Origin of the sequence: Vreelandella halophila, from assembly GCF_019903425.1 — a bacterium.
In the GTDB taxonomy this organism is placed as follows: Bacteria; Pseudomonadota; Gammaproteobacteria; order Pseudomonadales; family Oleiphilaceae; genus Halospina; species Halospina halophila.
This window is the reverse complement of the sequence record NZ_JACHUZ010000013.1, coordinates 2,190,911-2,248,581: the sequence shown is the minus strand read 5'-3', so window position 1 is coordinate 2,248,581 and position 57,671 is coordinate 2,190,911. Positions and strand designations below refer to the sequence as shown.

General features: G+C 62.6%; 53 protein-coding genes, 1 tRNA gene and 1 pseudogene (2 of these 55 running past the window's edge). 15 read left to right on the top strand and 40 right to left on the bottom strand.

Going from position 1 to position 57,671, the window contains the following annotated elements; translation table 11 throughout:
• Positions 1-469, top strand: partial view of a DUF6160 family protein gene (locus H4I92_RS14800; RefSeq protein WP_077531307.1) — the 3' end only. It extends 470 nt beyond the left edge of the window; only the last 469 of its 939 coding nucleotides appear in the window; its start codon lies beyond the left edge, outside the window; it ends in the stop codon at positions 467-469.
• A gap of 279 nt (positions 470-748) precedes the next feature.
• Here H4I92_RS14800 and H4I92_RS14795 read toward each other — a convergent pair.
• Positions 749-838, bottom strand: a tRNA-Ser gene (locus tag H4I92_RS14795).
• A 161-nt stretch (positions 839-999) separates the two neighbouring features.
• Here H4I92_RS14795 and H4I92_RS14790 point away from each other — a divergent pair.
• Genes H4I92_RS14790 through H4I92_RS14775 form a run of 4 tightly spaced genes read left to right on the top strand, consistent with a single transcriptional unit; the run spans position 1,000 to position 2,660 of the window.
• Entirely contained in the window at positions 1,000-1,689 is a 690-nt protein-coding gene (locus tag H4I92_RS14790; RefSeq protein WP_077531306.1) for a Bax inhibitor-1/YccA family protein, read from the top strand.
• On the top strand, positions 1,673-2,062 hold the full coding sequence (locus tag H4I92_RS14785) for a DsrE/DsrF/TusD sulfur relay family protein (protein WP_077531305.1): 390 nt from the start codon (positions 1,673-1,675) through the stop codon (positions 2,060-2,062). The genes H4I92_RS14790 and H4I92_RS14785 overlap by 17 nt, the downstream gene beginning before the upstream one ends.
• Positions 2,062-2,388, top strand: a complete 327-nt coding sequence (locus H4I92_RS14780; RefSeq protein ID WP_143512718.1) for a hypothetical protein — start codon at positions 2,062-2,064, stop codon at positions 2,386-2,388. Before H4I92_RS14785 ends, H4I92_RS14780 begins: the two co-directional genes overlap by 1 nt.
• Positions 2,385-2,660 (top strand): hypothetical protein, encoded by a 276-nt coding sequence (locus tag H4I92_RS14775; protein ID WP_077531303.1) that lies wholly within the window; start codon positions 2,385-2,387, stop codon positions 2,658-2,660. The genes H4I92_RS14780 and H4I92_RS14775 overlap by 4 nt, the downstream gene beginning before the upstream one ends.
• Position 2,661: 1 nt before the next feature.
• Here the strand turns inward: H4I92_RS14775 and H4I92_RS14770 are convergent, their stop codons facing one another.
• Positions 2,662-3,867, bottom strand: a complete 1,206-nt coding sequence (locus tag H4I92_RS14770) for a DUF445 domain-containing protein (RefSeq protein ID WP_218668230.1) — start codon at positions 3,865-3,867, stop codon at positions 2,662-2,664.
• 95 nt (positions 3,868-3,962) lie between these two features.
• Positions 3,963-4,547 carry a Fe-S biogenesis protein NfuA gene (nfuA, locus tag H4I92_RS14765; protein ID WP_077531302.1) on the bottom strand — a complete coding sequence of 195 codons (585 nt, stop codon included), beginning with the start codon at positions 4,545-4,547 and terminating at the stop codon, positions 3,963-3,965.
• A 310-nt stretch (positions 4,548-4,857) separates the two neighbouring features.
• On the opposite strand from nfuA, the gene metH reads away from it, so the two are divergent.
• Positions 4,858-8,556: a methionine synthase gene (metH, locus tag H4I92_RS14760; protein ID WP_077531301.1), complete on the top strand. Its 3,699-nt coding sequence runs from the start codon at positions 4,858-4,860 to the stop codon at positions 8,554-8,556.
• 117 nt (positions 8,557-8,673) lie between these two features.
• Complete coding sequence (locus H4I92_RS14755; RefSeq protein WP_077531300.1) at positions 8,674-8,892, top strand: DUF2970 domain-containing protein; 219 nt, start codon at positions 8,674-8,676, stop codon at positions 8,890-8,892.
• 23 nt (positions 8,893-8,915) lie between these two features.
• On the opposite strand, the gene H4I92_RS14750 is transcribed toward H4I92_RS14755, so the two are convergent.
• Positions 8,916-9,056, bottom strand: coding sequence for a hypothetical protein (locus H4I92_RS14750; protein WP_179105727.1), 141 nt, complete (start codon positions 9,054-9,056; stop codon positions 8,916-8,918).
• A gap of 91 nt (positions 9,057-9,147) precedes the next feature.
• Entirely contained in the window at positions 9,148-10,200 is a 1,053-nt protein-coding gene (gene sohB / locus H4I92_RS14745) for a protease SohB (protein WP_077531299.1), read from the bottom strand.
• A 196-nt stretch (positions 10,201-10,396) separates the two neighbouring features.
• Between sohB and H4I92_RS14740 the strand changes: the two genes are divergently transcribed.
• Complete coding sequence (locus H4I92_RS14740; protein ID WP_077531298.1) at positions 10,397-10,711, top strand: SCP2 sterol-binding domain-containing protein; 315 nt, start codon at positions 10,397-10,399, stop codon at positions 10,709-10,711.
• Between the two features lie 68 nt (positions 10,712-10,779).
• Here H4I92_RS14740 and H4I92_RS14735 read toward each other — a convergent pair whose 3' ends face one another.
• The 4 genes from H4I92_RS14735 to H4I92_RS14720 all read right to left on the bottom strand — a co-directional run bounded on the left by H4I92_RS14735 (position 10,780) and on the right by H4I92_RS14720 (position 14,493).
• Entirely contained in the window at positions 10,780-12,489 is a 1,710-nt protein-coding gene (locus H4I92_RS14735; protein ID WP_077531297.1) for a FimL-related protein, read from the bottom strand.
• Positions 12,490-12,550: 61 nt separating this feature from the next.
• Positions 12,551-13,258 (bottom strand): DNA polymerase III subunit epsilon, encoded by a 708-nt coding sequence (dnaQ, locus tag H4I92_RS14730; protein ID WP_077531296.1) that lies wholly within the window; start codon positions 13,256-13,258, stop codon positions 12,551-12,553.
• A gap of 3 nt (positions 13,259-13,261) precedes the next feature.
• Complete coding sequence (rnhA, locus tag H4I92_RS14725) at positions 13,262-13,708, bottom strand: ribonuclease HI (RefSeq protein WP_077531295.1); 447 nt, start codon at positions 13,706-13,708, stop codon at positions 13,262-13,264.
• On the bottom strand, positions 13,705-14,493 hold the full coding sequence (locus H4I92_RS14720; protein ID WP_179105726.1) for a class I SAM-dependent methyltransferase: 789 nt from the start codon (positions 14,491-14,493) through the stop codon (positions 13,705-13,707). The genes rnhA and H4I92_RS14720 overlap by 4 nt, the downstream gene beginning before the upstream one ends.
• Positions 14,494-14,611: 118 nt before the next feature.
• Here H4I92_RS14720 and gloB point away from each other — a divergent pair, with 118 nt between their 5' ends.
• From gloB to H4I92_RS14705, 3 genes are all read left to right on the top strand, one after another.
• On the top strand, positions 14,612-15,403 hold the full coding sequence (gloB, locus tag H4I92_RS14715; RefSeq protein WP_077531293.1) for a hydroxyacylglutathione hydrolase: 792 nt from the start codon (positions 14,612-14,614) through the stop codon (positions 15,401-15,403).
• Between the two features lie 129 nt (positions 15,404-15,532).
• Positions 15,533-17,155 (top strand): lytic transglycosylase, encoded by a 1,623-nt coding sequence (locus tag H4I92_RS14710; protein WP_077531292.1) that lies wholly within the window; start codon positions 15,533-15,535, stop codon positions 17,153-17,155.
• Between the two features lie 7 nt (positions 17,156-17,162).
• The gene (locus H4I92_RS14705; protein ID WP_077531291.1) at positions 17,163-17,951 is read left to right on the top strand and encodes an enoyl-ACP reductase FabI; all 789 of its coding nucleotides are present in this window, start codon (positions 17,163-17,165) and stop codon (positions 17,949-17,951) included.
• A 5-nt stretch (positions 17,952-17,956) separates the two neighbouring features.
• Here the strand turns inward: H4I92_RS14705 and H4I92_RS14700 are convergent, their stop codons facing one another.
• Together H4I92_RS14700 and H4I92_RS14695 are read right to left on the bottom strand one after the other, a co-directional pair.
• A complete protein-coding gene (locus H4I92_RS14700; protein WP_077531290.1) occupies positions 17,957-18,325 on the bottom strand; it encodes a PilZ domain-containing protein in 369 nt (122 codons plus the stop codon).
• Positions 18,325-20,082, bottom strand: coding sequence for a DUF1631 family protein (locus H4I92_RS14695; RefSeq protein WP_077531289.1), 1,758 nt, complete (start codon positions 20,080-20,082; stop codon positions 18,325-18,327). Before H4I92_RS14695 ends, H4I92_RS14700 begins: the two co-directional genes overlap by 1 nt.
• 150 nt (positions 20,083-20,232) lie before the next feature.
• Between H4I92_RS14695 and H4I92_RS14690 the strand changes: the two genes are divergently transcribed.
• Positions 20,233-21,306 (top strand): 3-deoxy-7-phosphoheptulonate synthase, encoded by a 1,074-nt coding sequence (locus H4I92_RS14690; protein WP_077531288.1) that lies wholly within the window; start codon positions 20,233-20,235, stop codon positions 21,304-21,306.
• Here H4I92_RS14690 and cobA read toward each other — a convergent pair.
• The 20 genes and pseudogenes from cobA to leuC form a co-directional block, all read right to left on the bottom strand.
• Positions 21,272-22,060, bottom strand: a pseudogene (cobA, locus tag H4I92_RS14685) (uroporphyrinogen-III C-methyltransferase); the annotation flags it as partial. The gene H4I92_RS14690 and the pseudogene cobA overlap by 35 nt on opposite strands.
• An 86-nt stretch (positions 22,061-22,146) precedes the next feature.
• Positions 22,147-23,433 (bottom strand): serine--tRNA ligase, encoded by a 1,287-nt coding sequence (gene serS / locus H4I92_RS14680; RefSeq protein ID WP_077531286.1) that lies wholly within the window; start codon positions 23,431-23,433, stop codon positions 22,147-22,149.
• Positions 23,434-23,452: 19 nt separating this feature from the next.
• Positions 23,453-24,808, bottom strand: coding sequence for a replication-associated recombination protein A (locus H4I92_RS14675; RefSeq protein WP_077531285.1), 1,356 nt, complete (start codon positions 24,806-24,808; stop codon positions 23,453-23,455).
• Positions 24,808-25,467: an outer membrane lipoprotein periplasmic chaperone LolA gene (gene lolA / locus H4I92_RS14670; RefSeq protein WP_077531284.1), complete on the bottom strand. Its 660-nt coding sequence runs from the start codon at positions 25,465-25,467 to the stop codon at positions 24,808-24,810. The genes H4I92_RS14675 and lolA overlap by 1 nt, the downstream gene beginning before the upstream one ends.
• Positions 25,468-28,044, bottom strand: coding sequence for a DNA translocase FtsK (locus H4I92_RS14665; protein WP_077531283.1), 2,577 nt, complete (start codon positions 28,042-28,044; stop codon positions 25,468-25,470).
• A gap of 81 nt (positions 28,045-28,125) precedes the next feature.
• Positions 28,126-29,334: an O-succinylhomoserine sulfhydrylase gene (locus H4I92_RS14660; RefSeq protein WP_077531282.1), complete on the bottom strand. Its 1,209-nt coding sequence runs from the start codon at positions 29,332-29,334 to the stop codon at positions 28,126-28,128.
• A 4-nt stretch (positions 29,335-29,338) separates the two neighbouring features.
• Positions 29,339-30,859 (bottom strand): amidophosphoribosyltransferase, encoded by a 1,521-nt coding sequence (gene purF, locus H4I92_RS14655; RefSeq protein WP_077531281.1) that lies wholly within the window; start codon positions 30,857-30,859, stop codon positions 29,339-29,341.
• Positions 30,860-30,868: 9 nt separating this feature from the next.
• On the bottom strand, positions 30,869-31,468 hold the full coding sequence (locus H4I92_RS14650; RefSeq protein WP_077531280.1) for a CvpA family protein: 600 nt from the start codon (positions 31,466-31,468) through the stop codon (positions 30,869-30,871).
• Positions 31,469-31,534: 66 nt separating this feature from the next.
• Complete coding sequence (locus H4I92_RS14645) at positions 31,535-32,125, bottom strand: SPOR domain-containing protein (RefSeq protein ID WP_179105725.1); 591 nt, start codon at positions 32,123-32,125, stop codon at positions 31,535-31,537.
• Between the two features lie 65 nt (positions 32,126-32,190).
• A complete protein-coding gene (locus H4I92_RS14640; protein WP_077531279.1) occupies positions 32,191-33,387 on the bottom strand; it encodes a bifunctional folylpolyglutamate synthase/dihydrofolate synthase in 1,197 nt (398 codons plus the stop codon).
• Positions 33,374-34,312 carry an acetyl-CoA carboxylase, carboxyltransferase subunit beta gene (accD, locus tag H4I92_RS14635; protein ID WP_077531278.1) on the bottom strand — a complete coding sequence of 313 codons (939 nt, stop codon included), beginning with the start codon at positions 34,310-34,312 and terminating at the stop codon, positions 33,374-33,376. Before accD ends, H4I92_RS14640 begins: the two co-directional genes overlap by 14 nt.
• A 15-nt stretch (positions 34,313-34,327) precedes the next feature.
• On the bottom strand, positions 34,328-35,134 hold the full coding sequence (gene trpA, locus H4I92_RS14630) for a tryptophan synthase subunit alpha (protein WP_077531277.1): 807 nt from the start codon (positions 35,132-35,134) through the stop codon (positions 34,328-34,330).
• A gap of 3 nt (positions 35,135-35,137) precedes the next feature.
• Complete coding sequence (gene trpB, locus H4I92_RS14625) at positions 35,138-36,361, bottom strand: tryptophan synthase subunit beta (RefSeq protein WP_077531276.1); 1,224 nt, start codon at positions 36,359-36,361, stop codon at positions 35,138-35,140.
• Positions 36,348-36,980, bottom strand: coding sequence for a phosphoribosylanthranilate isomerase (locus H4I92_RS14620; RefSeq protein ID WP_077531275.1), 633 nt, complete (start codon positions 36,978-36,980; stop codon positions 36,348-36,350). The genes trpB and H4I92_RS14620 overlap by 14 nt, the downstream gene beginning before the upstream one ends.
• Positions 36,981-37,037: 57 nt before the next feature.
• Positions 37,038-37,880 (bottom strand): tRNA pseudouridine(38-40) synthase TruA, encoded by an 843-nt coding sequence (truA, locus tag H4I92_RS14615; RefSeq protein WP_077531274.1) that lies wholly within the window; start codon positions 37,878-37,880, stop codon positions 37,038-37,040.
• Between the two features lie 6 nt (positions 37,881-37,886).
• Entirely contained in the window at positions 37,887-41,060 is a 3,174-nt protein-coding gene (locus H4I92_RS14610; RefSeq protein WP_077531273.1) for a FimV/HubP family polar landmark protein, read from the bottom strand.
• Positions 41,061-41,263: 203 nt separating this feature from the next.
• Entirely contained in the window at positions 41,264-42,382 is a 1,119-nt protein-coding gene (gene asd / locus H4I92_RS14605) for an aspartate-semialdehyde dehydrogenase (RefSeq protein WP_077531272.1), read from the bottom strand.
• A gap of 70 nt (positions 42,383-42,452) precedes the next feature.
• Positions 42,453-43,538 carry a 3-isopropylmalate dehydrogenase gene (gene leuB, locus H4I92_RS14600; protein ID WP_077531271.1) on the bottom strand — a complete coding sequence of 362 codons (1,086 nt, stop codon included), beginning with the start codon at positions 43,536-43,538 and terminating at the stop codon, positions 42,453-42,455.
• Positions 43,539-43,678: 140 nt separating this feature from the next.
• The gene (leuD, locus tag H4I92_RS14595; RefSeq protein ID WP_077531270.1) at positions 43,679-44,323 is read right to left on the bottom strand and encodes a 3-isopropylmalate dehydratase small subunit; all 645 of its coding nucleotides are present in this window, start codon (positions 44,321-44,323) and stop codon (positions 43,679-43,681) included.
• Positions 44,324-44,327: 4 nt separating this feature from the next.
• Positions 44,328-45,755 carry a 3-isopropylmalate dehydratase large subunit gene (gene leuC / locus H4I92_RS14590; protein WP_077531269.1) on the bottom strand — a complete coding sequence of 476 codons (1,428 nt, stop codon included), beginning with the start codon at positions 45,753-45,755 and terminating at the stop codon, positions 44,328-44,330.
• A gap of 362 nt (positions 45,756-46,117) precedes the next feature.
• On the opposite strand from leuC, the gene H4I92_RS14585 reads away from it, so the two are divergent.
• The 3 genes from H4I92_RS14585 to yghU all read left to right on the top strand — a co-directional run bounded on the left by H4I92_RS14585 (position 46,118) and on the right by yghU (position 48,473).
• On the top strand, positions 46,118-47,002 hold the full coding sequence (locus H4I92_RS14585) for a LysR family transcriptional regulator (protein WP_077531268.1): 885 nt from the start codon (positions 46,118-46,120) through the stop codon (positions 47,000-47,002).
• Positions 47,003-47,099: 97 nt separating this feature from the next.
• Complete coding sequence (locus tag H4I92_RS14580; protein WP_077531267.1) at positions 47,100-47,498, top strand: globin; 399 nt, start codon at positions 47,100-47,102, stop codon at positions 47,496-47,498.
• 129 nt (positions 47,499-47,627) lie between these two features.
• Positions 47,628-48,473 (top strand): glutathione-dependent disulfide-bond oxidoreductase, encoded by an 846-nt coding sequence (gene yghU, locus H4I92_RS14575; RefSeq protein ID WP_077531790.1) that lies wholly within the window; start codon positions 47,628-47,630, stop codon positions 48,471-48,473.
• A 27-nt stretch (positions 48,474-48,500) separates the two neighbouring features.
• Here yghU and H4I92_RS14570 read toward each other — a convergent pair whose 3' ends face one another.
• The 9 genes in view from H4I92_RS14570 to H4I92_RS14530 are tightly spaced (at most 53 nt apart) and all read right to left on the bottom strand, a layout consistent with a single transcriptional unit that may run on beyond the window.
• A complete protein-coding gene (locus tag H4I92_RS14570) occupies positions 48,501-49,673 on the bottom strand; it encodes an MFS transporter (protein WP_077531266.1) in 1,173 nt (390 codons plus the stop codon).
• A gap of 1 nt (position 49,674) precedes the next feature.
• A complete protein-coding gene (aroC, locus tag H4I92_RS14565; protein ID WP_077531265.1) occupies positions 49,675-50,784 on the bottom strand; it encodes a chorismate synthase in 1,110 nt (369 codons plus the stop codon).
• Between the two features lie 5 nt (positions 50,785-50,789).
• Positions 50,790-51,701: a 50S ribosomal protein L3 N(5)-glutamine methyltransferase gene (gene prmB, locus H4I92_RS14560; protein WP_077531264.1), complete on the bottom strand. Its 912-nt coding sequence runs from the start codon at positions 51,699-51,701 to the stop codon at positions 50,790-50,792.
• A gap of 45 nt (positions 51,702-51,746) precedes the next feature.
• Positions 51,747-52,889 carry a patatin-like phospholipase family protein gene (locus H4I92_RS14555; protein WP_077531263.1) on the bottom strand — a complete coding sequence of 381 codons (1,143 nt, stop codon included), beginning with the start codon at positions 52,887-52,889 and terminating at the stop codon, positions 51,747-51,749.
• Between the two features lie 53 nt (positions 52,890-52,942).
• Positions 52,943-53,830 carry an alpha/beta fold hydrolase gene (locus H4I92_RS14550; protein ID WP_077531262.1) on the bottom strand — a complete coding sequence of 296 codons (888 nt, stop codon included), beginning with the start codon at positions 53,828-53,830 and terminating at the stop codon, positions 52,943-52,945.
• A gap of 2 nt (positions 53,831-53,832) precedes the next feature.
• Positions 53,833-54,183 (bottom strand): PilZ domain-containing protein, encoded by a 351-nt coding sequence (locus tag H4I92_RS14545; protein WP_077531261.1) that lies wholly within the window; start codon positions 54,181-54,183, stop codon positions 53,833-53,835.
• Between the two features lie 48 nt (positions 54,184-54,231).
• Positions 54,232-55,278 (bottom strand): DNA polymerase III subunit delta', encoded by a 1,047-nt coding sequence (holB, locus tag H4I92_RS14540; RefSeq protein ID WP_077531260.1) that lies wholly within the window; start codon positions 55,276-55,278, stop codon positions 54,232-54,234.
• The gene (locus H4I92_RS14535; protein ID WP_077531259.1) at positions 55,244-57,259 is read right to left on the bottom strand and encodes a transglutaminase TgpA family protein; all 2,016 of its coding nucleotides are present in this window, start codon (positions 57,257-57,259) and stop codon (positions 55,244-55,246) included. Before H4I92_RS14535 ends, holB begins: the two co-directional genes overlap by 35 nt.
• A protein-coding gene (locus tag H4I92_RS14530) for a DUF58 domain-containing protein (protein WP_077531258.1) crosses the window boundary here: on the bottom strand, positions 57,256-57,671 show its end. Its footprint extends 556 nt past the window's final position; only the last 416 of its 972 coding nucleotides appear in the window; the start codon falls outside the window, past its right edge; its stop codon occupies positions 57,256-57,258. The genes H4I92_RS14535 and H4I92_RS14530 overlap by 4 nt, the downstream gene beginning before the upstream one ends.

Sequence of the window (57,671 nt, the reverse complement as noted above, 5' to 3'; positions counted from 1 at the left end):
GGCGGACTTCTGGGTCAGTCGGCTGGATATCACCGCACGGGTAAACAACCAGATTGCCAACGGCAATGAAGACTCCGGCTCAATCCGCATCCGGAACGTGTTCCATGCGGACATCGGCGCGGACTTCGATGTTGCTGCCGTAAGTCTCCCCAGCATCCGCATGGCGGGCGCAAACCAGCTTGAGAACCTCAAGGGCGACGCAGGCGACCTGAATCGCAACGCGCTTGCCGTCACGGGTGTAACAGTCAACGCGGAAATTGGTGCGGGCCCTGCCCTCTCCACAACCGCGGGTATTGACGGCGCGCCGGATGAAACCCTGCGCGTGGACATCAATGAGCTGACCACCAGCATCTGGATGCCCACGGTCAACGTTGGCAGCGGGGATGGCACTACCGCCAGCATTGGTAATGTTGGTATCTCCAACCTCAACATCGCCGATACTCAGATGGCCATCTACGGTCGCGAGTAAGTGCGATTCACGGGGCCGGTTAAGCCGGCCCCGTACCCTCCAGCTCCCGCCCGAATATAGATATCCCGATCCACCGCCCCCTGAATAAAGGCAGGGCGAGCTGATGCTATTCGATGTAACCTCCAGCCAAACTAGGCCTATTGCCATCCGAGGACTGGCTGAACACGCAGAACTGCCGACTAGCGTCGATCACCCACAGAATTCAGAACCGATAGACAGGAACGAGACGACTCCGTGCACGCAGGTATAACAAGAGATGCCGGGAAAGGGAAATAAAAGTGGCGGTGGGCCAGGGATTCGAACCCCGGGAGGGCGTTAACCCTCGGCGGTTTTCAAGACCGCTGCATTCGACCACTCTGCCAGCCCACCGGGAAGGTGCTGCCGGAACCGACAGCAGCCGGAATATTACCTTAAATCGGCGTCATGTCAAAGTGTTGAGCCCCCAAAAGCATACGGAAAGGCTTTGCACTGGCCCCTGGACGCTTTATGATTGGGTATAAAGTCAAGAGTCCATCAAGGAGATTCCGCACATGGCCGACAACCGTTTTCCCAATGCCGCCCAGAGCCGGGCCCAGGGCGGGGTCCGCGAAGGGCTGAGCACCGAGGTCACGACGGTACTGCGCAACACCTACATGCTGCTGGGCCTGACCCTGGCGTTTTCCGCCGTAACGGCCGGAACCAGCATGGCGCTGAACCTGCCCCATCCGGGCCTGATCCTGACCCTTGTCGGTTTCTACGGGCTGCTGTTTGCCACCCATAAGCTGCAGAACAGCGTCTGGGGGCTGGTGACCACCTTCGCTCTGACCGGCTTCATGGGCATGACACTGGGTCCGATCCTCAATGCGTTTGTTGCCAACGGCGCCGGGCACCTGGTGACCACCGCCCTTGGGCTGACGGCCACCATCTTCCTGGCGCTGTCCGCCTATACCCTGATCACCCGCAAGGACTTCAGCTTCCTGGGTGGTTTCATCTTTGCCGGCGCGCTGGTCCTGATGGGCGGCATGCTGATCGCGTTCCTGTTCAATCTGCCGAACCTGCATCTGGCGATCTCAGCAGGCTTCACCCTCTTTGCATCCGCCTGCATCCTCTATCAGACCAGCGCCATCATCAACGGCGGCGAGCGCAACTACATCATGGCGGCTATCGGCCTCTATGTATCGCTCTACAACCTCTTCATCAGCCTCCTTCACCTGCTGATGGCGTTTGCTGGCGAGAACTGATCCGGCGTTGAAAGCGGCCATCCACATCACGGCGGCTCCCCATGAACACCAGGCTGTCCATTCCGCCTGGTGTTTCGCCACCGCTCTTCTCAGTGCCGGCCATTCCATCAACCGCGTCTTCCTCCAGGGGGACGCGGTTTTCCTGGCTGCAGCCCCCGACCCCGCTTCACCCTCCCGGGACGAAAACAGCTCTCAGTGGGAACAGCTCATTACGGCATGGTCGCTTCCGGCAACCGTATGCATCGGCTCAGCGCAGCAGCGCACCCTTGATGACGCGCATCTGAGGACCGGCTGGTCGACCGGCGGCCTCGGGGAGTGGGTCATGGCCTGCTCAGAGGCGGACCGAATTCTCCAGTTCACGGGGGAGCAATGATGACGGAGCCTACCCCCCTACCCGATCAGCTCTTTGTGCTTGATCGCGGAGAAGACGCGGGCGAGTTCCTGGACATGCTGCTCACACTCTGCACCTTTGGTATCCGCGCCAGCCTGCTGCTGGTGGGATCAGGCGTCACTGCTCTGGCCACGGAGCACCGGGGAATCCCCCTGGCCCGGTTTCCGGACATGGGGCTGAAGCAGCTCATGGTGGATGCAAGCGCAGTGGAAGATCAGGAGAGTGAACCGCCTGAATCCGCTATCACAGTGAATCGCGGGCAGATCCAGGATCTTTACGCACGGGTTCCAAGGATTCTGCATCCATGACGGGGCGAGTACACGTACTGGCAAGAACGCCAGGCCATGCACGCCATCAACGGTGCCTGGCGACGCTGGGCCCCGAGGACACACTGGTGCTGACAGCGGCCGCCCTGGCACGGCTGGAGGAGCCGGAACCGCTGGACGGCGTTCAGGCGGACAGGATCCTGGCTCTGACCGAATCCCCTGAGAACCTGACCCTGCCGCCGGGATGCACCGCCCTGACCCATGCCGCGTTTGTGGACCAGATCCTCACAACCCAGCAGCCCGTTTTCTGGTAGCTCAGAACCCCATCAGCACCACAGGCAACAGGGCGGCCACCAGCCCACAGACGCCGCCTGCCAGCATCAGCCGCCCTTCCTCAGCGGCGAATACCGGCCGGAGCAGGGACTGGAACGCCTCCGGAGACAGCCCCGCAATCCGCTCCTCGATCAGTTCCGCAACAATGCGCGCCCGGTCATGGTTGAAGGCATCATCCCGGAACACCTCTTCCGAGGCGCTCAGGGCCCGGTCATTCATGCTTTTCTTGAGCTCCGTATAGCCGGAGGCGCCCACGGCCATCTGCGTGCTGACACGCAGCACGGTGGACTGATCCAGAAGCGGGCGCAGGTGCTTCTGGATGATCGCGCGTGTCCGCCCGGCCTTTTCCCCGTGGACAATCGCGTGGGCCACCTTTTCACACGTCAGAAGCTCATGGGCGACACGCTGGCCCCAGATGTGGCTGATCTCCGGCTGTCGGCGCATCAGCAGCCCCTGGAGGCGGAAAGGCCCCCACTGCTTGGCCTCCCGCGGCCGGAAGATCAGCGTGATCGCGATCCAGTTGGTCAGGAGGCCAACAATGAATCCACCCCCGAGAAGCAACCAGTTGGAAGGCCAGAACACCCATCCCGCGGCAAGTACAATGCCCAGCAGCAGCCCGATGACGGCGCCGCTGCGGATCACGAAGCGGAAGGTGGAGGCGCCGGCGTCCTGCAGGATATTGTTCATGAAGTCCGGATGCTGACGCAGTTCCTCACTCATCAGGGCCCTGAGGTCCACCAGATCGCCGAGTTCCTCACCGAAATCCGCCACCATGGCATCCACCCGCTCCGGCAGGTTGTGCTCCACATAGCGGTAGATCCGCCCTTTGACACGCCGCGGCAGGTTATCCCAGAGCACCGGATGATGCTCGTACATCACATCATCCACATATTCCTCAAGGTGGGGCATGATGCGGCTTACCACCTCCCCCGTGATCAGCGCCGGGTCCAGCCGCTGGTATATACCGGCGAGATCCCCGCTGCGCGCCAGCGTCCGGTCAATGCATTCGTGCGCCATCTCCTCTGCCCGACGCGGAACCACCCCCTGCCAGCCCAGGAATGGAGGCCTGCCGACGGGCTCAATCGGATGGAACAGCATCAGCACGGCCAGGCGGTTGGTGGCCCAGCCGACCAGAGCGGTGAACAGGGGAAGAGCCCAGATGGTCAGAGGTAGATCGGGTAAGGTCACGTGTGCGGTCCCTGAACGCGTATTCAGGGCGACACTCTAGCGGAAACCGGCGCGTAACGGTATGCAGCAGCGCCGGGGAGGCACTGCTGAATCCATCAGTAGTAGGCGTTCTCGCGGTAGCTGTGGTCGGTCACATCCTCGATACCGCTGATCTCCGGCAGCTGTTCCTTGAGGGTGCGCTCCACGCCCTGCTTGAGGGTAAGGCTCACCGCGGCGCAGCCCTGGCAGCCGCCGCCGAAACGCAGCACGGCCACATTATCGTCGGTCAGTTCCACCAGTGACACCTCGCCGCCATGGGCCGCCAGACTGGGATTGACCTCGGCCTGCAGCACGTAATTCAGGCGTTCCGACAGCGGCGCGTCCGGGCTCACCTGAGGCATTTTGGCATTGGGCGCCTTAATGGTGAGCTGACCGCCGGTCTGGTCCTCCTGAAAATCGATCACCGCCTCTTCCAGGAAGGTGATGCTGTTGTGATCAATATAGAGCGGGAATTCGCCCATATCGAGCTGCTCATCGGACGGCACCACCTCATGGGGTGGGCAGTATGCCAGGCAGGTCTCGGCGTGGCGGGTTCCGGGCTGGGTCACGAACAGCCGGACTCCCATCCCCTCAACGTCCTGTTTCTGGACGAGCTGACCCAGATAGCGCCGGGCTGATTCGGTGACGGTGACGGTATCCAATGCCGTTCCCCCTCTTGATGGTCGAATATGCGTCTATTGTAAGGAAGCACTCCCACGAATAAAAGACCAACCAAACGGGTCAGGAATTACGGCGCTTGCACAACATCAAAAAAATTTGATGAACTATCAGGACTTTTACGGATTCTGTGTTAGCATTCGCATACTTCAAGCAAAACCCGCAAAAGGGACACGGACAGTATCCCCCTTCAGACAACGCTCAGGATGACGCTCTCCCTGCCATACAGGGTGACCGCCTGGCGCACATTTTCTGTCTCAAGATTCGATAACTGACAATGAGGTAGTTGAATCAATGAGTGATCGACAAACTCGACTCGAACAGCTCCGAAAGGCGCTGCAGGAACGCATCGTCATCCTGGATGGTGGCATGGGTACCGAAATCCAGAACCTCCAGCTCAGCGAGGCACAGTATCGCGGCGAGCGGTTCAAGGATTACGAATACGAGGTCAAGGGCAACAACGACCTGCTCTGCCTAAGCCAGCCCGAGAAGCTGTGGGACATCCACAAGCAGTACATGGATGCCGGCGCCGACATCATCGAGACCAATACCTTCAACTCCACGCGGGTGTCGCAGTCCGACTATCACATGGAGGACCTGGTTCCCGAGCTGAACCAGAAGGCGGCCCAGCTGGCACGCGAATGCGCCGATGCCAAGACCGCCGAAGATCCGAGTAAGCCGCGTTTCGTGGCCGGTGCCGTGGGCCCGACCTCCAAGACGGCCTCCATCTCGCCGGACGTGAACAATCCGGGCTACCGCAACACCAGCTTCGACGCGCTCTATGAGGATTATTACGAGGCCATCGAAAACCTGATCATCGGTGGCGTCGATATCATCCTGCTGGAAACCATCTTCGACACACTGAACGCCAAGGCCGCCATCTACGCGGCGCAGCAGTACGAGATCGACTCGGGCGAGGAAGTGCCGCTGATGATCTCCGGCACCATCACGGACGCCTCCGGCCGTACCCTGTCCGGCCAGACCACGGAAGCGTTCCTGAACTCGGTGGAGCACGCGAATCCGCTGCTGATCGGCCTGAACTGCGCGCTGGGTGCCGACGCCATGCGCCCCTACGTGGAGGAACTGGCCAACAAGGCCCCCTTCTACGTCACCACGCACCCGAACGCCGGTCTGCCCAACGAATTCGGTGAATACGACCAGACACCCGAGGAAATGGCGGACATCGTCGAAGGCTTTGCCCGTGACGGCTTCCTCAACGTCATCGGCGGTTGCTGTGGTTCTACGCCGGAACACATCGAGGCCATTGCCGAGCGCATGAAGAAGTACGAGGCGCGCACGGTGCCCACGCGCAAGCCGCGTCTGCGCCTGTCCGGTCTTGAGCCGTTCACCGATGACGACAACGTGGTCTTCATCAACGTGGGCGAACGGACCAACGTTACCGGCTCCAAGAAGTTCCTGCGCCTCATCAAGGAGGAGCAGTACGAGGAAGCCCTGGAAGTCGCCAAGGACCAGGTTGAGAACGGTGCCCAGATCATCGATATCAACATGGACGAGGGCATGCTCGACGCCAAGGAGTGCATGACCACCTTCCTGAACCTGGTGGCGTCCGAGCCGGACATCTCCAAGGTGCCGATCATGGTCGACTCCTCGCGCTGGGAAGCCATTGAGGCCAGCCTCAAGTGCATCCAGGGCAAGAGCATCGTCAACTCCATCAGTCTCAAGGAAGGCGAGGAAGACTTCCTGAAGAAGGCACGCACCGTTCGCCGCTACGGCGCAGCCGTGACCGTGATGGGCTTTGACGAACAGGGCCAGGCGGACACCGCCGAGCGCAAGATCGAGATCTGTAAGCGCTCCTACGACCTGCTGGTCAATGACGGCTTCCCGCCCCAGGACATCGTGTTCGACCCGAACATCCTGGCCATCGGCACGGGCATCGAAGAGCACAACAACTACGGCGTTGACTTCATCGAAGCCACCCGCTGGATCCGCGAGAACCTGCCCTACGCCTCTGTCAGTGGCGGCGTGAGCAACCTCTCGTTCTCCTTCCGGGGCAACAATGCCGTGCGTGAAGCCATGCACTCGGCCTTCCTGTATCACGCGATCAAGGCCGGCATGAACATGGGCATCGTCAACCCCGGCCAGCTGGTGGTGTACGATGACATTGACGCGGAACTGAAGGAGCACGTCGAGGACGTCATCCTGAACCGCCGCGAGGACGCCACGGACCGCCTACTCGACATCGCCGAGAAGTACAAGGGCCAGGGCGGCCAGGAGAAGAAGGAAGACCTGGAGTGGCGCGAGTGGCCGGTGGAAAAGCGGCTTGAACACGCGCTGGTCAAGGGCATCACCACCTATATCGACGAGGACACCGAGGAAGCCCGCCAGCGGGCCGAGCACCCCATCGAGGTCATCGAAGGCCCGCTGATGGACGGCATGAACGTGGTCGGCGACCTCTTCGGCGAAGGCAAAATGTTCCTGCCGCAGGTGGTCAAGAGCGCCCGCGTCATGAAACAGGCGGTTGCCATCCTGATTCCGTTCATCGAGGCACTGAAATCCGAGGGCCAGAAGGCCAAGGGCAAGATCCTCATGGCCACGGTCAAGGGCGACGTCCACGACATCGGCAAGAACATCGTCGGGGTTGTACTGCAGTGCAACAACTTCGAGGTGATCGACATGGGCGTTATGGTCCCCGCCGACCAGATCCTGCAGAAGGCCAAGGAAGAGGATGTGGACATAATCGGCCTCTCCGGCCTGATCACGCCCTCGCTGGATGAGATGGTGCACGTGGCCAAAGAAATGCAACGGCTTGATTTCAACGTTCCGCTGCTGATCGGTGGGGCGACCACCTCCAAGGCGCACACCGCGGTCAAGATCGACCCGAGTTACGAAAACGATCAGGTCATCTACGTCAACGACGCGTCCCGCAGCGTGGGTATTGCCGCCAAGCTGGTGAGCGAGACCGGCAAACAGGCCCTGCTCGATGAAGTCCAGGCTGACTACGAAAAGGTTCGCGAGCGCCGCAAGAACCAGGGCCGCAAGGCCAAGATCATCCCGATCGAAAAAGCGCGCGCCCGGGCTCCGGAGCTGGATTGGGAAGAGTACCAGCCGACCGAACCCCAGTTCCTGGGCCTGAAAACATTCGATCACTTCGATCTGAATGAACTGGTTCAGTACTTTGACTGGTCGCCTTTCTTCCAGAGCTGGGACATGCCGGGCAAATACCCGGATATCCTGGAACATCCGGAAAAAGGCGAGACGGCGCGCAACCTCTTCGACGATGCCAAGAACATGCTCAACTGGCTGATTGAAGAGAACAAGATCCGGTGCCGTGGCGTGATCGGCTTCTGGCCGGCCAACCGTGTCGGGGATGACATCGAGATCTACGAGGATGATTCCCGCAAGAAGGTCCTAACCAAGGTGCACCACCTGCGCCAGCAGGACGACAAGGCGCCGGACAAGCCGATGATGGCGCTGTCCGACTTCATCGCCTCCAAGGAATCCGGCATCCCGGATTACATTGGCGGCTTTGCGGTCACGGCCGGCCCGGAGGCGGACGAGCTCGCCCAAGAATACGAGAAGGCCAATGACGACTACAGTGCGATCATGGTCAAGATCCTGGCGGACCGGTTCGCGGAAGCCTTCGCAGAGTGCATGCACGCGCATGTACGCAGGGAGTACTGGGGCTACCAGACGGATGAGCAACTCTCAACAGAGGACCTCATCAAGGAACGCTACCAGGGCATCCGCCCGGCCGCCGGCTACCCCGCCTGCCCTGACCACACGGAGAAGCCCGAACTGTTCCGGCTGCTCCAGGCCGAGGAAAACGCGGCCATGCAGCTCACCGAGAGCAACGCGATGCTCCCGGCGGCGGCGGTTTCCGGGTGGTACTTCGCACATCCGGAGTCCAAGTACTTCGCGGTGGGCAAGATCAGCTCGGACCAGGTGGAAGACTACGCCAAGCGTAAGGGCATGAAGAAGAGCGAGGTTGAGCGCTGGCTCATGCCGAACCTGGCGTACGACCCGGACGAGTAAGCCGTACCCTGCCCTTCCCCGCGGGGGCGTGGAATTGCTGAACGGGCATCAGGCACACCTGATGCCCGTTTTTTCTTGCTTTATAATGGGAACTCAATCCAGCCTTCAGGAGGTGTTGTGAGCGATAGCGATCAAAACAAACCCGGACTCTGGCAGGTGGTTTTCAGCATCCTTGCCGCCGCCCTGGGCGTGAATTCGGAGAGCAATCGTCAAAAGGACTTCAGTGCGTCTTCGCCCTGGCCCTTTATCATCGGAGGAATAATCTTCGGCGTGATGTTCGTGGTGGGTATAGCGCTTATCGTGAAGATAGTCTTGGAGAGCACCGGGGCGGCGTAATCGCCCCGGCCTTTCACGTAGAATTACTGCGTGGCAACAAAAGTGGTCGCAAGTGCCACGAAGAGCAGGATCAGCCCGACCGCTGCGAATGCATCGACACGCTCGTCGCTTTCATTCGGCGCTGCGTCGTTCCGGCTCTCTTCGTTCTGGTTGCCGTAGCTCATTGCTTTCTCCCATCAAATGCTTATGGTCAATCTCGGCGTCGGCTACCATGATAACCCGCCTTGAGCCCCCTTGCCAGCGGTCCGCGCCCGTTCACTGGAAACGCCCGGCCCGGACCCACTCGATCCCTTTCATGATGCCGGATTCAACCGCACTTGCAGCACTGAGGCCGAGCTTCTCGGGCAGTGTGCGCCGGCGTTCATAGCGCACCAGAAAGACATCGCGTTCGTCACAGGCCTCGGTCATCACCTGGTCCGAAGTCTTGAGTTCATCCGCCAGACTGACCTCCAGTGCCTGGCGGCCGAACCAGATCTCCCCGGTAGCGACCCGGTCAATATCCACCGCCGGCCGGTGCTCGCTCACGTACTCCTTGAACAGCCGGTGGGTCTGCTCCAGATCCTCGGTGAACTTGCGCCGCCCCTTCTCGGTATTCTCGCCGAAAACCGTCAGGGTGCGTTTGTACTCGCCCGCCGTCAGCACTTCGAAATCCACATCGTGGCGCTTGAGCAGACGATGCACGTTCGGAAGCTGTGCCACTACGCCAATGGAACCCAGAATCGCGAACGGCGAGGCAATGATCCGGTCCGCAACACAAGCCATCATGTAGCCTCCGCTGGCGGCGACCTTGTCCACACAGGCGGTCAGCGGCAGACCGGCCCGCCGGATCCGGTCCAGCTGAGCCGCCGCATACCCATAGGAATGGACCATGCCGCCAGAGCTCTCAAGCCGGATCATCACCTCATCCCGGCCAGGCTCGGCCACACCGAGTATGGCGGTGATACAGCGGCGCAATGCACCGGTCTGGCTGGCCTTCAGGTCTCCCTGGAAGTCCACCACATAGAGGCGCCCACGGCGCTGCGCGCCGTCACTCTCCTTTTGGCGCTCCGCCTTTTTCTCTTTTTTACGGTTGCGCCGGAGATCCCTGAGCCACCGCCGTCGCCCGGCCCCCTCATGCAGATGCGCCTCCAGGGTTTCGCGGTTGTCCCGAAGGCGATCGTTGACCCTGACCACCTGGAGTTCGCCCTCATCCTCCTGATTGCGCCCACGCTGCGCTGCCGCCATGATCATGGCCGCCACGATCAGCGCCGCCACCGCGAAGGTCACGATCTTGGCCAGGAAAAGCCCGTATTCCGCAAGAATCTCCACCAATCACTCCTCTACCGGAAGTTCCATAAACGAACCGACACTATTCTACGCATCAGCTCGACACAGCATAAGAACCTGGTTCCATTCCTTTTCAAACAAGCGTTCGATCAAGCTTGACAGCACTGACGCCCCCACCTACAGTCGGCCGGAAGCCATGCCCATGGCGATACAACAACGGCAACCAAGGACTTCGAGCATGTCTGTACAACCCGTATTCGAAAAACTCGAAAAAAACTTCAACGCAGATGCTGCTGCCGGCCTGGACCTGGTATTCCAGTTCGACATTGAGGACGATGCCTCCTATCACCTGATCATCAAGGACGGCAACTGTGAACTGAAGGAAGGCACGCATGACGATCCGTCCGTAACCCTGATCATGAACACGGAGACCCTCCAGGGCATTGTCAGCGGTGAGACGGATGGTATGCAGGCGTTCATGGCCGGCCAGCTGCGCGCTGAAGGCGACATGATGCTGGCGACCAAGCTGGGTGAGCTGTTCAACGTCGGCTGAAGCCTTAAAGGGGAACGCCGGATCCGGCGGCGTTCCCGATTACACTCCAGTTTCCCTTCCCTGGCTTCTTACAGCCCCACATCCTGAAGTGATGTATCCGCGAGGCGGAGCAGTTCCGGATTCGGCTCGGCATTCATTCCCAGTTCCTCAATGTAATACTCCAGAGAGGTGATGGCATCAGCCAACGCTTCCAGGATCCGTGATTCCGGGGGCTGCTGGGTGTTCAGGAGCTGGGTCTCTATCGCATTCGTCACGCGGGCCACAACGCGTGACGCCTCCGCGTTTCCGAGAAGCCGCATCCCGCCCTCGATGCTGCGCAGCGTGGCTGGCACGTTCGCCAGATGCATCTTGTCGAAGTCTGATTCAAGAAACGCCGTAATCGCCTGTTTCGCCAGCGTAAGCGCGGAACTGGCTTCGTCGCTGAGTACGATCAGCGCTTCCTGCACGTAAACGGATCCCTCATTCCGCCGCACCTTGTGGGCAAGGCGATCAGTGTCCGCCGTAATCCCGTGGCTGGCCAGGTGCTGGGCCGCTTCCTCAATATTCAGAACGGCATCCGCAACCGCGTACAGTTCCGTCTCCGACGGCAGTGCGCCTTTCTGCTCCCAGTCCCGGAGGCGTCCGGCTTCCTGGCGGGCAAGGGAGCTGAGCTGATGCAGGTCCAGAATCAGCAGCGAGTTGCCAACCCGCTCCAGGGAATCAGCAATGGTTGCAAGCTCCGTGGTGTCCGGATCAATCCCGCGCTCGACGATGTCCAGCCGGTCCTTGAGTTCGCTCAGTTCCTCATTGATCGCATCCGCAAAGGAGCGGAGAACGTCAGCACCAGGCCCATAGAGATGCCGCTGGTGCTCAATCAGCTCTGCCTCCGTGATATCCGGCAGGCCCAGCCCGCAGGTGTCCAGAACAGGGCGCACTTCCGGGTTGCTGGAGCCGCTGCGGTAGAGAATGTAGACCAGCTCGCGCACCAGGGCATCTGACGGCGCCTGCTGCGCCACTGAACTGCGGCTGTAAACCATATCCCGCGCCTGCTTCTCGATGCGCATGAACAGGCGTTTGCGGTTGCGCTCAACAGGCAGCCCCTGCTCTTCCAGCACATCAGCTGTCATGCTCACCAGGCACCAGAACGACTGCATTGCGCCATCGCCACACAGCCTGGCGAGACCATGGGCCGCACGGGAGATCAGCCGGCGGCTGGTCCGGAGGTCCTGATTGCGCAGCAGCCCGAGCAGCCCCACCTGGTACATCAGGCGGAACCGGCGTGCATGCACCTCGAATTCCGACTCGTCAGAGGTTTCCAGCGGCGGTACCGAGCGCTCACTGCAGAAGTCGGGAGCTGCACTCAGGCTGGCACCGAGGAACCAGGAATCCGGATAAGGCGTATCCCGACGTGCTTCGCGGATCTCGTTGACCACCGGCAGCAAAAGTTCGGGTCGGTCCACCTGCTGGCGCTGGTAGTACTCGATGTAGCGCCTCAGCGTGAAAAGTGCGTTGTTGAGGGCCGTCAGCAGGTTGTTCTTGTCATCCGTAGCCCCGACCGGTACTTCGTTCGCCAGAACCACGGCCTCCTGACAGAGCAGCGCGCCTCCCTTGAGTTCCACCAGGGAAAAGATCCCCCGCAACTGGTTGAGATAATCCACGCAGTTTTGCAGGTCCTCCTCACTTTCCCGATTCTCCTGGAACTGCTCAAGACTCTGTTCCGCCTGGCCGATCGTATGTTCGATCTCCTCGCGGACCAGCCCGAAGGACTGGGTCTTGCTTGCCAGTGACGCCTGCACCATAAACGGGGCTTCCACTATAGAATCAGATATTCAATAACCTGTAGCAGGTTTTTCAGTTTTCTCAAGAAATGCCCTGCTCGTCCCAGAGCACAGCGGTCTTAGCCGCCATGCCATCAAGAAAGGCCCGATGCGCGTTCAGCTCCTCGTTATCCGCTTCCGGGACAGGCAGCGGCGAGCGTCCGGGATCCAGTCGCCGGATTTCCGTGCCCGCATCCTGCCCATCGTCGGCCTCCCCCAGGGACAGGGCCGTCTGGCCGCCGGTCATCGCCAGGTAGACAAGGGCCAGTATCTCGGCGTCCAGCAGTGCCCCGTGCAGTTCCCGGTTGCTGTTGTCAATGCCGTACCGGCGGCAGAGCACGTCCAGGTTGTTCTTCTGACCCGGGTGCTTGCTGCGGGCCATCACCAGCGAGTCACGGATGCCGCATACATCAGCGGTGCGCGGATAATCTCCATCGAGCATACCGAACTCATGATCCATGAAGCCCACGTCAAAGGGGGCGTTATGGATGATCAGCTCGGCGCCACGGATGAATTCCAGGAATTCATCCGCCACTTCCCGAAACGTCGGTTTGTCCGCCAGGAACTCGTTGGTGATCCCGTGGACCTCGATGGCGCTGTCTTCCACCTCCCGTTCCGGGTTGATGTACACATGGTAGTGGCGACCGGTCAGCTCCCGTTCAGCTACTTCCACGCAGCCGATCTCGATAATGCGGTGACCCTGCTCTGGTTCCAGGCCAGTGGTCTCCGTGTCCAGCACAATCTGCCGCATGTTTCAGCCTCTGCCTTCCATCACTTCAGCCGCGCCCCTGTTTGCCAGGGCGTCGGCCTGTTCGTTGCCGTCGTTGCCGCTGTGTCCGCGCACCCAGTGCCACTGGATCCGGTGTGACTGCACCAGCTCATCCAGCCGCTGCCACAGTTCCGCGTTCTTGACCGGCTTGCGTGCCGATGTCTTCCAGCCATTGCGCTTCCAGTTGGCCATCCACTGGTTGATGCCGTTACGCACGTACTGGGAGTCCGTGTAGATGGCCACGTCGCACTGGCGCCTGAGCGCTGCCAGCCCCTCGATCGCGGCCCGCAGCTCCATCCGGTTATTGGTGGTGCCGGGCTCGCCACCCCAGAGGTGTTTCTCGTGATCGCCGTAACGCAGCACCACGCCCCAGCCGCCCGGCCCCGGATTCCCCTTGCAGGCACCATCCGTATACAACGTCACCTGGCTCATGCGTTCTCCCCACCCTCGTCCGGCCGGGAACTCACAACCCTCAGTCTGGCCCGTCCCATGCCTGGTGACACGTTACGGTTTGCAACCGGCATGGATGCCACCCTGGGGTCAGGCATCACCGGGCGAAGCGGAATGCGTGCCGCATCGCGTTTTTCCGCCACAAGACAATAGAATCCGCCAAAAGGCACCTGGATCCCCCGTTCGTAGAAAGGTTCAAGAAAAGCCAGCCGAGTCTGCAGACGCCGGCCACCTACAGGCGGGCGGAAGAACCCATAGCGCGCCGGTGCCACGCAGCACCCGAGCACCTGTGCCCAGTCCTGAACACGCCGTGCCAACAGGAAGCGGCTGTTCCAGGGCGCATCACGCCTCAGGCCGAACAGCCGGCGCAGGCCCCAGAGCCCGATTGGATTGAGTCCGATCACGATGACCTGTCCCCCTGAGCGCACCACCCTCACTGCTTCCCGCAGCGCCTGCCGTGGGTCCTCCGCCAGGTCCAGCGTGTGGTGCAGAACCACCGAATCCATCCAGTCATCGTGGAACGGAAGTTCCTCCGGCCTTGCGATGACGGGCCCGCGATCTGTATCAGAGCTGACTGCCGGCAGGACCTGTGGCTGCTGCCCCGCCGGAAGGCGTGGTGTGACCGCCAGTGCCGAACTCAGGCCAATCTCCAGGTGGCGTGTGCCGAAGACACGGGTCATGGCCGTCGCCACACAGGCCTGTTCCTGGTTCAGAAGCGCCGAGCCCAACCCGGTTCGGAGCCAGTGTGCGAATGCCTCTGAGTTCATTCTGATTCCCCCTGTCCGCACCGCAATTGTCGGGCCCTGCGGCACCGCTGGCAAGTGCGCTCTCGTCACAGGCTCTGGATTTCCTATAATGGGGACGAATCCAGCAACGGAGTCCGCCATGAACTACCAGGTCGATGCCATTCCCGCACTCAGCGACAACTACATCTGGTGTATCCATGACCCCGAGAGCAGAGCGGCACTGATTGTTGATCCCGGCGAAGCGGCCCCTGCCCGGGACTTCCTTGACCGCAACGGGCTGACACTGGAGGCGGTCCTGCTGACCCATCACCACCCGGACCATACCCAGGGCCTGGGCAAGCTCGTCGGCGACAGCAGCGTGCCCGTGCACGGCCCCGCGGATTCGCGCTTCACCGGGATCACCAACCCACTGCGTGAAGGCGACATCCTTACCTGGCGTGAGCTCTCATTCCAGATCCTGGCCGTACCCGGCCACACACTGGATCACATTGCCTTCAACAGCGACAGTCCCGGGCTCAGCCGACCCGTAACGCTCTGTGGTGATGCCCTGTTCGCTTGCGGCTGCGGCCGGGTTTTCGAGGGTAATTTCGCACAGATGCGCGCCTCCCTGGCCAAGCTCCGTGAGTGGCCGGACGGCACGCTGGTATGCTGCGGGCATGAATACACCCGCGCCAATGTGGCGTTCGCGCGCGCGGTCACGCCGGACGACACCGAGCTTGCGGAATACCAGAAAAAGGTAGAGCAGCTGCTTGATGCCGGCCAGCCCACGGTCCCCACAACGCTCGGCCAGGAACGCCGGCTGAACCCCTTCCTGCGCTGGGATGATCCCACCGTGGTGGCTTCGGCGGAAACCAGAGCCGGAGAGCAGGGGCTGGATGGGGATCGAGTCTTCGGCGTTATCCGTGAGTGGAAGGACGGATTCCGCGGGTGACCCCTCCCGTTAACGGAACCCACATTAAAACTTACCCGGTGTAATTGACGGTACTCGGGGCCCTTCCTAGAATCCCGATACGCTGTGTGAACCGGGTTTGTCACAGGCTTCAACCAACCGGCTGTCCCTATGCATTACGTTCCGCTTCTGTGCCTGCTTTCAGCCATGAGCCTGCCACTGCTGTCAGGCTGCGAAAGTCTCCATCCCCAGGGGGCCAGTACTGAGAGCAACCCACCGCCCATTACACGGGCCGCAAGGATGGATGCCGACGTACGCACCGACGGTGCGCTGCGCCCCAGCGACCAGCAGGAGGCGGAAACCGGTGCAGGCCAAGCGGATGAAGGCTACGACACAGTCTGGCAGCGTCTGCGGGACAGCTTCCAGCTGGATCTTGATGTCAATGACAAGCGCGTGCGCGACCAGCTCGCCTGGTACAGTCGCAACCAGTCCTACATGGACCGGACAGCCGAACGCGCCCGCCGTTACCTTCCCTACATCATCCGGGAAATCGAGAAGCGGGACATGCCAGGCGAGCTGGCCCTCCTGCCGCTGGTCGAGAGCGCCTATGATCCATTCGCCTACTCCCACGGCCGGGCATCCGGTATCTGGCAGTTCATCCCGGCCACCGGCCGCGCCTTCGGCATGGAGCAGAACTGGTGGTACGACGGGCGCCGTGACATCATCAGCGCCACCAACGGTGCGCTGAGCTATCTTGAAAAGCTCTCGGGGCGCTTCGACGGCGACTATGAACTCGCCCTCGCCTCCTATAACGCCGGCGCCGGACGAGTGCTCCGTGCCATGCGCCGCAACGAGCGTCAGGGCAGGCCCACGGACTACTGGAACCTCCATCTGCCGGCGGAAACCCGGCATTATGTCCCCAAGCTCATAGCCCTGGCCCGCATTGTGGCAGACCCGAAATCCCACGGTATCCGGCTTGAGCCCATTCCGGACGACCCCTACTTCGAGGTGGTGGATATCGGCGGTCAGCTCGATCTTGCCCAAGCCGCTGCCATGGCGGGGGTCGGAGTGAACGAGATCTACCGGCTCAACCCCGGTTTCAACCGATGGGCGACGGCCCCGGACGGCCCACACCGGCTGCTGGTGCCCGCGGATTCAGCGGAAAAATTCCGGGAAGCGCTTACCACCCTGCCAGAGGATCAACGGGTGAGCTGGCGCAATTACACGGTCCAGAGTGGCGACACCCTCATCAGCATTGCGCGCTCGTTCAACACCACTCCCGACGTTATCCGCAAGCACAACGATATCAACGGCCACACTATCCGCGAGGGTGAGAGACTGCTGATCCCGGCCGCCGGCAATGCGAGCAATGCCTATGCCCTGAGCGAACCCAACCGCCGGGCAGCACGCCAGGCCGCCTCCGGCAACAAGGGTCAGAACCGCATCGATTACCGTGTCAACGCCGGAGACACCCTCTGGGATATAGCCAGTGCGCACGATGTTGGCGTAAGCAAGCTGGCCAGCTGGAACAACCTGGCGCCCGGAGACACACTGCGCCCCGGGGATACGCTCGCTATCTGGACCGATGACCCCCAACCCCGGCGGAGCGAACGGCGGGAGATGGTCCGGCGCGTGGGCTATACCGTGCGCTCCGGGGACTCCCTCCGGCACATCGCCAACCGGTTCAATGTGGGCGTCTCCCAGATTGCCCAGTGGAATAACATCAATACACAGGACTATCTTCAGCCCGGACAGCGGCTTAAGCTGTACGTGGACATACGCAACGCACACTGAGGTCAGCATGGGAATACTGGAAGGAAAGAAAGCGCTGGTCGTTGGCGTCGCCAGCAAACACTCAATCGCCACTGGCATTGCCCAGGCACTGCATGAGCAGGGTGCGGAGCTTGCTCTCACCTATCAGAACGAGAAGCTCAAATCGCGCGTGGAAGGCTTTGCCGAAAACTGGAACAGCAACATCGTGCTGCCCTGTGATGTCACCGATGACCAGCAGATCGCGGACCTGTTCGAGTCCCTCAACGAACACTGGGGCGGTCTCGACATCCTGGTGCACTCGGTCGGGTTCGCACCCGGCGAAGAGCTTGATGGCGACTTCACCGACGTGACCAGCCGTGAAGGCTTCAAGATGGCACATGACATCAGCTCCTACAGTCTGACCGCCTTGGCGCGTGAAGCCCGGCCGCTGATGAAGGGGCGGAATGGTTCCATCCTGACCATGACCTACGTGGGCTCGCAGCTGGTTCTGCCCAACTACAATGTCATGGGCCTGGCCAAGGCCAGCCTGGAAGCCAGCGTCCGCTACCTGGCCGCCTCCATGGGTCCGGAAGGCACCCGCGTGAATGCCGTTTCAGCCGGCCCCATCAAGACCCTTGCCGCTTCAGGCATCAAGAGCTTCCGCCGCATGCTGGCGGAGAATGAAAAGCGCACGCCCCTGCAGCGCAATGTGACCACCAAGGAGGTTGGCAACACGGCCGCTTTCCTGACCTCTGACATGGCAAGCGGCATCACCGGCGAAGTCATCTATGTGGATGCCGGATTCCGCAACATGGGCATGAACCCGATGGAGGACTGAACGACTCAGGCCTCCAGCAGGACAGCGACAGTCTCCTTCCAGGCGGGGAGGCTGTCGTCACCTGTATCCAGCACCGCAAGACCGATCCGCCAGAAACCATCCTCCCATTCCCGGCTTGAACGCACTTCGGCCAGCAGCGCGTGAGCGGCGCTGTCATCCACGGTTACCCTCAGATTCAGCAGTGCCCCTTCCACCACTGGCTCGTCCGCGGTAATGCTGAGGCCGCTGGCGGAAATATCCCGTGTGCGGCAACGCAGCCAGCGCGGCGGTTCGTCGCCCACGCCGTCCGCCACCTGCAGGTCCGCCACGACACGCCCCGCAATGCGGTACTCATCCCGCTGCTCTCCATCTTCCGGCTTCCAGGTCCCCGTCATCAGCGCCCTACCCGCAGTCGTCCCACAACGCGGGAAAGCGTATCCGCAAACTCAGCGCCTTCACTGAGCAGCTGTGCTTCCCCATCCCGTATCCGGGTTGCCAGGTCCTCGCGCAGGATCTCTCGGCGATTGAGGCCATAACGGTCCACAAACACCAGCTTTCCGGAAGCCCTGATACGCAGCGCCAGTTTAAGCCGGAGTGCCTCCTCGCCACTGCCGATCTGGATCCAGCTTCCGGCCTCCAGACGATCCACTTCCGCCAGGACCTTCTCCCGGATGTCCGCTTCCTCATTGATACGCCGTGCCTCGGCCTCATCCTGGGCTTCCTGTGCCGCCTCTTCACGCTCCCTGGCCTCGCGCCCCTCGCGCTCTTGTTCGCGCTGGCGCTCTTCCTCAAGCGCCTGCTCCTGGGCACGGCGCAGTGCCTCCGCCTCTTCCCGTGCTTTGTCCCGCGCCTCTTCGCGCTGTTTGCGCTGGGAGTCCAGCACCCGCTGGAGGCTGCTCAGGGTGTCGCTGAGAACGCTGGCAAAGGGGTGAGCTTCCGGCAGGTAAGTGAGCTCACCCGCCTCGAAACGGGCCCTGACCGAACGGAAGGGCTCTATGTCGAGCTTGGCACCCCGGGCATTGGTCCAGAGCACCTCGCCGGTTTCGTCCAGGAAACCCGTAAGGAACTGACGGATCTGCTGGCCATCCGCCTGGTAAAGATACCAGCTGCCAACCCAGCTCCGGGCCTGCTCACGCTGCATTTCATCGGGTTTCTCAAGCCAGCGCGGATCCGCTTCCGGTATGCTCGCCGGCTCCTGCTCCACCGCCTCATCACGCAGGCGCCGGGCAAGGAGTTCATCCACCGGCGCAAAACGCTGTGGGTCCGGATCCCGCCCTTCCACCAGGGCAACCACCTGGACCAGTTTGTCCGTAAGCTGCTCCCCAACGTGATAGAGCCGGTTCCGGTCCTGGCCACACAGGTTGGCATCCCCAACCCAGATCAGCCACTCTAGAAGACGGAAGGCATGGCGCCAGGGTTCGGAATCAATCCCGTGCTCCAGGGCCGCACGGCGCATCAACACACGCCAGTCATCCTCGATGAAAGCCCATAGGCCGGATGGCAGCTGCCGCCCCCGACAGGTGCGCGCCAGAGCGGCCCGCACTGCCTGTTCCGCGGCACGCTGGCCGGCCGCGCCGGACTCCGTCTGCCACAGCCGTTGTGCCACACGCTCCGCCTGCTCAGCCTGGCGGCTGATCTGCTCCAGCCAGTCACTGACGCAGGCCTCGATGGGGCTTTCCTCGCCAAGCCGGAAAGCCTCACCCACCGCCTTTTCCATGGCCGCTAGATGGCTTTCCACCGGTCTGTCGGAACGCCCCCCCGTTCGGCTCCAGCCACGCAGTGCCTGAAGGCTGTCCAGCCAGCGGTGCAACGGGCGCTGTTCGGACACCGCCTCATCGGCGCGTGCCTCAAGGTCGAGCGCCAGCCAGAAACGCAGGCGCGCCGCACGGTGCACCAGATAGGGATGAAGCCCTGAGCGGCGCAGAAAGACGTTCATGATGCGATCCGCCAGGTAGGCGGCGTTGACCTGGCGCATGCTCCAGACGGCATCCATCCGCTGCAGATGAGTCACAACCCGCTCGTCACTACCGGCCTGCCATGCCTCAAACAGAATCCCGCGCCAGAGGGAGCGCTCATCCGGCGCGGACCGCCCGACCGGATACGGCAGATCCGGTATCCGCAGCTCGGTGATGATGGATTCAATCAGGCTCACGCGTCGCCCCGCAGGGTCATGGATGTCTGGAATACACCTTAAACCAGGCGGCCGGTGCCGGCCAGCTCAGCAGCCCGCCGGATTGCATCACTGTGGGATTTGACGCACTATATCGGCCCGTTTCCGTGCATGGGTGGACAAGAGGCAGTCATGGCAAGCAGCGACATCGAGAACGTCAACATTGAGGAACAGCAGGTACTGACCACGCCGGCGGCGCTCAAGGAGCAGCTGCCACTGACCGACGCGGCGCGCCGGACCGTGCTGGAAGGCCGCCAGACCATCAACAACATCCTCGATGGCAAGGATCCGCGCCTGTTCCTGGTTGTGGGGCCCTGTTCGATCCACGACCCCGATGCCGCCCTGGACTATGCCCGGCGCCTGAAGGCGCTGGCGGATGAGGTCAGCGACACCCTCTTCCTCGTGATGCGCGTCTATTTCGAGAAGCCGCGGACCACCACTGGCTGGAAGGGTCTGATCAACGACCCGCATCTGGATGACAGCTTCGATATCGAGCGTGGCCTCTACATCGGACGCAAGCTCCTGCTTGATATAGCCGAGCTGGGTCTGCCAACGGCCACCGAAGCCCTGGACCCCACGGCTCCCCAGTACCTCCAGGACACCATTGCCTGGTCCGCCATCGGGGCGCGTACCACGGAATCCCAGACCCACCGCGAGATGAGCAGTGGTCTGTCCATGGCCGTGGGCTTCAAGAACGGTACGGACGGCAGTCTGGATGTGGCGGTCAACGCCATGAATTCCACTGCCAACCCGCACAGCTTCCTGGGCATTGACCAGAACGGCCAGGTGGCCATCACCCGGACGAAAGGCAACCCCTACAGCCACGTGGTACTGCGCGGTGGCGGTGGCAGCCCGAACTACGATTCAGTGAACGTCGCGCTCTGCGAGAAAGAGCTGCAGGCAGCGGATGTACGCAATGCCATCATGGTGGACTGCAGCCACGCCAACTCCAACAAGGACCCGGCCGTTCAGCCGCTGGTCATGCAGGACGTCACCCATCAGATCAAGGAAGGCAACCAGTCCATCATCGGGCTGATGGTCGAGAGCAACATCAACTGGGGCAAGCAGAAGCTGGCCGCCATGAACGAAATGGAATACGGCGTATCCGTGACGGATGCCTGCATCGACTGGGAAACCACCGACAGGGCCATCCGCCAGATGCGGGACGAACTCAGGGACCAGATTCCCCACCGTCACCGGGGCTGAACGCCTCCAGCTCGGCTGGCATCTGCTCCAGCCAGCCGAGCTGGCCTCTCAGGCTCACCACATCCCCCACGATAATAATGGTCGGTGCCCGAACCTCCGCCTGCTCGACCGCCTCCACAATGGACTCCAGGGTACCGCAGACCACCTTCTGATCCGGTGTGGTCCCCTTGGACACCAGTGCACAGGGTGTTCCGGGAGCCATGCCATGGGCGATCAGTTCACGGGTGATCACCGGAAGCCCGACAAGGCCCATGTAGAAGACCAGCGTCTGCCGGTTTTGGACGAAGTCCTGCCAGGGCAGGTCCGTAGTGTCGTTCTTCAGGTGGCCGGTAATGAAACGCACCGACTGGGCGTGATCCCGGTGTGTCAGCGGTATCCCGGCATAGGCGGAACACCCCTGGGCAGCCGTAATGCCAGGCACCACCTGGAAGGGCACACCGTGCTCCGACAGGCGCTCGATCTCCTCGCCGCCACGCCCGAAGATGAACGGATCCCCGCCTTTGAGCCGCACGACCCGCTTGCCGGCCTGTGCGTATTCCACCAGCAGCTCGTTGATCCGATCCTGGGGCACGCTGTGATTGGACCGTGCCTTGCCCACATGGATGATCTCCGCATCCTCGTTGATCAGGTCCATGATGGGCTGGGATACCAGCCGGTCATGGAGCACCACATCCGCCTCGCGCAGAAGACGCAGCGCTTTGATGGTAAGCAGGTCCGGATCCCCGGGCCCCGCCCCCACCAGATAGACCTCGCCTCCCCGCTGGTTTTCCGTGGAGGTTGTCCTGCCGGGAGGCAGGAGGCTTCGGAGGCGATCCTTCACCCACTGAGTAACCATCGGCTTCAGACTCCTTCAGGTACAAGCTCGGTAATGCCGCCCATGTAAGGCTTCAGCGCCTCCGGAATACGGACCCGGCCATCCGCGTCCTGATAGTTCTCCAGTACCGCGACCAGGGCGCGCCCGACCGCCAAGCCCGAGCCATTCAGTGTGTTGAGCAGCTCTGGTTTGCCCGTCTCCGGGTTGCGCCAGCGCGCCTGCATACGCCGGGCCTGGAAGTCCCTGGTATTGCTGCAGGAGGAGATCTCCCGGTAGGCGGACTGCCCGGGAAGCCACACTTCCAGATCGTAGGTCCGGGCAGCCGCGAAGCCCATATCACCACCACAGAGCGTGACCACCCGGTACGGTAGCTCAAGCCGCTGCAGGACCGTCTCGGCGTGGCCGGTCAGGGCCTCCAGCGCGGCATCGGATTCCTCGGGCCGCACAATGTGAATCAGCTCCACCTTCTCGAACTGGTGCTGGCGGATCATGCCCCGGGTATCCTTGCCATAGGCCCCGGCTTCGCTGCGGAAACAGGGCGTGTGGCAGACCATGCGTTTCGGCAGCTCCTCTGCCCCCAGGATACTGTCCCGCACCAGGTTGGTCGCGGGGACTTCTGCGGTCGGAATCAGGTAGAGATCCCGGTCGCCATCGATCCGGAACAGGTCCTCCTCGAACTTGGGCAGCTGCCCGGTACCGGTCAGGCTGTCGCTGTTCACAAGGTACGGCAGATAGGTCTCGGTGTAGCCGTGCTCGGCGGTATGCAGATCCAGCATGAACTGGGTCAGCGCCCGGTGCAGGCGTGCTACACCGCCCTGCATCACGGCAAAGCGCGCCCGCGCGATGGTCGCGGCGGCGGCAAAATCCATACCGCCGAGGCCCTCGCCCAGGGTCACGTGGTCCACCGGCTCAAAGGCTGGCGACGCCGGCTCGCCCCAGCGCCGGATCTCGACGTTGTCCTCGTCGGAGTCCCCCTCGGGCACCGCTTCATCCGGCACATTCGGGATTCCCTGGAGGAAATCGCTAAGCTCCGCCTGGAGTTCCCTGAGCTGGTGTTCGGCGTCGGCCTTCTGCTGCTTGAGGGATTCCACCTCGTCCATCAGCGGCTGTGCGTCCTCACCGCTGCGCTTGGCCTCCCCGATCGCCTTGGAACGACGCTTCTGTTCGGCCTGCAGCTCCTCGGTGCGTGTCTGGAGTTCACGCCGCCGGTTTTCCAGTTCGCGCACCCGTCCGGTGTCCAGTTCATAGCCGCGCTGTGCCAGCCGGGCGGCCACGGCGTCGGGATCGGTTCGCACCCATTTGGGATCCAGCATGATGCTCTCTGTCCAGTCGTCAGTTGTTGTTCCCGTCCGGATAGCGTTGCCGTTCACTCTCCGCATTCAGGCGGTCGAGATAGGCGCGCTTTTCCGCCAGTTTCTGTTCCAGGCCCCGCGGCTCCGGTTCATAGAAGCGCGTGCCGTGAAGCGCTTCCGGCATGTAGCTCTCCCCCGCCGCAAACGCCTCGGGTTCGTCATGGGCATAGCGGTACTCCGCACCGTAGCCCTGTTCCTTCATCAGCTTGGTGGGCGCGTTGCGCAGATGCACCGGCACTGACCGGTCCTGATCCTTGCGCACCAAGGCCATGCACTCGTTGAACGCCCGGTATACACCGATGCTCTTGGGCGCCAGCGCCAGGTAGGTCACCACCTGCGCCAGGGTCAGCTCGCCTTCCGGACTGCCCAGCCGCTCCTGCACCTGCCACCCCTCCATACTCAGGCTCAGAGCCCTGGGGTCGGCGTTACCGATGTCCTCACTGGCAATGCGCACCAGCCGGCGCGCAATATACAACGGGTCGCAGCCGCCATCCAGCATCCGACACATCCAGTAAAGGGCGGCATCCGGATCCGACCCCCTCACTGACTTGTGCAGCGCGGAGATCTGATCGTAGAAAACATCGCCGCCCTTGTCGAAGCGCCGCAGCGAGGTCTGCAGCACTTCTCCCAGCACTGTCTCGTCAATAACGGGTTTCTCACCACCCTCGTCACGAGCAAGATCCGCGCCCACCTCAAGGCTGTTGAGTGCCCGCCGGGCATCACCATCCGCCGCCCGGGCCATCATTCCCAGCACCTCATCGGACACCGAGACCGCGCCGTTGAGACCGTCCTCCGCCTCCAGCGCGCGCCGCAGCAGCGCCACCAGATCCGCTTCCTCAAGATCCCGCAGCACGTACACACGGGTGCGCGACAGCAGTGCGCTGTTGAGCTCAAACGACGGGTTCTCGGTGGTGGCGCCCACGAAGATGACGGTGCCTTCCTCGATATGCGGAAGGAAGGCGTCCTGCTGGGACTTGTTGAAGCGGTGGACCTCGTCCACGAACAGCAGTGTTTCCTGGCCGTTCATCTCCAGGCGTTCCCGCGCCGCGTCCACCGCACTGCGGATGTCCTTAACCCCAGCGGCGACCGCTGAGAGCGTCTCAAAATACGCCGAGGTCTGCTCCGCCAACAGGCGCGCGAAGGTCGTCTTGCCCACACCCGGCGGGCCCCAGAGGATCATGGAGTGGAGCTGGTTCTCCTCCACGGCCCGGCGCAGGGGCTTGCCCTCGCCGACCAGGTGCGGCTGGCCGACATAATCCGTCAGCCCACGCGGGCGCATGCGCGCCGCGAGAGGCTGGTGGCGCCCGCCCTCTGGGCTGAACAGGCCCTCCTGCATCAGCGGGCTCCGTTGCCCTCGTTGCGGATCACATCCACATCATCCGGCGCGTCCAGCTCGAAGCGCTCATCGGGAATGGATTCATTGAGAACCACATCACGGAACTGCAGGTCGCTGCGCTGGTCAAGCGAGTCGTGCAGCCGCATGCCCTGGAGTACGCCTTCCTTATCAAAGCGCATGCTGAGTTCCAGGAAGAGTGTGTCCTTATCCCGTGGCTCCAGAATGAACCGCTCGCCCTCACTGGTTGTCTCCCGACGGATCCGGAAAGTTTCCGACAGGTTGCCCACCTCACCGGAGAGCAGCAGCGCCGGGGTTGAGGCGATGCGTTCTTCAAGCGGATAGATGGTCACCTGGCGCAGGTCCGGGTCATAGACACGAACCTTTTCCCCGGAGGTCACAATCTTCTGTTCCATCGGCGGATCGGTATGCCAGAAAAAGTCACCGCCACGCCGGGCACTCAGTTCACCCGTGGTCTTCTGCAGCCGTTCACCATCAGGGCTCTGCACCGTCTGTTCAAAATCCGCCTGATAGCTGCTGTAATCCGCAAGCCGCTTGCTGAGCAGTTCGGCGGCATCCTCTGTATCAGCCGATTGGCCGAAGGCCGGCAGGGCTGACAGACAAAGCATAATCAGTGTGATCGGGATCCATCTTGTCATCATCTAGTCTCTCGGTGGCGGGGCGGCGAGTACCTCGCGGGAACCATTCTGGCCGGCGGCACTGACAACACCCGCCGACTCCATGGCTTCCACCAGGTTGGCCGCCCGGTTGTATCCAATCTTGAATTTGCGTTGCACAGAGGAGATCGATACCCGGCCACTCTCGGTGACGAACGCTACAGCCTCGTCAAAGAGCGCGTCCTGTTCGCTGTCCTCGCCCCCCATGGCAGAGATTCCCGGGACACTGTCACTGTCTCCGCCACTGAGCACGTCCTCCACATAATCCGGCTCGCCGCGCTGTTTCCAGGCCTCGACCACCCGGTGCACCTCGTCGTCGTCCACAAAGGCACCATGCACCCGCTCGGGATTGCTGGACCCAGGGGGCAGGTACAGCATGTCGCCGTTACCCAGGAGCTGCTCGGCACCGCCCTGGTCCAGCACTGTGCGCGAGTCCACCTTGGACTGCACGGAGAACGACGCCCGCGTAGGGATGTTCGCCTTGATCAGGCCGGTGATCACATCCACCGAGGGCCGCTGGGTCGCCAGGATCAGATGGATGCCGGCCGCCCGCGCCTTTTGGGCAATGCGGGCGATGAGCTCTTCCACCTTCTTGCCCACGATCATCATCATGTCGGCGAACTCATCCACAACAACCACAATGTACGGCAGTGGCTCGAGTTCAGGGCGCGCGTCCTCACTGGGATCCAGCGCGTTCTGCGGGTTCCACAGTGGGTCCCTGATGGGCTCGCCACGCTCACGCGCATCCCGCACCTTGCGGTTGTAACCGGCAAGATTGCGCACACCCTGGGAGGACATAAGCTGGTAGCGGCGTTCCATTTCCGCCACGCACCAGCGCAGCGCATTGGCGGCCTCCTTCATGTCCGTGACCACCGGTGCCAGCAGATGTGGAATCCCCTCGTAAATCGACAGCTCTAGCATCTTGGGGTCGATCATGATCATGCGCACTTCCTCGGGCGTGGCCTTGAGGAGCATGCTCAGGATCATGGCATTCACGCCCACGGACTTGCCCGAGCCCGTGGTACCGGCCACCAGCAGGTGCGGCATCTTGCCGAGATCCGCCACCACCGGCTCGCCACCGATGTCATTACCCAACGCCAGCGTCAGGGCAGACCCTGACTTTGAGTAGCTGGACGAGGACAGAATCTCGGAGAGCTTCACCATCTCCCGTTCCTCGTTCGGGATCTCAATGCCCACCACCGACTTGCCCGGAATCACCTCCACCACGCGGACGCTGTAGACCGCCAGGGCCCGCGCCAGATCCTTCGCCAGGTTGGAAATCCTGCTGACCTTCACGCCGGCGGCCGGCTTGATCTCGAAGCGGGTGATCACCGGCCCCGGATTGACCTCGACCACCTCCACGGCCACGCCGAAGTCCGCCAGCTTTTCCTCCAGCAGGCGCGACATGTACTGCAGCGAATCCGCTGAATAGCCCTGTTTCTTGTGGGGCCCCGGTTCGTCCAGAAGGCTGACCGGTGGCACAGGGCTCTGTCCTTTATCAGCCGCCTTGCCGTTACCCCGACGGCCCCGTTTTCCTTTCTCTTTCTTCTGCTCGGACTCTGGCTGCGCCCTACCCGCACCCTGACCCTGGAAGCGTGTAATCGTCACCGCCTGCTGGTCGGCTTCTCCACCTCCATCGGATACCGCGGATGTATCCTCGACGGTATCCACCACCAGCGGCAGTGAGGGCTGCTCCGGTTCCGCTTCGTCGCCCATAACGGGTTCACGCCGTTTCTGCTCCGGCTTACCAGATCCGGAACGGCCACGCCTGAAGCGCTGCGCCAGCCGTTCGAGAAGCCCCGGCGAGGGTTCATCCACACGCCGATTCACAATGGGCGGTTCTGTTTTCTTCGGTGCATCCAGGCGGGCCTGGCGCACTTCGCCCGCTTTCCGGCGCATCCGGCCCAGGGCGCCGGTAACGGCACGGCCACTCCACGCCACCCCGCGCCCGAGCATAACGGCGCCATGCCCGATACGATCAATCGTGGCGATCCAGGACAGGCCTGTTACCAGCGTCAGCCCAAACAGCGCTATTGCCCCCAAAATCAGCGTGGTTGCGGGCCGGTTGAGCATGGAGACCAGGGTCATGGCCATCTCGCTGCCAAGCACCCCTCCGGAATCCGGCCCCAGCCCGAAGAAAGAGTAAAGCCCGAACAGGCCACAGCTGGCGGAAAGGAACAGCACGAAACCACCGGTACGCAGGAAGAACAGGGGCCAGTGGAAATCTGGATAGGTGCCGCGGTTGCGGTACAGGACAATGGCGCACCAGCCGGCCAGCACCGGGAACAGCCAGGCCAGTTCCCCGAAGAAGGTTACCAGGAGGCTTGAGAGCCAGGCACCACTGCGACCGGCGTAGTTGGTGGCGTCCAGCTCATGGCCGATGCTGGCCCAGCCAGGATCGGACGGATTGTGGGAGACCAGCGCCATCACCAAATAGACGCACAGCACAATCAGGGCAATCAGCGCGCCTTCACGCCCTCCCTGGGCCAGCAGCTCACGGAAGCGCGTCTGGCCCCGGTGACCTGTCTCCTGCCGCGCCTGTCCGGATTTACCCTGTGCCATAGCGTCCACTTGATCCTTTGCCCCAAGTTAAACATGTAATGGCCTGATTCGCCAGAACATGTCCAAGCGGCAATCATTCGTTCAACCGCCGGAAAGTGCCCGCTCAAGATCCTCGATAAGGTCCTCGACTGATTCCAGACCAACAGACAGCCGCACCAGGTTTTCCGTGATACCACCCCGTTCCTTGTCCTCATCGGACAGCCGTCCGTGCGTGGTGGTCGCCGGATGGGTCACCGTGCTCTTGGCATCGCCCAGGTTGGCGGTGATCGAGAACAGGTTGAGGCGGTCAATCAGGTTCCACGCCTGCTCGCGACCGCCGCTGACCCGGAAGGACACCACGCCGCTGCCACCACTCTGCTGGTGCCGTGCCAGTTCGTTCTGCGGGTGATCCGGCAGGCCGGCGTAGAGAACCGTCTCGATGGCCGGTTGTTCACGCAGCCACTGCGCCACCCTGAGGGCATTCTCGGAATGGGCCTTCATGCGCAGCGACAGGGTTTCCAGGCCCTTGAGGAAGACCCAGGCGTTGAACGGGCTCATCGTCGGCCCGGCCGTACGGATGACACCATGAACCTCTTCCATCAGCTGCTGGCTGCCGACCACGGCACCGCCCACGCAGCGGCCCTGGCCGTCCAGGTACTTGGTGGCGGAATGGATGACGATGTCCGCCCCATGGCGGAACGGCTGCTGCAGAACGGGGGTACACAGGCAGTTGTCCACCACCAGCAGCGCCTCATTACTGTGCGCCAGGGTCGCCAGGGCTTCCATGTCGGCAATCTCGCCCAGCGGATTGGAAGGGGTCTCAAGAAAGAGCATTCGGGTCTCGGGCCGGATCGCCGCTTCCCACTCCGCCTGGCTGGTCAGGTCCACGAAGGTGGTTTCGATACCGAAACGGGCCATGTATTTCTGCAGCAGAACCGTGGTGGTGCCGAAGACCCCACGGGAGCAGACAATGTGATCACCGTGCTGGAGCAGGCCCATGAAGGTGGCAAGGATGGCGGCCATACCCGAGGCGGTGGCCACCCCGCGTTCGCCGCCTTCCATCGCGGCAATGCGGTCCTCAAAGGTGGCAACCGTGGGATTGGTGAAACGGGAGTAGATATTGCCCGGTTCATCCCCGGCAAAACGCGCCGCCGCCTGGGCCGCGCTGTTATACACAAAGCTGGAGGTGGGATAGAGCGCCTCGCTGTGCTCAAGCTCCGGGGTCCGCCGCTGGCCCGCCCGCACGGCCCGGGTTTCGACCCGGGTGCCGGCCAGATCCGCGTGCGGCACCTGTTTGCTGGAATCACTCATGCGTTTACTCGTCGTTATGCATATCGATGACGTCGCTGTCCGCCGTCAGTTCTTTGTTCCGCTCGTTCCTCTTCGCTTCCGAGCGTTCCTCTTCCAGACGCGCCAAGTATTCCTCGGTTACATCCCCGGTGGGGTAATAGCCGTTGAACACCGAGCAGTCGAACTCTCTGATCGCTTCGTTCCCCTCCCGGGCACAGGCGATCAGGTCATCCAGGTCCTGATAGATCAGCCAGTCCGCGCCGATCAGCTCCTGCACTTCCTTCTCGGTACGCCCGTGGGCGATCAGCTCGTTGGCTGCCGGCATGTCGATGCCGTACACATTGGGATAGCGTACCGGCGGCGCGGCCGAGGCGAAGTAGACCTTCCTCGCGCCCGAATCACGGACCATCTGCACGATTTCCTGGCAGGTGGTGCCGCGCACGATGGAATCGTCCACCAGCAGCACGTTCTTGCCCCGAAATTCCAACTCGATCGGGTTGAGCTTCTGGCGTACGGAGCGCTTGCGCATGGTCTGGCCGGGCATGATGAAGGTCCGCCCAATGTAATGATTCTTGATCAGTCCCTCACGGAACTTGACCCCGAGATCATAGGCCAGCGGCAGGGCTGAGGTGCGGCTGGTGTCCGGTATGGGGATAACCACATCGATATCGTGGTCGGGCATCTCGCGCTTGATCTTACCCGCTAGGGCCTCGCCCATGCGCAGCCGCGACTTGTAGACGGAGATGTTGTCGATGATGGAGTCAGGGCGCGCGAAATACACATGCTCGAAAATGCAGGGATTGAGCTTCGGTGATTCGGCGCACTGCTGGGTATAGAGACTGCCATCCGTCTCGATGTAGACCGCTTCGCCCGGAGCGATGTCCCGAATCAGCTCAAATCCCTGGGACGCCAGCGCCACGCTTTCGGACGCGATCATGTATTCCCTGCCCTCAGGCGTCTCGCGCATACCGAAACAGGCAGGCCGGATACCATTGGGATCACGGAAGCCCACAATCCCATAGCCGGTGATCATGGCGATGGCGGCATAGGCGCCACGGGCGCGCCGGTGAACGGTGCGTACCGCATCGAACACATCCTCACTGGTCGGGTTCAGCTTGCCCTTTTTCTGGAGCTCGTGGGCAAAGACGTTGAGCAGTACCTCGGAATCCGAGTTGGTATTGATGTGCCGCAGGTCCGAGCGGAATACGTCGTTCGCCAGCTCTTCGGTGTTCGTCAGGTTGCCGTTATGCGCCAGTGTTATCCCATAGGGGCTGTTGACGTAGAACGGCTGCGCCTCGGCGGAGCTGGAGGTGCCGGCGGTGGGATAGCGCACATGGCCGATGCCCACATTGCCCACCAGACGGCGCATGTGGCGCGTACGGAAGACATCCTTGACCAGGCCGTTGTCTTTGCGCAGGAAAAAGCGCTCATTCTCGAAGGTCACGATGCCTGCGGCATCCTGGCCCCGGTGCTGAAGTACAGTCAGTGCATCATAGAGCGACTGGTTGACGTTGGTCGTACCAACGATGCCAACGATTCCACACATCGGATTGGGTTACTCCGCGGTTGCTGGGGATTGGGATCGGTCTTCCTGCATCTCGATAAGGCGCTTTGCGCCTTCCTGCATGGCCTCTCCGGAGGCGTCACTGGTGGCTTCCGCATCCGGCAGAAACGCATCGATCTCGTCACCAAGCACATCCCGCGTCCAGGCCTCGACCTGCCCGAGCTCCTGGACGGTGACCGACTCGCGCCACCAGGTGTCTCCGGTGACCGGCGTCATTCGCAGCAGCGCCAGCGCAACCAGCACCACCACCAGACCACGTGCCAGGCCGAAGAACATGCCCAGGGTCCTGTCGGTGGCACTGAGGCCGGTGGCTTCCACCAGCCGGCCGAGCGCATTGTTCACCACGGCACCCACGACCAGTGTGCCCACGAACAGTATGCCGAAAGCTGCGATGAGACGAACCGTGGGATTGCCGACGGTATCCGCCAGCAGCATCTGCATGTTGGGGTGAAAGGTGCGGGCAATCACGAAAGCGCCCACCCAGATCACAAGCGACATGGCTTCCCTGACGAAGCCTCTTTTCAGGCTGATCAGGGTTGAGATGGCGACAATGGCGATAATGACCCAGTCAATCCAGATCAGCGCGTCCATCCGGAGGCCCCAGTGCTTTCAGGAAGCGGCTATTCTAGCAGGAATCGGGAAGCCGCCAAACCGGCGTTATTCTTCTCCTTCAACCACCATCGCCTCGAGGTTGAACTCGCTCTCGAGCTCCTCCATCGCGGTCTCTGCTTTCTGTTCATCCACAAAGGGCCCCGCGAATACGCGTGTGAAGGTACCGCTGTCGTTATCCACCGTTTCACTGTGGGCATCCATCCCCTGATCGCGCACGCTGTCGCGCAGTTTCAGGGCATTGTCGCGGTTGCTGAAGCTGCCCAGACGCACCAGCCAGGCGCCCCTGAGCGCGCCGCTTTCTTCCTGTTCAACTTCGGGTGTGGACCCAGTTGCAAGTTCGGATTCGGACTCGGGTTCTGACTCATTCCTGGTTACCGTGGCGCTCTCCTCACGCGTCCCGTCACGCTCGACCTCGCCTTCGTCCGCCATAGGAATCTCAGGCGCCTCTTCGGATTCCGGCACTTGCGGCTCCCGGGGCTGCTGAGCCTCAACCGGTTCCATTTCCGGCTCCGGTGGAACCTCCAGGGTCTGTTCCCGGCGAGCCTGATGCGGTTCGTCTAAAAGCATCGGCAGGAAGATCACCGCCAGGCTGACAATGATCAGTGCCCCGATAATCCGCTGTTTGAATCCGTCCAAATCCCTGCGCCTCGGTTGTCTTTGGTTCTGCGCGAGTGTAACCGCTTTGATGAGTCCGGGGCCAGTTACGACCCCAGTAAGGCCAATGCCTCCGACACCGTCAGGAAAGATCCGAAGACCACAATGCATCCATCCGTACCGGCCGCCTCGCGGGCTGAAGCCAGCGCTTCGCTGACTGACCGGGTGGTCCGGATCCGGTCGTCCGGTATGGTCCCGGAAATCCTGTCATTGACCTGCTGTGCCGTGAGCCCGCGCGACCCCGGCAGCGCGGCGAGATGCCAACCGTCGATCACATCGGCAAGCGCTCCGGCAACGCCCTCAAGGTCCTTGTCGCCCATGGCGCCATAGACGGCCTCTACCGGTCTCTCCGGAATGTCTCTGAGACGTTTGGCCAGCCAGCGCGCTGCCTGGGGATTGTGGCCCACGTCCAGGATCACTGGCGGCGTACCGTCCAACCTCTGGAACCGTCCGGGCGGCAAGGGTGCTTCTTTGAGGGTTGCAAGGGCATCTTGGCCCGTTTCGAACCCCAGCATGCCGAAGGCCGCCAGGGCCGTCTGCTGGGGGGCCGAGAAGCCATCGTGGCCGTCCTCGCCACCAAAATCCCGACCGCGCACGCGCAGCGGGATGGCCTGGGCGGCCGCCTGATCCGTTACCGAGGCAGGCGGGTCCGGATCACCGAACAGCGCTGGCCGCGCCGCCCGCAGGATACCGGCTTTTTCATAGCCGATCTGTTCCCGGTCATTGCCGAGCCACTGGGTATGATCCAAATCCACGCCGGTAATGATGGAGAGTACGGGTTCGGCCACGTTCACTGCGTCCAGGCGACCACCCAGGCCAACCTCCAGCAGTGGATACGCCACTCCCGCTTCCCGGAAAAGCCAGAATGCCGCCAGGGTTGTGAACTCGAAATAGGTTAGCGGCACATTGCGGCGTGCCTGCTCAACGGCCGCCATGGCCCTGCAGATGGCCGCGTCCGTGGCCTCTACACCATCGATACGGATGCGCTCGTTGAAGCGGCGTATATGGGGCGAGGTGTAGGCGCCGGTGCTGTGCCCACCGGAGAGCAAAAGGGATTCCAGGGCAGCGAGGGTGCTGCCCTTGCCATTGGTGCCACCGATGATCACCACCCGGCCTGGCAGGCCTTCCGGCATAAGGCGCCGGTAGACGACCATTACCCGGTCAAGGCCAAGCTCCATCTCGCTGGCATGCAGCGACTCGAGGTACGCCAGCCAGTCATCCAGACTGGCCTCACTCTGAGGCATTAGCGTCACCGCTGCCCTCCTCCTCGGGCAGCTGCTCGGCCAGCGGCTCGTGCTCATCCTCCGGCGGCTGCTCGCGGCGCTGCAGCTTCGCCAGCACATGGGCAATACGATCACGCATCTCGTGGCGGGAGACGATCATGTCAATCGCACCGTGTTCAATCAGGAACTCACTGCGCTGGAAGCCTTCAGGCAGTTTCTCCCGGACTGTCTGCTCGATCACCCGCGGGCCAGCAAAGCCCACCAGCGCGTAGGGCTCGGCGATATTGAGATCGCCAAGCATACCGAGACTGGCGGAGACACCGCCGAAAACCGGATCAGTCAGCACGGAGATGAAGGGGATCCCCTTCTCGCGCATGCGCTGAAGCGCGGCCGCAGTCTTGGCCATCTGCATCAGCGACAGGATCGCCTCCTGCATGCGCGCGCCACCACTGGCCGCGAAGCACACCAGGGGCACGTTCTCCTCAATACAGAAGTTCACCGCACGGACGAACTTCTCGCCCACAACCTGCCCCATGGAGCCGCCCAGGAACTGGAATTCAAAGGCGACGGCCACCACCGGCACGTCCTGTACGGTTCCGGCCATGGCGACCAGGGCATCCTTTTCACCGGTACTCTTCTGGGCCTGGCTCAGGCGGTCCTTGTAGCGCTTGGTGTCCTTGAACTTGAGGCGATCTACCGGTTCCAAGTCTGCGGCAATCTCCCGGCTGTCCGCATTGTCAAAAAAGATTTCCAGACGGCGACGGGCGTTGATCCGGATGTGGTGCTCGCACTTCGGGCACACGTTGAGATTGCGATCCAACTCCGGGCGGTACAGAAACCCGTTGCATTTGGGGCACTTCTTCCAGAGCCCTTCGGGAACCGTGGAACGCTGTTGCGCGTCCGAACGGATCATTCCGGGCATGATCTTGTCGAGCCAGCTGCTCATGAACTGTCCTCCGGCTCAGGGTGTATCAAGGCTGTCCCGGAGGGGTTTCACCAGGGATTTCAACGCCTGGTGCAGTGAATCGCCCCCCTCGGGATGCCGGCCAATGCAGTCAACAATAACACTGCCCACGATAATAGCATCCGAAACCTTTCCTATGGCGCCCGCTGTTTCCGCATCACGGATTCCGAAACCGACGCCGACCGGCAGTTCCGTGAGTTCCCGGATATGGGCGACCCGCTCCTCCACGGCACCGGCATCGATACTGGCGGATCCAGTCACGCCCTTGAGAGAGACGTAATAGACATAACCGCTGCTGTATTCCCCCATACGCCGGATGCGTTCATCCGAGGTGGTGGGCGAAATCAGGAAGATCAGGTCCAGGCCCTGGGCACGGAACCACGGCACAACCTCGCCGGCCTCCTCGGGCGGCAGGTCCACCATCAGGACACCGTCCACGCCGGCCCGGGCAGCATTTTCAGTAAAGGTTTCATAACCCATGGCTTCCACAGGGTTAAGATAGCCCATCAGCACCACCGGGGTCTCCGTATCCGTCTCCCGGAACCGGCGCACGATCTCCAGCACATCGCGGCTGGTACAGCCACTGGCCAGGGCCCGCTCACAGGCCCGCTGGATGACCGGACCATCCGCCATGGGATCGGTGAACGGCACACCGAGTTCGATAAGATCCGCACCGGATTCCACCAGGCTGTGCATGATGCGCAGGGTCTCCCCGGTATTCGGGTCACCGGCGGTAATATAGGGAATCAGGGCCTTGCGGCCCTTTTCGCCCAGAGCCCCGAGTCGCTGTTCAATTCGGCTCATGGATCAGCGCCCCTCCACGTGGATGTTGTCCATACGGGCGACGGTGTCGATGTCCTTGTCGCCACGGCCAGACAGGTTGATGACGATGGACTGGTCCGGGCGCATTGTGGGTGCCAGCTTGATGGCCCAGGCGATGGCATGGGCGGTTTCGAGCGCGGGCATGATGCCCTCTACCGCTGTCAGCCGCCGGAAACCGTCCATCGCTTCATCGTCCGTCACTGATACATAGTTCACACGCCCGATATCCTTGAGCCAGGAGTGCTCAGGCCCCACGCCGGGATAGTCCAGGCCGGCGGATACCGAATGGGTACCGGAAATCTGGCCGAACTCGTCTTCCATAAGGTAGGTCCGATTGCCATGCAGCACCCCGGGCCTGCCAGCACTCAGCGGCGCCGCGTGCTGACCGGATTCGATGCCGTACCCGCCGGCCTCAACGCCGTACATGGTTACGGACTCATCACCCAGGAAAGGATGGAAGAGCCCGATCGCGTTGGAGCCGCCACCAACACAGGCTACCAGCGCGTCCGGCAGTGCGCCGTTCTTTTCCAGGCACTGTTGCCGCGTTTCACGGCCAATCACTGACTGGAAATCACGCACTAGCATCGGATAGGGATGCGGGCCGGCTACCGTGCCAATGATGTAGAAGGTGTCGTCAACATTGGTAACCCAGTCCCGGAGCGCCTCGTTCATGGCGTCCTTGAGTGTTCTTGTGCCGCCTTCAACGGCTTCGACTTCGGCACCCAGAAGCTTCATCCGGTAGACGTTAACGGCCTGCCGGCGTACGTCTTCGGCCCCCATGTAGATCTTGCACTTGAGGCCAAGCCGTGCAGCCACCGTTGCGGTGGCAACGCCGTGCTGGCCCGCGCCCGTTTCCGCGATCACGCGCGGCTTGCCCAGGAACTTCGCCAGCAGTGCCTGCCCGATGGTGTTGTTCACCTTGTGGGCGCCGGTGTGGCAGAGATCTTCCCGCTTCAGCCATATGGAGGCGCCACCGAGTTCGCTGCTCAGACGGTCCGCGTGGTACAGGGGGGTGGGTCTTCCCACATAATCCGCCAGATCGCTGTTGAACCGCGCGAGGAAATCCGGGTCCTCACGCAGCCGGCGGTATTCGCTCTCCAGGTGTTCCAGTGAGTCAATCAGGGTCTCGGAGACAAAGCGCCCCCCGTAGGCGCCGAAATGGCCCCGCGCGTCCGGACTTGCCTTAATCTGTTCTTCAGTCAGTTTCATGGGTCAGGGTAACCTCCCGGACGAATTCATTGATGCGCTGCGGGCTCTTGATGCCCGGCTCGGACTCGACCCCGCCGCTCACATCCACAGCCCAGGGCCGGACACGCCTCACGGCCTCGCCCACGTTCTCAGCGGTAAGCCCACCGGCAAGAATCAGTGGCAGGGAGCGTGAGTCAGGCACCCAGTCCCAGTTGAAGGTCTCGCCCGTGCCGCCGTAACGGTCCTGGCTGTAGGCATCGGCTAGCAGGCCGAATGCTCTATCATAGGTACTCTCGGCTGCCGCAACCACCCGGGAATCCCGAACCCTCACGGCGCGTATCCAGGGGTGCCCGAAACCCGCGCAGAATTCCGCCGACTCGTCCCCGTGGAACTGCAGCAGATCCAGCGGCACCCGTGACAGGGCCTCACGGACCAGGGAGCCAGAGGCATTCACAAAGAGCCCTACCGTGGTCACGAACGGAGGTAGAGCCGCACGGATCCGCTGGGCCTGCTCAAAACCGATATAGCGCGGACTCTCAGGATGGAAAACCAGCCCGATGGCATCCACGCCGGCCCGCGCAGCGGCTACGGCGTCCTCTTCACGGGTGATGCCGCAGATCTTGATTCGGGTACGTGGCAAGCCAACCTCCAGCGCCAAAACGCACAGGATAGCGCTCGCGGCCCCACAGACCAAGTCTCAGACATTTCCGGAAAGCCACCAGGGGCCCAGCCTCGGCCGTGGTATGCCACACTGCTCCGGATATCCGACGTCCACCAGGTAAAGCCCCCGCGCCGGGGCAGTGATACCTGCAAAGCGGCGATCCCGCTGACGCAGAAGATCAGCCACCCAGTCCGGGTGGTGTTCACCGTGACCCACGGCCATGAGGGTTCCCGCAATATTGCGCACCATGTGATGAAGGAAGGCGTTGGCCGTGATGTCCAGCACCAGGAAGGGGCCGTCACGGTAAACCGCCGCCGCCTCAACGCACCGCCAGGGGCTGTTGGCCTGGCAGCCGGCGGCACGGAAAGTGGAGAAATCACGCTCACCGGGAAGGTGCTGCGCCGCCTGCTGCATGGTATCAGCGTCCAGCGGCGTGTGGGTCCACGTCACGCGCCCGCGCAGCAGTGCCGGGGGCGTTGGAGTATCCAGCATCACATAGCGGTAGCGGCGGGAATGGGCGGTGAAGCGCGCACTGAAATCCGGCGCCACATTGCCGGCCCAGTGCACCCGGATGTCGGCGGGCAGAGCACTGTTGATGCCCAGCACCCAGGAACGGATGGCGCGCGAAGCGCCTGTATCGAAATGCACCAGCTGGTAGCAGGCGTGAACCCCGGAGTCCGTGCGCCCGGCACAAACCGGCTCAACCGCCTCGTTCGCCACCTTCGACACAGCTGTCGCCAGGGTGCCCCCGATGGTCCGGAGACTGCTTTTCTGATCCTGCCAGCCGTGGAAGCCAATGCCATCGTATTCGACCGCCAGGGCAATACGTCCGGGGCCAGCCGCGACCGCTGTCGTCAGCTCAATGGGGTCCTGCAGCACAGCGTATCAGAGTTCGCTGAGAAGCCGCTGGGCTTCCTGCTGCTGCTCATCACTGCCTTCACGGGCCACCTCTTCCAGAATGTCCCGTGCACCGTCCGCATCGCCCATCTCAACGTAGGCCCGGGCCAGGTCCAGCTTGGTGCCGGCTTCATCCGTACCCTCTAGGAAATCAAACTCGTCATCACTGTCTTCGGATCCAGTAGAGGCTCCGTCTGGTTCCATATCCCCCGCCTCTTCCTGCTGCCTCTGGGGTTCCTCACCCTCAAGAGCGGCCAGCTCCTCGTCGGAAAGCGCACTCTCAGCTCCGAGATCCTCCATCTCGGAGTCCATCAGACTCTCTTCCAGCTGATCGGCGGGGGCTTCCTCCTCGCCGTCAGAAGAGCCACTGGTATCACCGGGTGCCTCGGGCTCCTCGCCAACACCCTCCTGAGCGACCTCTTCAGCAAGCTCCAGATCCTCATCCGGAACATCCAGGCTCAGGTCGTCCAGCTCATCAGCACTCTCCTGCGTAGCCGTCTCGCCAGGCTGCGAAGCTGTTTCTACGGCGCTTTCAGCCTCCGCTTCACCATCGGTAACCCGATCAAGCTCCGCATCCAGCTCTTCGAGGAATGAATCGTCGAAATCCGCTCCGGAAGACGCGTCAGAAGTGGTTTCCGCCGGTTCTTCCTCAGTTTCAAGTTCAAGCTCCAGATCATCCAGGCCCAGATCCGTCTCCGAATCGTCCGCCTGTTCGGTGGTATCACCGGTTTCAGTCACTGGCTCTTCAGCTGCCTTTGCTTCCGCATCCAGCTCAGGTACGGACTCCTCCTCCGGTTCCTCCAGCTCAAGATCGTCCATGGAGAACCCGAGATCGGCCACGTCCTCTTCCGAGTCCGATGTATCCCCGGTTTCCACGGACTCTTCGCCAGCGCCAGTGGTTTCAGATTCAGCCGGCGTCTCCTCCTCGCCAAGATCGAAATCGAGACTGAACTCCTCCGACTGGAAATTCTGGTCCTCTCTGCTCTCAACCTGGCCGGCATCAGAGCTTTGCGAGCCGCTGGAATCATCCAGCAGATCGTCTACGTCCTCAAGAGCGCTGAAATCAAAACCCTCATCCTCAATCGAGTCATCAGCCGCCGGGGATTGGCCGGCGGTGTCCGACTCGGACCCGGTGCCCGTTTTCAGCTGTTCGGCCAGGTCTTCGATACTGAGGTCTTCGTCAGCGGCATCGAGACGGCTCCGCAGGGCATCCGCCTGCTCGATGGCTTCATCGTCATTGAAGGCACTGAGCTCACGATACTGCTTCTCGAAATTCTCTGACTCACCGGCATCCGCATAGACCCCAAGCAGCTTCAGCCGCAGATCCACGCGGCTGGGCTCAGTGGAAATGGCTTCCTCCAGATGCCGGGCAGCCTGACCATGGCGGCCATAGGCCAGGTAAACATCCGCTTCGGCCAGCGCATCCTCACTGCCCTCGCTGCGTGGCGCCGCCTCTTCATCGGCCGCCTCCGCGGTGACTTCATCGCTGGCTGCGTCCAGATCGAGTGTTTCCTCGCTCTCGAGCGGCTCCTCCGCGTTTTCGGAAACATCCTTCAGCTGGTCGTAAAAGGCCTGTTCCCGGGCGGCATTGCGACGTGCCAAGCCCCAAAGCAATGCCAGCAACGCGATACCCAGTACACCCGCGCCAATCTGGTACCGGGGGTCGTTGATCACACGCTGAACAACATCACCGGCACTCGTGGGAGCACCCTGCCCCTGGGTCTGCTCCGGATCGGTCTGTGCACTGGCATCGCCATCGTCCGGATCTCCGCCGGAACCCGCAGCTGCGGCCGGGTCACCATCATCGTCCCCGGTTCCGTCCTCCCCGGACTCTGCCCCGGCGGCATCCGGTTCAGCGGTAGACGCTTCAGAGGACGCCTCCGGTTGGGATTCGGACTCATCCGAGGCGCCACCACCTTCAGGCTGGGCTGTTTCACCCTCCGCGGTTTCACCACCACCGGTGTCTTCAGATTCCGTATCACCGGATGCCTGATCACTTTCCCGTGCCTCGGCAAGCCGCTGCTCCATTTCCGCCAGCTGATCGTCCTTGAGTTCGATCAACTGGCTCATGGTATTCAGCTGTTCCTCAAGGTCCTTAAGACGGCTGGAAAGCTCCTCGCGATCCCTTTCCGCCCGGTCCAGTTCCTCCAGGGCCGCGGCAAGGCGTTCATCACCCTCGCCATCGCCCATACCGGCCATGGTGCCGTCACCCTCACTGTTCTCACCGTCCGCCACCAGGATGCGCAACTCATCCCCGTTGTCTCCGGATGACGCCTGCTGGCCTGCTGCCCCGGCCTGCTGCCGGGATCCATCCGCCCCTTCAGCCTGCTGGGCTTCGGGCGCGGCTGCAGTCTCCGCCTGGCGCTGGCCGGCCTGCTGGTGTCGTTCATTCTGGGCCATCACCTGCTGGATCGCCTCCTGCCTGGAGCGCGACCGCATGGCCTCCTCGGACGGGATACGCAGAACACGCCCCCGACGCAGCTGGTTGATGTTGTTATTGCCGAAGGCATCGGGGTTGGCTTCCTGAATCGCCAGCATCACCTGGTGACGGCTCAGATCACTGGAAGGGCTTACCTCGCCGGCGATGCCCCAGAGGGTGTCATTGGCGCCCGTGGGCCCATACTCATCAGGAGCGCGGTCTGTGGATGCGGCAGCCCTTTCCCCCTGCCGGCTCTCACGCTGCGACTCCGGAGCAGCCTGCTCCCGTGAGCGGGTATCCCCTTCACCGGTTTCCGCGCTCGGCCCGATCGCTTCCTGGCCGGGATCCCGGGAAGGCGGGTCGACAAGGAAGGAATACTCACGCAGCAGTCGCCCATTGGGCCAGGTGAGCTCCACCAGGAAGTTTAGGAACGGTTCCCGGATGGGATCCTCGGAGGTGACGTCGATCCGGAACCCGCCATCGGACTCGATCACGTCAAATTCCAGTCCATGGAGCACATCCATGCGGCGCAGCCCGGCCCTCTCAAAGGCAGACTCCGGCGCCAGCGACACCTTGATCTGATCCGCGGACAGATCGCCCGGTTCACTCAGCTCGATCTCGGCCCGCAGCGGTTCATTCAGGTTTGTCAGTATTCTGCCCTCGCCCATGCCGAGCGCCTGAGCCAGACCTGATCCAAGCCCGCCCGCCAGGGCGAGCGCCACCGCCAGTTTGCGTACTTTCATGCCGTTTCCTTTCCCCGTTCTCGTCAGGCAGCCGTCCACGGATTCCGCGCAGATTACGGAAATAGACCTGTAATTATGAAGTTAAGCGGAAGTATTGTTGATAACCGCGAATTACGCAATAAATCGCCGGGTACGGGAAATGCCCGGCTGGCGGGAATGCCGCCCCGGTTCACGCCAGACCGGGGCGCAACAGCGTCCAGAAATCAGCCATCACGCTCAAGCAGGATGGTCAGCATACGCCGCAGCGGTTCGGCCGCACCCCAGAGCAGCTGGTCACCCACGGTGAAGGCGTTGAGGTACTCCCCGCCCATGGCCAGCTTGCGCAGCCGGCCCACGGGCACATTCAGCGAACCGGTGGCGTACGCCGGACTGAGCTTTTCCATGCTGGCCTGTTGCTCATTGGGCACCACCTCACACCAGGAGCTGTGGTCCTGGAGCATGGCTTCAATATCCGCAAGCGGAACGTCCCTGCGGAGCTTGACGGTCAGCGCCTGGCTGTGACTGCGCATCGCACCGACGCGCACACAGGTGCCATCAATCGGCACCGGGTTGTCGGTGCGACCGAGGATCTTGTTGCTTTCGGCACCCGCCTTCCATTCCTCCTTGCTCTGACCGGAGGGCATGGGCTTGTCGAGCCAGGGAATCAGGCTGCCTGCCAGGGGCACACCAAAGTTCTCCGTGGGGAACTCGGCACTGCGCATGGTGGAGGTTACCTGCCGGTCAATCTCCAGGATCGCGGAGGACGGATCCGCCAGCAGATCGGAGACGGCGCCGTTAAGGGCGCCCATCTGATCCAGCAGCTCACGCATGTGCTTGGCGCCGGAACCAGAGGCCGCCTGGTAGGTCATGGGGCTGATCCATTCCACCAGGTCATGGTCAAGGAGCGCCCCGATCCCCATCAGCATGAGGCTGACGGTACAGTTTCCGCCAATGAAATCACGCTGTCCGGTATCCAGGGCCCGATCAATCACGCCACGGTTCACCGGATCCAGGACGATGACAGAGGATTCTTCCATGCGCAGGGCTGACGCCGCGTCGACCCAGTAGCCGTCCCATCCAGACTCGCGCAGTGGGCCATAGACCTCATTGGTGTAATCCCCGCCCTGGCAGGTGACGATGATGTCCATCGCCTTCAGTTCATCAATGTTCCTGGCGTCCTTCAGCGGCGGCGCTTCCTTGCCGAAGTCCGGCGCGGGCTTGCCCGCCTGGGATGTGGTGAAGAACACCGGTTCAATTCCAGCGAAATTATTCTCTTCCTGCATCCGTTGCATGAGCACGGATCCAACCATGCCACGCCAGCCAACCAGACCTACTCGCTTCATTGTGCCGCCTCTGTTTTCGATGTCTTGAATGCCTGCCCGGGATCCCGCCTGCCACGACAAGGAGCCGCTCCTACAGGTAGTCATCCAGGGCTGAGAGGACCGCTTCGCCCATGGCGCGGGTACCCACCAGCTGCGTGCCCTCGAAATGGACGTCCGGCGTGCGCAGACCCTGCTCCAGCACGTCCTGCACCGCCTTCTCAATCACACCCGCCGCATCTTCCATGCCGAAGCTGTACCGCAGCATCATGGCACCGGAAAGAATCGTCGCCAGCGGGTTCGCCTTGTCCTGGCCCGCAATATCCGGAGCCGAGCCGTGACAGGGTTCGTACATGCCCTGCTTGCTCTCGTTCAGCGCCGCCGACGGCAGCATCCCGATGGAACCGGTGAGCATGGCCGCCTCATCGGACAGGATATCACCGAACATATTGCCGGTGACAATCACGTCAAACTGGTTCGGGTCGCGCACCAGCTGCATGGCCGCGTTGTCCACGTACATGTGGCTCAGCTCAACATCCGGGTATTCCTGCGCCAGACCGTCCATCACCTCCCGCCACAGGGCGGTTACTTCCAGTACGTTGGCCTTGTCGATGGAGCACAGGCGCCCGTTGCGCTGGCGGGCGGACTCGAACGCCACGCGCCCGATACGACGGATCTCGGATTCGTTGTAGCGGTAGGTGTTGAAGCCCTCGCGCTCGCCGTTCTCGAGCGTCTCAACGCCGCGGGGCTGGCCGAAGTAGATGCCCCCGGTCAGTTCCCGAACGATCAGGATGTCCAGACCACTGACCACTTCCGGGCGCAGGCTCGAGGCTTCCGACAGCTGGGGATACAGGAAGGCGGGGCGCAGGTTGGCGAACAGGCCCAGGCTGGAACGCAGCCCCAGAAGCCCCTTCTCCGGCCGGCTTGCCATCTCCAGGTGATCCCATTTGGGGCCGCCCACGGCACCCAGCAGGATGCCGCCAGCCTCACGCGCTTTCGCCATGGTATCGTCCGGAAGCGGGCTTCCTGAGGCCTCGATTGCCGCACCGCCCACCAACGCCTCTTCGAAATCGAGTCCCAGGGAAAGCCGTTCATTGGCGTGCCCAAGAACCGCGCGTGCCTGCTCGATGATGTCCGGGCCGATGCCGTCGCCCGGCAGGAAGAGTACTTTCTGTGTCATAGCACCATGATCCTTGTCCAGTAATCCAGTTTCGAGGGTGATTACGAAAATGGCCCGCAAAGCGGTCTCCTACAGATGAAAACTGATGTATTACTGTAGGAACCTGCCCCCGCAGGCGATCCGGAACCGTTTCCAGGAACTCACCCGGCAGGAAACAGCCAGGGCGCCTCCTGCTTCCGACGCGCCTCGTAGGCACTGATGGCGTCCGCATCCTCAAGCGTCACGCCAATATCGTCCAGGCCGTTGAGCAGGCAGTGGCGCCGGAACTCATCCACCTCGAAGTGATAGACCTTACCGTCAGGCGTGGAAACCGTCTGGTTCTCAAGGTCCACGGTCAGGGCATATCCCTCGACCGACTCCACCGCCCGGAACAACTCATCGACCTCTTCCTCTTTCAGAACAAGCGGTAACAGGCCATTCTTGAAGCAGTTGTTGTAGAAGATATCGGCAAAACTCGGGGCAATGATCGCCCGAAACCCGAAATCCTCCAGCGCCCAGGGGGCGTGCTCACGGCTGGAGCCGCACCCGAAGTTGGCGCGCGCGAGCAGGACACTGGCGCCCTGGTACCGGGCCTGGTTCAGGATGAAATCCGGATTGAGCGGACGCTGGCTGTTGTCCTTGCCCGGCTGGCCCTCATCAAGGTAGCGCAACTCGTCGAACAGGTTGGGCCCGAAGCCGGTGCGCTTGATCGACTTGAGGAACTGCTTGGGGATGATCATGTCGGTATCGACATTGGACCGATCCAGCGGTGCAACCAGCCCTGTGTGCTTGGTGAATGCCTTCATGATCTCACCCCGCCCTGTCGTAGTAGTCGGAAATGTCCACGAAATGGCCGTGGATCGCCGCGGCCGCCGCCATAGCGGGGCTCACCAGATGGGTGCGCCCGCCAAAGCCCTGCCGGCCCTCGAAGTTGCGGTTGGACGTGGACGCGCAGTGCTCGCCCTCGCCCAGCTGGTCCGGGTTCATGCCCAGACACATGGAACAGCCCGGCTCACGCCACTCGAAACCAGCATCAAGGAAGATCCGATCCAGCCCTTCCCGCTCGGCCTGGGCCTTCACCATGCCGGAGCCGGGTACGACCATTGCCTGCTTGAGCGAGGACGCAATTGTCTGCCCCTTGAGGATGGATGCTGCCTCACGCAGATCCTCGATGCGGGCATTAGTGCAGGAGCCGATGAAGATCCGGTCCAGCTTGATCCCCGTCATCGGCGTGTTCGGTTCCAGCCCCATGTACTTCAGGGCACGCTCCATGCCCTCGCGCTTGATCGGATCCGACTCGTTCGCCGGGTCCGGCACGCGATCACCGACATTGGTCACCATCTCCGGCGACGTACCCCAGCTCACCTGGGGTTCAATGTCAGCCGCGTCCAGATGAACCACCTTGTCGAAATCGGCATCATCATCACTCTTCAGCTCGCGCCAGGACTCGACCGCGCGCTCCCACATCTCACCTTTCGGGGCCATGGGCCGATCCTTCACGTAGTCGATGGTCTTATCATCCACCGCCACCATGCCGGCACGGGCGCCAGCCTCGATGGACATATTGCACATGGTCATACGCGCCTCCATCGACAGGCTGCGGATCGCCGAACCCGCGTACTCGATGGCATAACCGGTACCACCAGCGGTGCCGATCTTACCGATGATCGCCAGCATCACATCCTTGCCCGTGATCCCCGGCTTCAGCTCACCGTCGACCTGCACCAGCATGTTCTTCGACTTCTGCTGCACCAGGCACTGGGTCGCCAGCACATGCTCCACCTCGGAAGTACCAATGCCGTGCGCCAGCGCCCCGAAAGCCCCGTGAGTAGACGTGTGCGAATCCCCGCACACCACCGTCATCCCCGGCAGGGTCGCCCCCTGCTCCGGCCCGATCACGTGCACGATCCCCTGGCGCTGATCGCTCATGCCGTACTCCACGATGCCGAACTCGTTGCAGTTGGCATCCAGCGTCTGCACCTGGGTTCGCGAGATCGGATCCTCGATCCCCTCAACCCCATTCTCACGCCCCGTGGTTGGCACGTTGTGATCCACCGTCGCCAGGTTGGCATCAATCCGCCACGGCTTACGCCCGGCCAACCGCAGCCCCTCAAACGCCTGGGGCGACGTGACCTCATGCAGCATGTGCCGGTCGATGTAGATCAGGCAGGAGCCGTCAGCACGCTCCTTCACCAGATGGGCATCCCAGAGTTTGTCGTACAGTGTCTTGCCACTCATGGCGCTACTCCCGTTGCGAGCGGCCACGCCCTCCCCCATAACGGAGCTGACGTGGTTTGACCGATTGTTCGTTAATGGTACAGACTCTGATCAGATCACTTCAATTCATGTTTTTCCTGAAACGGATTCCTTTTTGGAATCCGAACCCGGATCGCACGCAAGGCGGGCTCCTACAGCTTATGCTTGGAGCACGTTCGCGAACGGCAACACACTCTGGGGAATGAGGTGGTGGCAGTCCCTCACGGGAAGCTCTGGAGCCATGGATGGCGGAAGAGCAGCGTACAGGGATGTATTCACAGCGTTTCCCGTGAGGGACTGCCACCACCTCATTCCCTGCAACCACGCTGGAAAAGCCTGCAGAAATGGACACCCAATCACTGATCGCCTTCACCACCGTCATCGACACCGGCTCCTTCTCCGAGGCAGCAGAAGCCCTGCACCTCACCCAATCCGCCGTCAGCAAACGCATCGCTACCCTCGAACACCAGACGGGCCGCCCCCTCATCGAACGCAGCGGCCGCAGCCTCAGGCTGACCGACGCCGGCCACGCCCTGCTGCCCCATGCCCGGAAAGTCCTGGACGAACTCCACAACGCCCGCGAAGCCCTCACCAGCCTGGACGACCGGATGCACGGCCCCCTGTCGCTGATCACCAGCCACCACATCGGCCTGCACCATCTTCCCAACTGGCTGCGCACCCTGCAGAAGGCCCATCCCGACCTGACCTTCAACCTCCAGTTCCTCGAATCCGAACAGGTCTTCCAGCAGCTCCACCAGCACGACGCCCCACTTGCATGGGTGACACTCAATGACCGGATCATGGAGCGTTTCCAGGTCTGGTTTGCCTGGGAAGACCCTATGAGTTTCGTCTGTGGCCCGGACCACCCTCTGGCCCAGAAGCCTCAGCTGACGCCCAAAGACATCGCCCAGTACCAGGCCATCCTTCCCGACAGCAATACTGAAACCTACCGGGTTGTCTCCCACCACTTTCTCCAGCACGGCATCACACTGGATGCCCAGATGCCCACCAACTACCTGGAAACCATCAAGATGATGACCAGTGTGGGGCTTGGGTGGTCGGTTCTGCCCAACACCATGCTCGACAGCACCCTGGTAGCTCTCAATGTTCCGGAGCCTGTAACCCGAATGCTGGGCGCCGTTGGCGTCAGGGGGCGGGAACCCGGAAGAGCGGCCCGCGCGCTTCTTGAAACCGTTCAGGGAAAGGCACTGGCGGTCCCGTGCCTATAAAAAGCCGATGAGGAATCCGCCAAGCTGTGCCCAACCCGGCCGACTGATCTATAATCCCGGGCAATCATAGACAGGCACAAAAGAGACAGGGGATTTCATGGACAGCTCGGAAGTGGAAGCGGTATTCCAGAGTTATGGGCGGGTCTGCAAAGACGAGCAGTTTTTCATCGATTTCTACGACTACTTCATGAGCAGCTCGCAGACCATCAAGGACCAGTTCCGCGATACGGACATGAAGCAGCAGCGCCACCTCCTGCGCAATGGCATCATGCAGCTGATCCTATACGCTCGCGGCATGCCCGATACCAAGCTGAAACAGCTCGGCCAGAGCCACTCAAGACACGGCTACAACATCTTGCCCGAATGGTATTCCCTCTGGCTGGATGCGCTGATGCAGGCCGTCAGCAAGCACGATCCCGAGTACGATCCGACACTGGATGCGCAGTGGCGCCGCGTTCTCAAGCCCGGTATCGACCTGATTCGGGATGCCTACTGAGCCCCGGCACGTTCTGTAACAAACAGCGCCTTTTTCTGCCCCCTGCTCAGTACCGCCAACGGATGGCATACTCCATGCTGTCCACGCTCTGCCGTGGGAACTAAACCAATGCAGCGAGAGATTCCGACCATGAGCGACAACAGCTACACGCCCCCGAAAGTCTGGAAGTGGGAAGACGCCAGTGGCGGACGCTTTGCCAGCATCAACCGCCCCATCGCCGGCCCCACCCACGAAAAGGAGCTGCCGGTGGGCAAGCATCCGCTGCAGCTCTATTCACTGGCCACGCCCAACGGCGTAAAAGTGACGGTCATGCTGGAAGAACTGCTGGAAGCCGGCCATTCGGAGGCCGAATACGATGCCTGGCCCATCAGTATCCTGGAAGGCGACCAGTTCAGCAGCGGCTTCGTCAGCGTTAACCCGAACTCCAAGATCCCGGCGATGATGGACCACACCCAGAACCCGCCGCTGCGGATCTTTGAATCCGGCAACATCCTGCTGTACCTGGCCGAGAAGTTCGGCACCTTCCTGCCCAGCGATACCCACGGGCGCACCGAGACCCTGTCCTGGCTCTTCTGGCAGATGGGCATGGCGCCGCTGCTGGGTGGTGGTTTCGGTCATTTCTACGCCTACGCGCCGGAATCCTACGAGTACCCCATCAACCGCTTCACCATGGAAGTCAAACGCCAGCTGGATGTGCTGGACCGGCAGCTGGCGGAGAACCGCTATATTGCCGGGAATGAGTACACGATTGCGGATATGGCGATCTGGCCCTGGTATGGCGCGTTGGTGAAGAACAAGGTCTATGACGCCGCCGAATTCCTGGAAGCGCACACCTACACCAACGTGGTCCGCTGGGCGGATGAGATTGCTGAACGTCCGGCCGTGCAACGGGGCCGGATCGTCAACAAGACCTGGGGCGAGGAAGGCACCAAGCTGCCCGAGCGCCACGACGCCAGTGACTTCGACAACCTCTGAGGAGCCGTAAGGGTTGGTCCGCCGCGACTACTGGCTGGCGTACGCCCTTTGCGGCGCCGGCCGCATCCAGAGCCAGGCAGCGGCAATCCCCAACAGCATGAAGCCGGCGCCGCCGTGGAAGGCGGCGACGGTGCTTTCCCACTCCACCAGCACCCCGGAAATCCAAGCACCGAAAGCACCGCCCGCCCCGTAGGTCAGGCCACTGTAAAGCGCCTGCCCCTGTCCCTGATGCCCTTCACCGAACTGAACCCGGATGTAGTGCACCGACGCCGCGTGCAGTGCGGCGTAGGAGGCCGCGTGCAGGAGCTGAGCCCCGAGGAGGATCCACAGGAACTGCGAGAACTCCGCGATCACCAGCCAGCGCAGCGCCGTCAACGCGGCCGCGCAGAGCATGATGGCCCGCATCGGGTAGACCGACAGGACCCGGTGCATCACCAGGAAGAGCCCGACCTCCGCCAGTACGCCCAGGGCCCAGAGCGCGCCGGTGCTGATCTTCGCGTAGCCGAGCTGCTCAAGATGGATCGAAAAGAAGGTGTAGTAGGGGCCGTGACTGGCCTGGAGCATGAAGTTCAGGATGAAGAAGGACCAGACCTCGGGCCGCTTCAGGATAGCCGTAACCGACCCGTGATGGGGTTTCCTGCGGGTGCTCGGCTCGTCATGGACGAACAGCGACGCCATGAAGAGCCCGGCAAACAGGGGCAGCACCAGCCAGGGCATGATCGACACCGCCATGTAATCCAGCGCCGCCCCGAACCCGGCCACCGACAGGATGAACCCGACCGACCCCCAGAGACGGACCCGGCCATAGCGCCGGGAACTGGTGCCCAGGTTGTGCAGGGTGATGACCTCGAACAGCGGCAGCACCGCGTTCCAGAAGAAGCTGAACGAGAGCATCACCAGCATCAGCCCCCAGAATCCAGGCCGCAACAGGGCGAAGCTGAAGCACACCAGCGCCAGCAGGGAACCGAACCGGATCAGCCGCAGCCGCCTGCCGGTACGGTCCCCGAGCCAGCCCCAGAGATTGGGGGCAATGATCTTGGTGCCCTGCAGCGTGGCCATGAGCAGGGCGATCTCGATGTAACGGAAGCCCTGGTCCTCGAGGTAGAGCGCCCAGTAGGGCATGAAGACCCCGAGGGCGGCGAAGAACCAGAGATAGAGGTTGGACAGGCGCCAGTAGGTCCCCGCCTCGGAGGCCGCCATATCAGCCCTCCTGCTGGCGGCGGGCCTTTTCGATATCCGGCGTTTCCACCTGCACATCCGCATTCTGGGCGCGGTGGCGCAGGTAATGGTCCATGAGCACGATGGCCATCATGGCTTCCGCAATGGGGGTGGCGCGGATGCCGACACAGGGGTCATGCCGGCCCGTGGTCACCACCTCGACAGGATTACCGTCCACATCGATCCCCTGCCCCGGGAGCCGCAGGCTGGAGGTGGGCTTGAGCGCCATGCTGGCCACCACCGGCTGCCCGGAGCTGATGCCTCCGAGCACGCCACCGGCGTTATTGGAGAGGAACCCGTCCGGCGTCATCTCGTCACGGTGCTCGGTGCCCCGCTGGCTCACACTCTCGAAACCGGCCCCGATTTCCACGCCCTTCACGGCGTTGATGCTCATCAGGGCCTTGGCCAAGTCCGCGTCCAGCCGGTCGAACACCGGTTCACCGAGACCCGGGATAACACCGTCCGCCTCGACCCGGATGCGCGCCCCAACGGAATCCCCCTCCTTGCGCAGCTGGTCCATGAAGGCCTCCAGCTCCGGAACCTTCTCCGGCTCGGCGCAGAAGAAGGCGTTCTCATGCACAGCGGACCAGTCCGTCATGCCCAGCTCAATGGGCCCGAGCTGGGTCATGCAGCCGCGGATGCGGATGCCCTTTTCCTTCAGGAAGGCCCGTGCAATGGCACCGGCCGCCACGCGCATGGCCGTCTCCCGCGCCGAGGAGCGGCCACCGCCGCGGTAGTCGCGGATGCCGTACTTGTGCCAGTAGGTGTAGTCCGCGTGAGCGGGCCGGAACTGGTCCTTGATCTTCGAATAGTCCTTCGAGCGCTGGTCCGTGTTCTCAATGAGCAGACCGATGGGTGCCCCCGTGGTCACACCCTCAAAGACGCCGGACAGCACCCGGACCTCGTCCGGCTCGCGCCGTTGCGTGGTATGCCGGGAGGTGCCCGGCCGCCGCAGATCCAGGTCTTCCTGGATCATCTCGGCAGAAACCGGCACCCCGGGCGGGCAGCCGTCTACGATGCAGCCCAGGGCCGGCCCGTGGCTTTCGCCAAAGGTGGAGACGGTGAAGAGTGTTCCGAAGGAATTGCCAGACATGGGTTCTATCCATTCAGCAGGGGCGCCGCCTGCGCCAGTGTTTGCGCGTCGACCACGAAGACCCCGTGACCGCCGTTTTCAATTTCAAGCCAGGTGAAGGGCACGCCGGGAAAGGCGGCCTCAAGAGCCGGCTGGCTGTTGCCCACCTCGCCCACCAGAACGCCATCTTCCGCGAGATACGCCGGTGCCTCCCGCAGGATACGGCGCATCAGCTCCAGGCCATCATTGCCGGCCGCCAGTCCCAGCTCCGGTTCATGCCGGTATTCCGGTGGCAGAGACGCCATATCACCGGCATCCACGTAGGGCGGATTCGCCAGGATCAGGTCATAGGGGCCATCGAGCCTGTCGAACAGGTCCGAAGTCACGGCCCGCACCTGCCCTTCCAGGTCATGGCGTCGGATATTGTTTTCCGCCACCTCAACCGCTCCGGGCGACACCTCGCCTAGATCCACGTGGGCCTCCGGGAATACATGGGCCGCCGCGATACCGATGCAGCCGCTGCCGGCGCACAGATCCAGAATGCGCTCCACGGGCCGCCCTGCCAGCCAGGGCTCGCCTTCCGTTGCCAGGAACTCACCGATGGGCGAGCGCGGGATCAGGACCCGTTCATCCACGTGGAAAGGCAGCCCCATGAAGAAGGCTTCCCCGGTGAGATACGGAACCGGAACCCGGTCCCGGGCACGGCGTTCGATGCGTTCAAGCACCTGTTCCCGCTCGGAGCGGGTCAGACGGGCATCCAGGAACTGAACGTTATTGTCCATGGGGAGATGGAGGGTCTGCATCAGCAGCTGCACCGCGTCGTCCCAGTGGCTGTCGGTGCCGTGACCGCACCAGACGCCGGCCTGAGTGAACCGTGACACCGCGTAACGCAGCCAATCGCGCACGGTCTGGAGTTGTTCAATGGCCTCGGTGCTCACCCATTACTCCCGGTAATCATCCCGTAAAACCCGGGATTGTACCAGTTATTGGCGGTTCATTCCCGGTATCCGGGGCTCGCCGGTGCCCGCGTTGCGATGGTCCTCCAGGGCATCCTCCGCCAGCATCCGGCCCAGCTGGATCAGCTCCGGGGCACGATGGTAATCGAACGAGCGGCACACGTGCTTGGGGAAGTTGATCAGTATGTCCGGCGGATAGCCGGCGATCTTGTAGCGGGTCAGCGAGTCCTGCATGGTCTCGATCGCCAGGTTCATGACATCAAACTTGCCCAGTCCCAGCTCCTGCAGGCTCACGGCACGTGCATCGTCGCCGTCGTTGCCTCTGCCAGCCGCGGTTTCCCGGGCATGGCGTTTCTGTGCCTCGGCCAGGGCCTGCTCCTCACTGCTGGCCCGGCCACGGCGCCGCGCGGCAGTGTCCTGACTGTCCCAATCAAACCAGCGGGCGGCACGCTGCTTGAGCCTGTCAAGCCACTCATCCGGCGAGGCGTCCACCTCTTCCGCGGGATCCACTTCCTCGTCAGCCGCCGCCTGTGCCGCAGCCTCGGCGGCCGCTTCGTTCTGCTTGCGCTCGCGGGATGCCCACTCATCAAGTGGTGGCAGATTGGCATAGCGCTTGTCGTTGCCGCTCAGGTTCACGGCCATGATCATATCCGCATGGGATGCCACCGTGGGAATGATGGGCAGGGGATTAAGCAGGCCGCCATCGACCAGCACACGCCCGTGGAGCATCACCGGCGTGATCACGCTGGGAATGGCCGTGGAGGCCCTCACCGCCTGATGCAATGGCCCTTCCTGGAACCAGACCTCCTGATGCGCCAGCAGATCCGTGGCCACCGCTGTGAAGGGAATCTGCAGATCCTCGATGCACAGATCCCCCAGCATTTCCTGCACTACACCGAAGACCTTTTCACCCCGGATCGCGCCTGGGGACCCCAGGGAGAAGTCCAGAAGGCGCAGCAGCTGCAGCTGATCCAGGCCGGTGACCCAGTCCTTGTAGGCCTGAAGCTTGCCAGCAGCATACATGCCGCCAATAAGCGCCCCCATACTGGCCCCGGAGATGGCCACGATGTTGTAGCCCTGCTCCCTGAGCACCTCAATCACGCCAATATGCGCATAGCCCCGGGCACCCCCACTGCCGAGCACCAGCGCCACGGTCTGTGGTTCATTCATCACCTGCTCCCTTCAGATCCGGATCCTGAAATGACAATGGGTTCGGCGGGTGGTTATTGCAAGGGCGCGGAAGGAATGCCGCGCAGCCAGCTCAGGCATCCCTCGGCCAGACCCTCGACATCCGCGTCCAGATGACAGTGATGGCTCCCTTCCACATCCATCACCTCAGCGTTGGCAAGACTGGGCAGCCGGTGCTCGATCCATTCCGGCTTGAAGGCAGTCATGCCATGGCTGGCCCTTATGAGAAGGGTGGGGGCGGCAATGGCCGCGAGATAGGCATTCACTTCATCTTCTTCCAGCCGGTGCATGGAGGGATAGCGCAGTCTTGCATCCGTTCCCCACTGCCAGCCCTGCTGATCCCGCTGAAGACTTCTCGGAACAATGCATTCGGCGGCGATGCGGGAAAGCGGAATGCGGCCCTTCATGCGCGCTTCGATGGCTTCCCCAATATCCGCGTAGTGGGGCGAGCGCCCGCGACTGCCCTGGCGCACCCGGTCAACGGCCCGCTTGAGCTGGTCAGGAAAGGATTCTGCATCGCCGGTAAGCGGCCCAAGGCTGTCCACCAGCATCAGCGCCCTCACCCGCTCCGGCATCGCCACGCTGAGCAAGCTGGCAATGATCCCGCCCAGCGAATGCCCCAGCAGAACAGCGCCTTCCGGCGCCAACCGGTCAAATAGTGGTGCCAGGTCCCGCACATAGTCCAGGAGTTCGTAACTTGCGCCCGGTGGCCTGTGGAAGGAGAGACCGTGGCCCGGCAGATCCACCGCCACCACCCGATAGCTGCCGGCGAGAGCCGCCCCCAGCCGACTGAAGCTCGCGGCGTTATCCAGCCAGCCGTGAAAGGCGATGATCAGGGGGGAGGAAGGATCGCCCCAGGCGAGTGCGCCCAGGGTGCCTGCGGGGACCTCCAGTGTCAGCTGTTCCGGTTCACCGTTGGCCATGGTCACATAGTGTGGGTCGGGCGGTCCGAATTCAGGGACCCGGCCAGGTAAGCTTCGATCTTGGTGCGCGCGGTCTCGTCGTCACCATTGAACTGGACACCCACACCAGCAGCACGATTACCCTGGGCTCCTTTGGGAGTAACCCAGACGACCTTGCCGGCAACCGGAATCTTCTCCGGCTCATCCATCAGGTTGAGCAGCAGAAAGACCTCGTCGCCCATGCGGTAATTCTTCTGGGTTGGAATGAAGAGGCCACCATTGCGGACGAAGGGCATGTAGGCGGCATAGAGTACCGCCTTGTCCTTGATGGTCAGCGTCATGATACCGCTGCGTGCGCCGATTCCAGGCCCCATGATTCTCCCGTCTGCTTACCGTTTTGCGCTTTTCGTCAGTCTAGCGGCTCACGCCGGATTTGCCACCCCTGGCCGGCGCATCAGCTGCCGCCACCGCTCCAGGACACCGATCAGTTCCAGCTCCGGATTGACGTTGTAATCCAGCCCGCGACGGACTTCCATGATGGCCTCATGAAGGGAGGTGAGCTCCGCCGGATGCCGGCGCCCGGCCAGGAACCTCAGCATCGGCGCCGCCTCACTGTCCGCAATGGCCTCCGGATCCGCCCCGGCCCGGGCCAGGTCCAGTGCCCACCCCTGGAGCAGGTCCAGCGCCTCGGTCAGCGGCATGGCCAGGAAGGGTTTCACCGCCTCGGACATGGTGATCTCGGATTTTAGCGCCTGCTGCAGGGCCTTCAGGCACTGGGCCCGCTGCCCCGGTCTGTCCGCCTCCAGCAGCCGCAGCGCCTCCAGCGGCGCACCGCCGGCCCACCGCAGCGCCTGATCGAGCGCGGCCGCATCCTCGTCACGCCGCTCCGCCAGCCAGTTCCTCGCCTCGGCGGTCCCGGGCGCCTCCACCCGGAGGATCTGGCAGCGCGACCGGATGGTGGGAAGCACGGGCTGCCCTTCACGCTGGAGAACCAGCAGGAAGGTGTCTGAAGGGGGTTCCTCCAGGGTCTTGAGCAGCGCGTTGGCGGCATTGAGGTTGAGCTGATCCGCACGCTCAATGACCGCCACTTTCCGGCGCGCCACCTGGGGGCTTTCCATCACGAAGCCGCCGAGCGCCCTCACCTGGTGGATACGGATATAGCGGGACTGGTCCGTGGGCATGAGCCGGCGCGCGTCCGGGTGGCCCTCACCGCCCAGCAGGCGGCACTGCTTGCACTCACCGCAGGCGCTCATGCCCTCACCGGCGTTTACTGGCGCCTCACACAACAGCAGTGACGCCAGCGATACCGCAAGCTGGCGTTTGCCCACCCCCGCTGGGCCCAGCAGCATCAACGCATGCGGGAAGCGCCCTTCCCTGAGGCGCTGTGAAAGCTGCTGATGCACCCCGGACTGCCAGGGCCATGGAGCGAAAAAGTCACTCTGCAGCGGCTGTGTTTCGGGATCGGCCATGGGATTTCCGTTTTCGGATTACGTTCATAAGGCGGCGAGCCCGCGCGAGCGCCTGCTGGTCGGGTTGCTCTGGACTGTAGAAAGCCTGTTGCAGAAGCATGCCCAGGGCCCGGATGTCCGGCCCGAGCGTCGGAAACGCCTCTTCAGCCGCCGACACCTGCGCGGCCAGAGTCTCGCTCCGGCCAATGCCGGTCCCCTGATGCTCCAACCAACGACACCACTGATCATACAGGCGGTACCAGGGATCGCGGAAGTGCTGGCGGCGGGCGCGCAGAAGGGAGATGCCGGCGCCGGCCAGGATCAGGGCGGCAACCAGCACGGCCGTGATCACGCCCAGCATACGCCGGTCAATATCGCCGGGCAGCCGCCCCAGCAGGGAAAGCTGGGTCTGGCCTTCATAGCCCACCACCCAGCGCTGCCAGTAGTAGTTGGCGGCATCAAGGCGCAGGCGCATCCAGTTGACCCAGCCCACATCCGCATAACGGTTCATGGAGAAGGGGTCATCCTGCAGGAATCCGCCCTGCCCCTGCATGGCCTCGCGCAGTCCGCTTTCGATGCGCTCCGGCGCGATCATGGCCGTGGGATCAAGCCGTACCCAGCCCCGCCCCGGCAGCCAGGCCTGCACCCAGGCATGGGCATCATACTGGCGCACGATCAGGTATTCGTTGTCGACGCCCGATTCGCCACCCAGGTACCCGGTCACGATTCGCGCCGGAATATCCGCAGCGCGCAGCATGAACGCCAGCGCACTGGCGTAGTGCTCACAGAACCCCTCCCGGGTCTCGAACATCAGCGCATCCACTGTATCGGAATTGCCGAGCGCTTCAGGCTGCAGGGTGTAATGGAAGGGTTCTTCGTTGAAGTGTTCCATCAACTGCCGGATCAGTGCCTGGCGGCCATCCGCCTCACGCCGTTGCCGGGCCACCCATTCCCGCGTGCGCTCATTCGTGCCTCCGGGCAGCCGGGTGTAGAACCGCCGCTCGGCATCCGACAGGCGCCGCGCCTCTGCTGGCTGTTCGTACTGCATGCGGTAACGCCGCCGTGTATCCACACTGCGCTCGAAGCGCACCATTCCATTGCGGTTGAGTTTCACATTGGTGGACGCCGGCACTGAGTCTACCAGCGCGAATCCCCAGCGCCGGCCGTGGGGTTCAAGCATCACCTCGTATTCGTCGTTCGCCAGCTCTCCAGCTGACGCATCCTCGGGCACCCGGGATACCCCCTCCCGGTCATCCAGGCTGCGCCTGTCCCAGCGTTTGCCGTCGAAACGGTCGAGCACCAGCGCCTGCCAGTAGCGCTGGCCCGGCTCGGGCGTATCCCCGCCGAAAGTCACCCGGAATGTCGGGTCGTCATTCTGCGCCAGGCTGGTGATGGCCCCGGGCTCCATGGTGTCGCTCAGACCGGTCGTACCCTGTTCCGAAACCAGTGGCACACTCCACAGCGGCCCGATACGGGGGAAGAAGATGAACAGCACGACCACCACCGGCAGCATCTTCACGAACACCAGTGCCGAGCGCTTCATGGCCTCTCCGCCCATGCCCTGGACACGGCCACCGAGCGCCATCTGCAGGCCGGTAAACAGCAGAAACAGGCTGGCCAGAAGCCCGCCTGTCCAGAGCATGGACTGATGGAAAAGCAGCGTGACCACCGCCAGGTAGCACTGGATGAAAAACAGGATGAACAGATCCCGGCGCCGCCCCAGCTCCAGCCATTTCAGCGCCACCGTCAGGATCAGGAAGGAGGCGGCGGTATCCACCGTGAACTGGCCCCGGTAGTAGGCCCAGAAAGCCGCAGCGCTGACCACCGCCAGCACGCCCAGCCACAGTGGACGCAGGCCACGCTTGCGGTAGCGCTGGACAAGCCAGCCGGACACCACAGCCGCGCCGGCGCCCAGCGACAGCCACAGCGGCAGGCGCTGAACCTGGGCCAGCAGGATCAGGCCAAAGGCGGCGACCCATGGATCCAGGTGATGGCGATTCATGCCGGCGCCTCCCCGAACCCAAAGGCGCCCAGGTGGTTCAGGCACACCCGTTCATGCTGGTCCCCGGTATCCGGCTCTATGGTCTGGCCCGGCATTTTCAGCCCGAAGGGCTGCCCCTGCTCACTGAGCCGGCCCACATGCCAGGCCAGATAGCTCAGCCGCAGTTCCGTATCAGCGCCCGGGAACTGCTCCCAGTCCAGCCAGCGCGGGTCCGCCGGCGGCGTGTCCCAGTCCATCACCACCAGCTGCCCGCTGCGGGCGAAGCGCTTCCAGCTGATGCGCCGCAATGTATCGCCCAGGCGATAGGGCCTGAGCCGGATATCCGAATCCCCGGATGCTGCATCCAGGGTAACCTCGCCCTCTTCCCCCTCGGCGTCGGGTGATGCTTCGAACGGTGGCGGCACCGCTGGCC

Bases quoted from the DNA above. Each gene is read 5' to 3' on its own strand.
- leuB (WP_077531271.1), bottom strand. From the start codon at position 43,538: ATGACACAGAAAGTACTCTTCCTGCCGGGCGACGGCATCGGCCCGGAC.
- leuD (WP_077531270.1), bottom strand. From the start codon at position 44,323: ATGAAGGCATTCACCAAGCACACAGGGCTGGTTGCACCGCTGGATCGG.
- H4I92_RS14665 (WP_077531283.1), bottom strand. From the start codon at position 28,044: ATGGCACAGGGTAAATCCGGACAGGCGCGGCAGGAGACAGGTCACCGG.
- H4I92_RS14650 (WP_077531280.1), bottom strand. From the start codon at position 31,468: ATGGACGCGCTGATCTGGATTGACTGGGTCATTATCGCCATTGTCGCC.
- H4I92_RS14675 (WP_077531285.1), bottom strand. From the start codon at position 24,808: ATGCAGGAGGGCCTGTTCAGCCCAGAGGGCGGGCGCCACCAGCCTCTC.
- accD (WP_077531278.1), bottom strand. From the start codon at position 34,312: ATGAGCAGCTGGCTCGACAAGATCATGCCCGGAATGATCCGTTCGGAC.
- H4I92_RS14640 (WP_077531279.1), bottom strand. From the start codon at position 33,387: ATGCCTCAGAGTGAGGCCAGTCTGGATGACTGGCTGGCGTACCTCGAG.
- rnhA (WP_077531295.1), bottom strand. From the start codon at position 13,708: ATGAGCCAGGTGACGTTGTATACGGATGGTGCCTGCAAGGGGAATCCG.
- H4I92_RS14550 (WP_077531262.1), bottom strand. From the start codon at position 53,830: ATGGCCAACGGTGAACCGGAACAGCTGACACTGGAGGTCCCCGCAGGC.
- dnaQ (WP_077531296.1), bottom strand. From the start codon at position 13,258: ATGCGGCAGATTGTGCTGGACACGGAGACCACTGGCCTGGAACCAGAG.
- H4I92_RS14735 (WP_077531297.1), bottom strand. From the start codon at position 12,489: ATGGTGCAGGCGTCACTGGCAAGCAAGACCCAGTCCTTCGGGCTGGTC.
- H4I92_RS14720 (WP_179105726.1), bottom strand. From the start codon at position 14,493: ATGAACTCAGAGGCATTCGCACACTGGCTCCGAACCGGGTTGGGCTCG.
- gloB (WP_077531293.1), top strand. From the start codon at position 14,612: ATGAACTACCAGGTCGATGCCATTCCCGCACTCAGCGACAACTACATC.
- H4I92_RS14660 (WP_077531282.1), bottom strand. From the start codon at position 29,334: ATGAGTGATTCCAGCAAACAGGTGCCGCACGCGGATCTGGCCGGCACC.
- H4I92_RS14710 (WP_077531292.1), top strand. From the start codon at position 15,533: ATGCATTACGTTCCGCTTCTGTGCCTGCTTTCAGCCATGAGCCTGCCA.
- lolA (WP_077531284.1), bottom strand. From the start codon at position 25,467: ATGATGACAAGATGGATCCCGATCACACTGATTATGCTTTGTCTGTCA.
- H4I92_RS14740 (WP_077531298.1), top strand. From the start codon at position 10,397: ATGTCTGTACAACCCGTATTCGAAAAACTCGAAAAAAACTTCAACGCA.
- H4I92_RS14775 (WP_077531303.1), top strand. From the start codon at position 2,385: ATGACGGGGCGAGTACACGTACTGGCAAGAACGCCAGGCCATGCACGC.
- H4I92_RS14580 (WP_077531267.1), top strand. From the start codon at position 47,100: ATGGACAGCTCGGAAGTGGAAGCGGTATTCCAGAGTTATGGGCGGGTC.
- H4I92_RS14570 (WP_077531266.1), bottom strand. From the start codon at position 49,673: ATGGCGGCCTCCGAGGCGGGGACCTACTGGCGCCTGTCCAACCTCTAT.
- metH (WP_077531301.1), top strand. From the start codon at position 4,858: ATGAGTGATCGACAAACTCGACTCGAACAGCTCCGAAAGGCGCTGCAG.
- aroC (WP_077531265.1), bottom strand. From the start codon at position 50,784: ATGTCTGGCAATTCCTTCGGAACACTCTTCACCGTCTCCACCTTTGGC.
- serS (WP_077531286.1), bottom strand. From the start codon at position 23,433: ATGCTGGATCCCAAATGGGTGCGAACCGATCCCGACGCCGTGGCCGCC.
- leuC (WP_077531269.1), bottom strand. From the start codon at position 45,755: ATGAGTGGCAAGACACTGTACGACAAACTCTGGGATGCCCATCTGGTG.
- yghU (WP_077531790.1), top strand. From the start codon at position 47,628: ATGAGCGACAACAGCTACACGCCCCCGAAAGTCTGGAAGTGGGAAGAC.
- H4I92_RS14750 (WP_179105727.1), bottom strand. From the start codon at position 9,056: ATGAGCTACGGCAACCAGAACGAAGAGAGCCGGAACGACGCAGCGCCG.
- H4I92_RS14705 (WP_077531291.1), top strand. From the start codon at position 17,163: ATGGGAATACTGGAAGGAAAGAAAGCGCTGGTCGTTGGCGTCGCCAGC.
- H4I92_RS14545 (WP_077531261.1), bottom strand. From the start codon at position 54,183: ATGGGGCCTGGAATCGGCGCACGCAGCGGTATCATGACGCTGACCATC.
- purF (WP_077531281.1), bottom strand. From the start codon at position 30,859: ATGTGTGGAATCGTTGGCATCGTTGGTACGACCAACGTCAACCAGTCG.
- H4I92_RS14780 (WP_143512718.1), top strand. From the start codon at position 2,062: ATGACGGAGCCTACCCCCCTACCCGATCAGCTCTTTGTGCTTGATCGC.
- holB (WP_077531260.1), bottom strand. From the start codon at position 55,278: ATGGCCGATCCCGAAACACAGCCGCTGCAGAGTGACTTTTTCGCTCCA.
- asd (WP_077531272.1), bottom strand. From the start codon at position 42,382: ATGAAGCGAGTAGGTCTGGTTGGCTGGCGTGGCATGGTTGGATCCGTG.
- trpB (WP_077531276.1), bottom strand. From the start codon at position 36,361: ATGAAACTGACTGAAGAACAGATTAAGGCAAGTCCGGACGCGCGGGGC.
- H4I92_RS14690 (WP_077531288.1), top strand. From the start codon at position 20,233: ATGGCAAGCAGCGACATCGAGAACGTCAACATTGAGGAACAGCAGGTA.
- trpA (WP_077531277.1), bottom strand. From the start codon at position 35,134: ATGAGCCGAATTGAACAGCGACTCGGGGCTCTGGGCGAAAAGGGCCGC.
- H4I92_RS14700 (WP_077531290.1), bottom strand. From the start codon at position 18,325: ATGACGGGGACCTGGAAGCCGGAAGATGGAGAGCAGCGGGATGAGTAC.
- H4I92_RS14610 (WP_077531273.1), bottom strand. From the start codon at position 41,060: ATGAAAGTACGCAAACTGGCGGTGGCGCTCGCCCTGGCGGGCGGGCTT.
- H4I92_RS14535 (WP_077531259.1), bottom strand. From the start codon at position 57,259: ATGAATCGCCATCACCTGGATCCATGGGTCGCCGCCTTTGGCCTGATC.
- H4I92_RS14555 (WP_077531263.1), bottom strand. From the start codon at position 52,889: ATGAATGAACCACAGACCGTGGCGCTGGTGCTCGGCAGTGGGGGTGCC.
- H4I92_RS14790 (WP_077531306.1), top strand. From the start codon at position 1,000: ATGGCCGACAACCGTTTTCCCAATGCCGCCCAGAGCCGGGCCCAGGGC.
- H4I92_RS14585 (WP_077531268.1), top strand. From the start codon at position 46,118: ATGGACACCCAATCACTGATCGCCTTCACCACCGTCATCGACACCGGC.